Origin of the sequence: Arthrobacter pullicola, from assembly GCF_014836875.1 — a bacterium.
Taxonomy (GTDB): Bacteria; Actinomycetota; Actinomycetes; order Actinomycetales; family Micrococcaceae; genus Arthrobacter_B; species Arthrobacter_B pullicola.
Window position 1 is genome coordinate 56,466 of sequence record NZ_JACSQC010000009.1, and the last position, 43,063, is coordinate 99,528.

The window sequence follows — 43,063 nt, forward strand, 5'->3', positions numbered from 1 at the left end:
GAGACTTCCTGGCCGATGAGGATCGGGGCAACTTCGGAGAGCATCGAGACTATGGTTGCGCCACCCACCCCGGAAGTGTGGCTGAAACCGGTGCCCGTCAGGCCCGTGTCGGTGGTGACGTCGACAAGGATTATCTCGATGTGGGTAACGAAGTTGATCTGGTCGCCCCAATCGCCCTTGGGAAGCTTCATACGGCACAGTTTTACGTCAATATTTTCGATTTTCATTGTGAGTCCGTTCTGGTCTGCTGGTTTGGTTGGGCTGCCGGTCCGGCCGCCTGGCCTGTAAAGGCCGGTCTGTCCTGGGTGCTGTCGGAGATGGGTACCAGCCCGGAGGTCATCCCTTCACTGCCCCGGCTGTGAGTCCTTCGATCAGGTTCCGCTGGACGAGCATGAAGCCGAGGAGCACGGGGATCGCGGCAACCACGCCACCTGCGGTCAGGAGATCCCATCTGATCTGGTACTCGCCGATAAACAGATGCAGGCCAACAGGGACGGTGTGCGTCTGGTTGGACTGGGTGAAGGTCAGGGCATAGAGGAATTCGTTCCAGGAGAAGATGAAGATGTACGTGCCTGCTGCTGTCAGGCCCGGCTTCATCAGGGGAAGCAGGATGTACCTGACCATCTGGAAGGCGCTGCACCCGTCGATGCGGGCGGCTTCATCCAGCGAAGCCGGCAGGGAATCAAGGAATCCCTTCAACAGCCACACGGCGAACGGTGTGGCGAAGGTGGTGTTGATGAGGATCAGCCCCGGGATGGTATCGAGCAGGCCAAACTGCCGCAGCTCTCCCTGGAGTGGAATCACCAGCAGCACCGCTGGGAACAGCTGGGCGATCAGGAGCGACGTCAGGACTGTCTGGCGGCCACGGAACCGGAAACGGGACAAACTGATGGCGGTTGTTGTGGCAGCCAGCAGGGAGACGACGACGGTGCCAAACGCGACCATGGCGCTGTTCCCCAGGAACTGGAAGAAAGGTGTTCCTGCCGCAAGGTCTTTGTAGGCATCGAAGGTGGGGTTCTCTGGGAAGACCTGGGATCCAGGAGCCAGCAGTTCCTGCTGGGGTGTCAACGAGGTCAGCAGCATAACCACGTAAGGCCCCAGGACCAGGATGAGCCAGACACCGACTGCAGCGATGACAAATCCTTTGCCTACGCTTTTGCGCGCGGATGGCTGCCTGGGCCTGGTGCCCTGGACAGGCGGTGCGCTGCGGTACTTCTCGGCTGGCGGGTGCACAGTTGCTGCGCTCACTTTTCCTCTCCCTTCGCGGACAGGCGGACGTAGATCACGATGAAGACCATGAGCACGGCAGCTTGGATGACGGCGTAGGCGGCGCCGGTGCCGAAATCACCGGACTTGTAGGCCGTCAGGTACGCCTGCAGGGGCAGCGTGGTTGTCGCTTCCGCGGGTCCGCCTCCGGTGAGGATGAAGGCGAGATCGACGTAGTTGGCTGTCCAGATGATCCGCAGAATTGTGGTGATCAGAATAGTTGGAAGGATCTTGGGTGCGACGACGTTCCAGAAGACTCCCCACGGTCCGCATCCGTCCATGCGTGCAGATTCCTTGAGTTCCCCGGAGACCCCCTGGAGTGCAGCGAGGATCATGACAGCGAAGAAAGGTACGCCCTGCCAGACATCGACCATGATCAGCGTCGGCAAGGCTGTTTCAGGGCTGCTCAACCAGGTGATGGGTGACTGTATGATGCCCAGGTTGAGGAGCGCGGAGTTGATCAGGCCGTGGTTGGGGTCCAGCAGCCAGAGCCAGATCAAGGCAACCAGAACACTGGGGGTTGCCCAGGGGATCATGACCAGGCCGCGGACAGCTCCGCGAAGGGGGATCCGCTGGTTCAACAGGAGCGCACCGCACATACCAAGGACAAGCTGCAGCCCGACGGCACCAAAAGTCCACGCTGCCGAAGTCAGAGCGTAATGCCCGAATTTCTCGCCGGTGAAGATCTCCAGATAATTGGAGAAACCAACGAAGCCGGTGATGCCGCCTAGAATTCCGGCTTCATTGAGAGACAGCCACAGTGAACTGAGAACCGGGTAGAGAACGAATACGCCGAGAAGAATCAAAGTGGGAGCCAGATAAATGAACGGCTCCACCTTCTGCTGGAACTTTTGGCGTCTGCGGCGTACAGCCGGCGGGGCAGCAGGCCTGACGGTGGTCGCTAACATGGTCAGCGCCTCAGATCTTCAGCGAGCTTCTTCATCATCTGCTCACTGGTGGACTGGTTCAGGAAAGCGCTCTGGATGGCGGGGCTCCACGTCTGATTGGCCACGGCGGCCGTACCCTTGACTGCAGGCCAGCTCAGCGCTCCTGCCTGAGCTGCGATGGCGACCCGGTAAGCCTCGTCGCCGCTGAAGAACGGATCCTCGGCGGCAGATTTCAACACCGGAAGCTGGCCCTGCTTGGACGTGCTGATCTTAACCATCGGATCCTTCGTGGCGAGCCAGGAGATCCATTCGAAGGCCTGCTGCTGCTTCTTGGAGGATTGCAGAACGACGTTGCCGCTCATAGATCCCAGGGTGCGTGCAGCTGCGGGGTCCTTCGACGGCATTGGGATTACGCCGAGGTCATCGCCGAGCCCTGAGCGCAGTGCACTGAGCGATCCGGTGTGGTGGATCAGCATTCCGGTTTGACCGCCCTGGAAGTTAGCGATCACCTGGGCAAAGGCCGCAGTCGTTGAACCGGGGGGAGCTGCGTTCAATTTCGTCTGCAGGTCGAGGTACTGCTGGTTGACCGAGATGGCGGTCGGATCGTCAAGAACGACGTTGCCGGCCTCATCGACCATGCGTGCCCCACCTGAGAACATCCAAGCTGCCCATTGGTCCTGACCGCCTGCTCCGCCACGGACGTCAATGCCGAACCGGCCCGTCGATGCGTCTGTGAGCTTCTCGGCGGCCCGCAGCACGTCCTCATGCGTACGGGGAGCATCCAGGCCCGCGTCCTTGAAGAAGCTCTTGCGGTAATACATGTACAGCGTGACGAACTGGTGGGGCAGCATGTAAAGACTGTCGCTGCCCGGGACTTTGCCCGTAGCGTACAGCTCGGCTAGGACATCTTCCTGCCCATCCCATTTACTGACCATGTCGTCAAGGGATGCGATGGCATTTTGTCCAACAAACTGCCCGAGCCACCAATCCTTGAACCGGCAGGCATCCGGCCCGCCCCCGCTGCTGAGCGCCGTCAGCAGCTTGTCCTGGTACTGGGCCAGCGGGATGATCTGCAGGTTGACTTTGAAGCCTGCGTTCAGACCGTTGAACTGATCGGCGAGCTGCTGCCACGTTTGATCGGTGGCGTCATCCTGCCAGAGCCAGTACTCAAGGTCTCCACCGGTCTGGTCCGCTGAAGATGATGAACCGCAGGCTGCCAGCGATGGCAGGGTGAGTGCCAGGGAACCGGCCGCGGCGGCCTTGAGGAAAGTGCGACGCTCCATTGCGAGGTCTCCTTATATTGGTGGGAGGGGGGATAACTGACTAGCGCGGGCTGGCCTTGATGTCCTGCTCTGCAAGGTGGGCCAACCGGTTTCGGACATCGAAGAAGTGGATGTCCAGGCGGTGGGCGGCCAGTTGGGGATCTCCGGTCTCTATGGCGTCGACGATCACCGCATGCAGGGCAGCGGTGTGGGGGAGGTCCTTACCGGTCGTGATTGTTGAACTTGCTGTTTTAAAGAAGTGCCAGAATCCACTGAGAATCCCGCTGAGGGTTCGGTTTTCCAGGCCTTCGTAGAGCATGGCGTGAAACTGCTCATCTTCATCCAGGAAGGTCTTGCCCTCTTCTGCACGCGCTCTCATGGCGTCGGTGAGACCGCGCAGCTGCTTCAGGCGGCGTGCACTCATTGTTTGGAAGGCCGCAGGAAAAAACTGGGTTTCCAAGGCTTGACGCATTTCCAGAATCTCTAGGAGGCTGTCGTGATCGTAGGGGAGCGTCATTCCGATATGTTGGCCAAACACGGCGGGGTCAAAGCCCCTCATCCGGCGCCTGGCGCCCTGGCGTGCCTCGACGAATCCAAGGGCCTGCAGGGCACACAGCACTTCTCGCACTGACTGGCGGCTCATGTTCAATTTCAGTGCCAGCTGCGGTTCAGTTGGAAGCGGATCCCCCGGTTGGACACCAAGGTCGCGCAGCAGCCGCACCATGCGGACTTGATGATCTTCCAGAGACGCCATGACTTCTCTCCATTGAGGGGAACTTGTCCGACAAGACTCGGAGCTCCGATTCCGTTTAGTGATGCTAAGCACAGCATTGAGTCCGACGCTGCGCAATGAAAAAGGGTCTATTACGTTCTGAGAAGGTCTAACGTCGGACAAGTTGATGCTGCCGGACCCAAACTTGTCGGACAAGGAGACAAATCCCAGTCCGAAGAGGGTCCACTCTGTGCGCAGTGAAGCACCATCTGCCGCCGCAGGAGCTCCAGTGTTCCGGAGCCGGTGTGCCTGCTTGAAGCTGTCCCGAAAAGCGGGGAAGGTAGGACGGTGAGCAACACCGGCGGAACAACAGAAGGCGCGGAGGAAGTGGCAGGCGCCTCCGCAAGGACCGCCGGGAAGATCCCCGCCCAAAAGACAGAGCCCGGGCGCGGGTCCACCCAAGCTGCGAAGCCGGAGGCTGCTCGATCCGCAGCTTCCCGGCCGGCTGAGTTCAGCCAGGCCCTTGAGTCCTTCTGCAGCTATCTCTCCTCGGAGCGGGCCCGCTCCGAACATACGGTCCGCGCGTACGAGGGTGACATTGCCGGACTCCTGGACTATGCGGCCCAGCAAGGCCTCACCACGCTGGCCGAAATTGACCTGCATCTGCTGCGCGGCTGGCTGGGTGCGCTCAACGAAGCAGGGCTCGCAAGGGCAACCCTTGCCCGCCGGGCAGCTACCGCCCGGTCCTTCACCGGATGGGCGCTGCGGGAGGAGAAGATCCAGGCGGACCCTGCGCTCCGGCTCAAAGCTCCAAAGCGGTCCAAGACCCTGCCGGGAGTGCTGCGTCCGGCGCAGCTGGAGGCCCTCTTTGAAACGCTGGCGGCGGCGGCAGCGGAAGGCGGGGCACTGGCCCTCCGTGACCGGGCGCTGGTGGAACTGCTCTATGCCACGGGCATCCGTGTGGGGGAGCTTGCAGGGCTGGACGTTGACGATCTCGATCTGGACCGGCGCACCCTGAGGGTCCTCGGCAAAGGCAACAAGGAACGGACAGTTCCCTACGGTCTTCCGGCCGCCCTGGCGGTGGACGACTGGCTCCGCCGGGGGCGGCCCGACTTCGCCGGTCCGGACAGCGGCCCGGCTTTGTTCCTGGGCCAACGGGGACGGCGGATCGATCCACGCCAGGTCCGCGCCGTCACCTCCGCGCTGTTTGAGTCCCTGGGGGACACCTCGGCCAGCGGTCCCCACGCCCTGCGGCACAGCGCCGCAACGCACCTGCTGGACGGCGGAGCTGACCTGCGCAGTGTCCAGGAGATCCTGGGGCACAGCAGTCTCGCAACGACCCAGCTCTACACCCATGTCTCAGTGGACCGGCTCCGCAGGAGCTACCAGCAGGCGCACCCGCGTGCGTGACCCAGCCAGGACCGTATGCGGTGCGGCAGATCCGACTGACAACCAAGTAGTTTCATTGGCGTAATTGCGTAACATACGGCACAATGATGCTAGGTCTCGCACCGAGCAGTCCGGCAATGCCACAGGACTGCATCAGTTTCAGGGCACACAGGCAGAATCCGTCCCGCCATGCAGGTCGTTGGGGAAGACGCACCTACAGCTACGGAGGATGGAATGACTGTTGTGATGGCGCACGGCGTATTGTTCGTGCACTCAGCCCCTTCTGCGTTGTGCCCTCATATCGAGTGGGCGATCGGGTCCGTCGTGGAAAAGCGGACGGACTTTGAGTGGGCGCCGCAGCCTGCCGCGCCCGGGATGGTCCGCGCGGAACTTGCCTGGTCAGGTCCGCAGGGAACCGGATCCCTGCTCGCCTCCGCATTGCGGGGCTGGGCGCACCTCCGCTATGAGGTCACTGAAGAGGCCAGCGCGGGTGCTGATGGCAGCCGCTGGTCCCACACGCCGGAGCTGGGAATTTTCCACGCCACCACGGACGTCCATGGGAACATCATGGTTTCCGAAGACCGCATCCGGTACGCCTACGAAAACGGGGCAGGCGACCCCGCCGCGGTCTACCATGAACTTTCCCTCGCACTCGGCGAGGCCTGGGACGATGAATTGGAACCGTTCCGCCACGCTGCCGACGGAGCTCCCGTCCGCTGGCTGCACCAGGTCGGCTGACCATCTTCCCCAGCGCGCCGACGCCGCCGAGCAGCCTTCCGTAGATGTCATTGACCGGACGTGCTGCCGCCTGCCCGCCGGATCAAGCTGACGCAACATTCCGGAAATGACTTGCCGTTTCGGAAAGTGTTACTTAGTCTTTCCAACATGGAAAGTGAATCTCAACGGCCTACGCGCGCCGAAGCAGCCAGTGCCCTGACCGAACTGGGAGCGGACCGGGAACGGCTGGCAGAGAGCATTCGCGTGCCCTGGCCGCTCCTGGCCGGTTTTGGAGCCGTCGCGGCGTGGTGGGTTGGAGCGGCTGGAACGGCATCTCCCGGCCAGGGCTACGAACCGCCGTCATCCGGGGTGATGATGCTGGTTGTAGTCCTGTTCCTCAGTTACCTGGTCCAGCGGCATACCGGGGTCCGCTTCCGGAGCATGGGATTCCGCGCGGCATTGGCCGTGGCAGGGATCGCAGCCGTCTGCCTGATTCTGTTCAGCACCTCACTGGGATTCGTATCCCTGGGCCTGCCCTGGGCGGTCCTTCTCACCAGCGCCGCCGCGTTTGGCGTAACGACCTGGCTGGCTGCTGTCGCCTACCGGTCCGCAGCCGCGAAACTGCGCCATGGATGAGCCGCGCTTCGACGAAGTTATCCACGCACCGCTGCGGCTGCGGATCTGCGGGCTCCTCCATCCTGTCGACCGGCTCGACTTTGGCGTGCTGCGAACTGCCTTGGACGTTTCGGATGCCACCCTGTCCAAACATGTGAAAACCCTAGCGGAGTCCGGCTATGTCCTAGCCGACAAGACAACGAAGGCAGAGAGGGGAGATGCCCGCCGGGTCATGTGGCTCTCGCTCTCCCGGGCAGGGCGGGCTGCCTTTGATGCGCATGTACGAGCCCTTCAACAGATCGCCGGCACGGCCGGACGATAGGCAGCCAAGTCCGCTGCCCGGGACGAAACTGCGGCGCATCCTGCGCTTAAAGCCAAAGGCCGGGACCCCGTTCGGGATCCCGGCCTTTAGGCTGCTGCGTTAGTGGTTCCGCAGGGCAACGACGGCGTTGTGCCCGCCGAAGCCGAAGGAATTGTTCAGCACCACGATGTCACCCGCGGGCAGGTTGCGGGCCGACGTGACAACGTCGAGCGGAATCTCCGGATCCTGGTTGTCGAGGTTGATGGTGGCGGGTGCCTGCCGCGTGTAAACGGCCATAGCTGTCATCACTGCTTCGACGGCGCCGGAAGCTCCGAGCAGGTGCCCGGTCTGGGACTTCGTCGCCGAGACGGCAACGTTGTCCACGTGCGCGCCGAGGGCGCTCTTCAGAGCGGTGTACTCAGGCTTGTCGCCCACGGGGGTGGAGGTTGCATGCGCGTTAACGTGCACTACGTCTTCGGCGTGCGCGCGGGCATCGAAGAGGGCAGCCTTGAGGGCCCGGGTAGCACCCAGTCCCTCGGGATCGGGAGCCGTAATGTGGTAGGCGTCCGCGGTGACTGCCGTGCCGGCCAGTTCCGCGTAGATCCGGGCACCGCGGGCCAGGGCATGTTCCTCGGCCTCAAGCACCAGGGCGCCGGCACCTTCGCCCATCACGAAGCCGTCGCGGTCCTTGTCATAGGGCCGGGAGGCGCGCTCAGGATCGTCGTTGCGCTTGGAAAGTGCCTGCATGGACGCGAATGAAGCCAGCGGCATCGGGTGGATCGCGGCTTCGGCACCGCCGCACACCACAATGTCGGCTTTGCCGGAACGGATCAGCTCAAGGCCCTGGTGCAGGGACTCGGTGCCGGAGGCGCACGCAGAAACGGGGGTGTGGGCACCCGCGCGGGCACCCAGATCCAGGCTCACTGCGGCGGCCGGGCCGTTGGGCATCAGCATGGGGACCGTCATCGGCAGCACACGCCGTGGGCCCTTTTCCCGCAGGGTGTCCCAGGCATCGAGCAGGGTCCACACACCGCCGATTCCGGTCGCGAAGGACACGGCAAGCCGGTCGTGGTCGACGTCTGATTCGGCCAGCCCGGAGTCGGCCCACGCCTCACGGGAGGCGACGACGGCGAACTGGGTGGAGGGGTCCATCCGCTTGGCTTCGACCCGGGAGAGGACTTCAGTGGCCGGGGTGGACACACGCGCCGCGAAGGTGACGGGCAGGCTGTACTGCTCCACCCAGTCGTCTTCCAATGTGCGGGCACCGGAGACACCCAACAGGGCGTTCTTCCACATGGTCGGGACATCTCCGCCGATCGGCGTCGTTGCGCCGAGGCCGGTAATGACTACTTTGCGGGCCATGATTCACTCTCTCGGAAAAAATTGGGTGGTGCGCCCGCCTGGGCGCGGCGGCGCATGTTGCTGCAAAGGGCGGCCGCCGCACCGGCAGCGGCCGCCCTCCACGAACTACGCCTGGGCGTTGGAGATGAAGTCGACTGCGTCGCCAACGGTCTTGAGGTTCTTGACCTCTTCGTCGGGGATACGCACACCGAACTTTTCCTCGGCGTTGACCACGATGGTCATCATCGAGATGGAGTCGATGTCCAGGTCATCCGTGAAGGACTTGTCGAGCTCGACGGCCTCGGGGGCCAGGCCGGTTTCCTCGTTGACGATCTCGGCGAGACCGGCCAGGATTTCTTCGTTGCTAGCCATGGGGGCTCCTTTTTCTGTGATGCCGGTTCTTAACCGGTCTGGGTTTTCCAACCGCCTGGGGCGGTGTGGCTTGGAAACTAGGGGAGGACTACTACCTGGGCGCCGAAGACCAGCCCGGCACCGAATCCAATCTGCAGCGAGAGTTTCCCGCTGAGTTCGGGATGCTCGGTGAGCAGGCGGTGCGTCGCCAGGGGAATGGAGGCCGCGGAGGTGTTCCCGGCATCGGCAATGTCCCTGGCAATGACCACGGACTCGGGCAGCTTCAGCTGCTTGGCCATCTCATCGATGATCCGCATGTTCGCCTGGTGCGGGACAAAGGCCGAAAGATCGGCCGCGGTGATGCCGGCGGCATCCAGGGCCTGCTGGGCTGCCTTCGCCATTTCCCAGACGGCCCAGCGGAAGACGGTTTGGCCATCCTGGCGCAGCGTGGGCCAGAGCTTGGTCTCGCGTTCGGCGAGGACGGACGCGGGAAGCGTTCCGTCGGTCTCCGCGGCCAGGGAAAGTTCGCGGATTTCCAGCATGGAATGGGTCATGCCGATCGCACCGGACTTGCTGCCGTCTGAACCCCAGACTGACGGGCCAATGCCGGGAGTGTCGGACGGGCCGACGACGACGGCACCGGCGCCGTCGCCGAGGAGGAAGGAAATGGTGCGTTCAGTGTTGTCGATGAAGTCCGACAGCTTCTCCACGCCGACCACCAGGACGTACTCGGCGGCTCCGGAGCGGACGAGGGCGTCCGCCTGGGCAATGCCGTAGCAGTAGCCGGCGCAGGCTGCGGAAACATCGTAGGCCGGTGCCGGGGTGGCGCCGAGGCGGTCGGCGACCTGCGCGGCGGCGGAGGGTGTGGCATACGGATGGGTCACGGTGGAGACGATGACCGCGCCCAGGGCCGAGCCGTCGATTCCGGCCTTTTCCAGGGCCTCGCGCCCGGCCAACTCAGCCATGTCCACCACGGAGGTTCCCTTGTCAGCCCGGTGCCGGGTAACGATGCCCGTGCGCTGGCGGATCCATTCGTCGGAGGAATCGATCCACTGGCAGACGTCGTCGTTGCTGACGATCACATCGGGCCGGAAGGCGCCAAGGCCGTGGATACGGCTGAACTCGTGAACGGGGGACTGCTTCAGGGTGGGCGTGCTCACGCAATACCTTCTTGTGTCGTAACTGCTGCGGCGCCGGAATGCTCAGCAACGAATTCCCGGGCTGCGGCAAGGTCTTCGGGGGTTTTTAGGGCCAGCGACGGCACGCCGCGCATGCCCCGCTTGGCCAACCCGGTGAGGGTGCCGGCCGGGGGGAGTTCCAGGATGCCGGTGACTCCCGCGGCCGTCATGGTTTCCATGCACAGATCCCAGCGCACCGGCCGCGATACCTGTGCGATGAGGCTGTCGAGGTTCGCATCGCCGCCCACTACGGCGGCGCCGTCGTAGTTTGAGAGAAGCGTGGGGCGCGGATCAGCGGGCGAAAGGGAAGGGCGCAGCGCTTCGAGCACGCTCACGGCTGGCTCCATGTGCGCGGTGTGGAAGGCGCCGGCGACCTTAAGCGGAATGACCCGGGCCTTTGCCGGCGGATTCTCCGACAGTGCCTGGAGCTGTTCCAGCGTGCCGGCGGCTACGACCTGGCCGCCGCCGTTGGCGTTGGCAGCTGTGAGGCCTGCTTCCGCCAGGACGCGGGCCACCTCTTCCGGATCGCCGCCAAGGACGGCGCTCATACCGGTGGGCTGCGCTGCAGCGGCCCGTGCCATGGCATTGGCCCGTTCGCGGACAAAAACGATGGCATCATCTTCGGGCAGCGCGCCGGAGACAGCGGCGGCGGTGATCTCACCGACGGAGTGGCCGGCGACGACTGTGGCAGCGGTAAGCGCTTCGGTGTCCAGGAGCTGGCGCGCCGCCACCAGTCCGGCAGCCACGATCAGCGGCTGGGCAACGGCGGTGTCCTTGATGGTCTCCTCATCGGAAACCGTGCCGTGGGCAACGAGGTCCAATCCGGCTACTGCGGAGAGGGCTTCGAGGTGCTCACGCACTCCTGGCAGTTCAAGCCACGGAGAAAGGAAGCCGGGCGTTTGTGACCCCTGGCCGGGGCAGACGATTGCTAGCACGTATCAAGCTTTCCAAAGTTGGCGGGAATTCCCGGGTGTTTAGGTGAACCAAGCTCACCGGAGGGCGTTGTAGGAAGTCTACAAGTGCTGCCGGTGCTGGCAAGGGTGGTTAGCTGCGTGGCGAGGACCGTTCAGGGGCAGCCTTTCCGGTCGGTGAAAGCCGCCCCACCACCAGTGCCGTCTGCAGGACGAACGCTTCCCGCGGCAGCATCGGATCCCAGCCAGTGATGTCACAGACCCGCCTCAGCCGGTAGCGGACGGTGTTTGCATGGACGAAAAGTTCGCGGGCCGTCGCTTCGAGCGAATGGCCAAGGGAGAGGTAGGCGGAGAGTGTTTCGGCCAGTCCGTTGGATGCGGCCAGCAGGGGGCGGTAGATGCTGCGCACCAGGGCTTTGCGGGCCGATTCGTCGCCGGACATCACACGCTCGGGCCAGAGGTCATCAGCCGAGACCGGGCGGGGGGCGGCGGGCCAGGCGCGCGCGGCGGTGAGGCCGGCAAAGGCGGCCTGGGCGGAGGGGCCGGCCTCCACCAGGGAGTCTGCCGGAGGCCCGTAGACCACGGGACCGGGTCCGAAAAGGTCTGCCAGCCGGGTGTAGGAACCGGACTTGTCTGACAATCCGCCCAGGACCAGGATCAACCGGTCCCCCTGGATGCCGACCAGGATGTCTTCCGCGAGCCGGCCGGCCACGCGGCGCAGCTCGTTGACGAAGGTGGGATTCTGGTCTGCGGGGGAGCTGCCGACAATCACTGTGACCCCCGCCGTTGATGTCCAGCCCACAGCCGCGATGCGGGAGCGCAGGGCGTCGGAGCTTTCACCGCGCAGGATCGCGTCCACGACCAGCGCCTCAAGGCGCGTGTCCCAGGCACCGCGGGTTTCCGCGGCCCGGGCGTAAACATCCGCGGCTGCGAAGGCGACTTCGCGGGAGTACCGCAGGACAGCCTCGCGCAGGGGCCCCTGGGCGGAGCCGGCCGCGAGCTCCGGCACCCGGTCTTCGACGACCTGCACCACAACACGGATGAGGGCGAGTGCCTTCTGCAGGCTGATTGCCCGGGTTAGTTCGGTGGGCGCCGTTCCGAAGACATCGCTGAGGACCCATGCCGGTGAGGCGGGGCGCTCGTACCAATTAACGAACGAGGCGATGCCTTTCTGGGCCACCATGCCCAGTGCGGAACGTTCATCCGGGCGCAGCCCCCGGTACCAGGGGAGGGACACGTCGAGCTGCTTCATTGTGGCGGTGGACAGCTTGCCGATGTTCGCCTTGAGCCGTTCCAGGACCACCGGGTCGGCGCCGTTCTCATCCGGCGCAGTGGAGTCATTGCGTACAGAATGGGGAACTGGCATGTCTTGAGCTTACGACTTCAGACAGACAACCTCCATTTTGTGTGAAGGCTACAACTCCCCGGCCTTCAGGGCAGGAGGCGGCCGGCACCGGCGGGTGCAGGGAAGCTAGGCGTCACCGCCGGCGTTGCCGCTGGTTCCCTTCGTGACGTCGTACAGGTGGTACTTGCCGATGGCCTGCTTCGGTGCCGCGGAATCCACCTCACCGCGCCGGGCCAGCATCTCCAGGGCACGGACGACCATGGAGTGGCTGTCGATCTTGAAGTACCGGCGGGCCGCCGCCCGGGTATCGGCGAAGCCGAAGCCATCCGCTCCCAGAGCCGCGAACTCATTCGGCAGGAACTGGCGGATCTGGTCCGGAACTGCCTTCATGTAATCCGTGGACGCCACGATTGGCCCCGTGGCGCCGGACATCTGCTGGGTGACGAACGGAACCCTGGGCTCGGCATCCGGATGCAGGAAGGCATCCTCCTCCGCGGCGAGCCCGTCGCGGCGCAGCTCGTTCCAGGACGTGACAGACCAGACGTCCGCGGACACGCCCCAGTCATCGGCCAGCAGCTGCTGGGCTTCCAGTGCCCAGGGAACCGCGACGCCGGAGGCCAGGAGCTGTGTGCGGGGCCCGTCGATGCTGGCGGTGGAGAGCAGGTAAATTCCCCGGATGACGCCTTCGACGTCGAGTTCCTCCGGCGCCTTGGGCTGAAGGATCGGCTCGTTGTAAGCCATGATGTTGTAAATCACGTTCGGGTCGGCGGAGCCGGGACCGTACATTTCGTCGAGACCGTGGCGCACAATGTGCCCGATCTCGTAGCCGTAGGCCGGATCGTAGGTCTTCACCGCGGGGTTGGTGGAGGCCAGGATCGGGGAATGCCCGTCCGCATGCTGCAGGCCCTCACCGGTCAGGGTGGTGCGGCCGGCGGTCGCGGAGATCAGGAAGCCGCGGGCCATCTGGTCAGCAGCGGCCCAGAGGTAGTCGCCGGTGCGCTGGAAACCGAACATCGAATAGAACACGTACACCGGGATCAGGGGAACTCCCTGGGTGGCGTATGCCGTGCCTGCGGCAGTGAACGCGGCGATCGAACCTGCCTCGTTGATGCCCACGTGCACGATCTGCCCCTGCGGGGATTCCTTGTAAGCCAGCATCAGATCACGATCCACAGAGAGGTAGTTCTGTCCCTGCGGGTTGTAGATCTTGGCTGTCGGGAAAAATGAATCCATGCCAAAGGTCCGGGCTTCATCCGGGATGACCGGGACAACCCGCATCCCGAATTCCTTATCCCGCATCAGGTCCTTCAACAGCCGGACGAAGGCCATGGTGGTGGCGGCCATCTGCTTGCCCGAGCCGCGGTTGGCCACTTCGTAGGACTTTTCCCCCGGCAGGTGAATGGGTTTGTAGTCCGTGCGCCGCTCGGGCAGGAAACCTCCCAGTTCCCGCCTGCGGTCCAGCATGTACCGGATCTCGGGAGACTGCGGCCCGGGGTTGTAATACGGCGGACGGTACGGGTCCGCCTCCAGCTGGTCATCCGTGACGGGAATCCGCAGGTAGTCGCGGAAGAGTTTCAGGTCATCCAGGGTCAGCTTCTTCATTTGGTGGGTTGCGTTGCGGGCTTCGAAGTGCGGCCCCAGGCCGTAGCCTTTGACGGTCTGCGCCAGGATCACCGTGGGCTTTCCCTTGAACTCCATGGCGGCCTTGTAGGCGGCGTAAACCTTCCGGTAGTCGTGTCCGCCGCGCTTGAGGTTCCAGATCTCGTCGTCGGACAGGTCAGCGACCATGGCCTTGGTCTGCGGGGACTTGCCGAAAAAATGGTCGCGGATAAAGCCGCCGGATTCGGCCTTGTAGGTCTGGTAATCGCCGTCGAGGGTGGAGTTCATGATCTTGACCAGGGCGCCGTCGGTATCCTTCTCCAGCAGCGCGTCCCATTCCCGGCCCCAGACCACCTTGATCACGTTCCAGCCGGCCCCGCGGAAGAACGCTTCGAGTTCCTGCATGATTTTGCCGTTGCCGCGCACCGGACCGTCCAGGCGCTGCAGGTTGCAGTTGATCACGAACGTGAGGTTATCCAGTTTGTCGTTCGCGGCCACATGCAGCAGCCCGCGTGATTCAGGTTCGTCCATTTCGCCGTCGCCCAGGAACGCCCAGACGTGCTGGTCGGAGGTGTCCTTCATGCCGCGGTTGTCCATATACCGGTTCAGCTGGGCCTGGTAGATCGCGTTCATCGGGCCGATGCCCATGGACACGGTGGGGAATTCCCAGAACTCGGGCATGGATCGTGGATGCGGATAGGAGGACAGTGCATGGCCTTCGCGGGACTTTTCCTGCCGGAAGCCGTCCATGTCCTCCTCGGACAGGCGCCCCTCGAGGAACGCCCGGGCGTACATTCCCGGCGCTGCGTGGCCCTGGAAGAAAATCTGGTCCCCCCGGCCCGGGTGGTCCTTGCCGCGGAAGAAATGGTTCATGCCCACCTCGTACAGCGTCGCTGCACCGGCGAACGTGGAGATGTGGCCGCCAACCCCAACCCCGGGCCGCTGCGCCCGGTGCACCATCACAGCAGCGTTCCAGCGCATCCAGGCCCGGAAACGCCGCTCAAACTCCTCGTCGCCGGGGAACTCAGGTTCCTGGTCCACCGGGATGGTGTTGATGTAGTCGGTGGTGGTCACCATCGGAACTCCGATGGAATGCGCTCCGGCCCGCTGGAGGAGGGAACGCATGATGAACTGCGCCCGCTCGGTGCCTTCGGTCCGGACCAGGTCGTCGAGGGACTCGATCCATTCGGCGGTTTCTTCCGGGTCGCTGTCCGGCAGCTGGCCGGTCAGCCCGCTGAGGATGTCCGTTCTGTCTTCTGCGGCCACGAAACTCTCCTATGCACAGATTGTGTCTGGACGTTGGTCCTGTGCTGCGGTGGTGGTGGTGCCCGGACCTGTCCGCCGGACGGGTAGGTGCGATCAGCCGGCGGCCGGCTGCGCCTGCCCCCGTGCCCTTAAGGCCACTGTAGACCGGCACGGAACCCTTGCGTAGCCTTCCGGGCGAACCTCGCCCGCGGGTGCGTCCGGTACGGCGGCAGTGCGCCGGGGGCGCCGCTCCAGGCGGCATGCAGCACTCCGGATTCAGGCCCGCGCATCGTCAGTGGCCCTTGAAGCTTGCTGTTAAAAGGTGTTCCCTTGAGTCAGGGAAAGGGCAGTTCGGGCGAAGATGTGATTCCCTTGTATTTATGCAGTCAACCAGGAGGAGTGAAGTGAGCGAGGCCGATGCCGTCACGGAAAGCAACGTGGCGGAAAGAATGGGTTTTAAAGACGGTGACCTGATTCAGGAATTCGGCTACGACGACGACGTCGACTTTGATCTGCGGGAGGACCTCGAGGACTTAGTCGGCGGAGAACTCCTCACTGAAGACGACCACGACGTAGTCGACGGGGTAATCCTGTGGTGGCGTGCCGATGACGGGGATCTGGTCGATGCACTTGTCGATTCCCTGACCACACTCGATGACGGCGGCGTCGTTTGGGTCCTGACTCCGAAATCGGGCCGGGCCGGCTATGTTCCGCCAGCGGACATCGAAGAGGCAGCACCGACCGCGGGGCTGCACGTGACAACCTCTCCAGGCGTTTGCCAGGACTGGGCTGCCACCCGCCTGGTGAGCCGCAGGAAGAAATAGTCCGCATTGACACCCGAAACGGCGCAGGGCCCCGGCATCGGGGACCCTGCCCCGAGCTTTGACCTTCCCAATCAATACGGGGAGCGGGTAAGCCTCGACGGGTTCGCAGGGCGCCCGGTCGTCCTGGTCTTCTATCCGTTCGCGTTTTCCCGGGTTTGTTCCGGGGAGCTTTCCAGCCTCGCGGAGCAACAGCCCGCTTTTGCCGAGGCCGGAGCTGCTCTGCTGGCAGTCTCCTGCGACGCTAAGTACGCGCTCCGCGCCTGGGCCATGGCACAGGGCTGGTCCTTTGACCTGCTTTCGGATTTTTGGCCGCACGGAGACGTGGCCCGGCGCTACGGCGTCCTGGATGAAGGGCGCGGACTGGCAACAAGGTCCAGCTTCTTCATTGGGCCGGACAAGACAATCCGGCACATCCTGCGCTCCTCGATGAACGCTCCCCGAAACCCGGACGAATACCTCCGGGCACTTGAGGGCATGACGGCCGCTGGACGTGCCTGAAGTGACCGGCTCCCGCAAACCTCCGGCGGATCCAGGAACAGGCCTCACCGGTTTCGCGGCACGGGAGGCCTCTGAGGCCTCGGCTGAACCAACAGAAACCGAACGCCGGGAACTGGACGCCGCCGTCGAACTTCTCGCCGGGCGCCGGATGGCGCTGCTGACCGGCGCCGGCCTCAGCACCGATTCGGGCATCCCGGACTACCGCGGCCCCGACGCCCCGCCGCGCAACCCGATGACCTACCAGCAGTTCGTCGGTGACCCCGTGCTGCGCCAGCGTTACTGGGCCCGCAACCACGTCGGCTGGCACCATCTGCGGCATGCCGTGCCTAACGCCGGCCACGAGGCCGTGGTGCACCTGGAAGAGCGGGGGCTGCTGACGGGAGTCATCACCCAGAACGTGGACCGGCTCCACAGCGATGCCGGAAGCGTCCGGGTCATCGACCTGCACGGCCGGTACGACCGCGTGCTGTGCCTGTCCTGCGGATCCGTGTACACCAGGGAGGGGATAGCCAGGCTGCTGGAGCGGCTGAATCCCGGGTACCTGGACCGGGTCGCTGCGGAAGGCGAAATCGCGCCGGACGCTGACGCGGAGGTTTCCGACACGGCAGACTTCGTTGTCGCTGACTGCCCCGTCTGCGAGGGCATGCTTAAGCCTGACTTCGTGTACTTCGGGGAGAACGTGCCCAAGGACCGTGTCAGGCTCGCTTACGCAGCGGTGGACGACGCCGGTGCACTGTTGGTTGCCGGCTCCTCGCTGACAGTGATGAGCGGGCTGCGGTTTGTCCGGCATGCGGCCAAGGAAGGGAAGCCTGTGGTGATCATCAACCGGGGCCAGACGCGTGGAGATGAATTGGCGGACCTGAAAATCGACATGGGTGTAGGCACGGCCCTTCAATACCTTGCCCGCTCCCTGCCTGATGCTGCGTCCAGCGTCCCGCACCATCCGGGGCGCCACTCGGATTAGGTATTTGGTGAGGCTTTCCGGTAATGTAATTCCTCGTGATGCGGCGCTGGCCGGGTTTTTCCCAGCTGGCATAACGAATCACGTCGGGTCTTTAGCTCAGCTGGTAGAGCGCCACGTTTACACCGTGGATGTCATCGGTTCGATCCCGGTAGGACCCACCGGCTAAACCCGTCTGCAGGAACATCTGCAGGCGGGTTTTTTCGTGCCTGGCCCCGGGTGGCATCAACGATTCCGAGCAGCCGGACAGACCATGCACATCGAACTCAAAGACTCTGCTGGTACCAAGGAAGAGGTGCATTTTCCGCACCGTTGTTCCGCTGGTACCTGAAAGAAATAACGACCTTGCGCACTGATCTCCTCAAGCCTCTCCTGGCGTCCCTGCTTTCGGCAGGACTGCTGTTGACGGCGGTCACCGGATGCACCGGTGAACCGGAAGCAGGAACCGTGACTCTGCCCGGCAGCACCGAGACGCCATCGGCCACTGCCGAGCCCGAGCTGGCGCTGCAGGCCGAACTCGACGGTTATGCCGCGGAAACCGGCACGGACTTCTCCGTCGCGATCTATGAATACGAATCGGGCCGCGCCTGGTCCTACAACCCGGACGGCCGGTACCTGGAAGCAAGCCTGGTCAAGGTGCCGATCCTGCTTACTCTGCTGCGGCAGGCCACCGAGGAGGAGCGCGGGCTCACCGACGCCGAACTGCTGATGGCGGAGCTGATGATCTGCCAGAGTGACAACGCCGCCACCGACGAGCTGTATGCCGCCATCGGCGGGGCGGAGGAACTGCAGCGGACCTATGGCCTGCTCGGCGTCACCGAGACAGAGGCCGGCGATGTCTGGGGTGCCAACGAAACCGTCGCTGAAGACCAGCTGAGGATTGCGACGGCGGTTGCCCTGGGGGTGGACTGGGTCCGGCCCGACCTGCAGGACTACGCCGTTGGCCTCCTGGAAAATGTGGTGCCGGAGCAGACCTGGGGGATCACCGCAGGCATTCTGAATCCGGTCGCGGAAGTCGGGCTGAAGAACGGCTGGCTCCAGGACGATCTGCTGGCCTGGAACGTTGGAAGCTCCGGTTTCGTGGTCGGCGGTACCACGGAGTACAGCATCGTGGTCCTGACGGCCGGCACCGACAGCCTTGACGAGGGCATTTCCATCCTCGAAGGCGCCGCGGCCATCGTGAACCGCTGGGAACTCGCCGGTGCCGGTTAGCGTGCCGGCACATCAGGTTCCCGGCCCGGATTCTGGCGGGGATTTCCGGGGTGGGCCTCGAACCAGCGGTGGTAGGCGGACACAAACGGCATGGCAGTGAATCCGTGCGCGAAAACGCTCAGCCCCACCGTAACGACCACCGTTGTCAGGAGCGTAGTTGCGTAGGGGGTTTCGCGTTCAAACGCGAGCAGGCCGAACACCACGGAGGCCAGCCCACGGGGACCGAACCACCCCATAAACGCCAGGGTGGGCCATCTCGCCCCGCTGCCGATCATTGCGGCGGCCACCGGCAGCATCCGTACAACCGTGAGGCTCAGCACCGCATAAGCGATGATCTGCCAGGTAATGTGGGGGAGCGCGATGAGGACGGCTACCGAACCGAAAATCATCCACGTCCCCGCAGCGAGGACGCTCCCGGCTTCGGCGGTGAACCGTGTCGTGTCCACATTGCCGGCTCCCGAACTCCAGCGGAACGCCATTCCGCCCACAAAGGCAGCGATGAAGACACTGCCGCCCAGCGTTCCCGCCGCTGAGAAGGCACCCAGCGCCACCGCAAGAGTGAACGGCTGGTGCCACTCGGACAGGAACCAGTCCCTGGCACGCGCGGCCCGCAGCAGGTACCCGCCGGCTCCTCCCATCACAACGCCCGCCAGGACCCCCCAGCCGATCTGTTCCGTGATGGCACTGGCGACTGCCGACCGCACATTGCCATCCAGCGTCGCCAGTGAGATGTCCAGGGACACCAGAAAAAAGGGCACCGCGATTCCGTCATTCAGACCGCTTTCCACGTTGAGCGCCTGACGCACCTGTCCCGGGACCGCAGGGTCTTCCACAACGCGCTGGCCCAGGGCGGCGTCGGTTGCGCAGAGCATCGCGGAGAGCAGGAAGACGCTGGCCAGCGGAAGGTCCGGGAAGAGAAGCATCCCGGCGCCGAGGCCCAGGAGAAGGGTCAGCGGCAGGCCGATGAGCAGCAGCCTGCCCGGCCACCCGAGACTGCGGCGCAGGACACCGAGATCCAGGCGCGCAGCGTCGGTGAAGAGCAGGAAGACCAGGGCCAGCTCGGTGATCTGCTCTGCGGCGGCGCTGTCCAGCCCGATTCCGAGTGACCCGCCGGAAACGGTACCGAGGATCAGCCCGGCGAGTACGAACGCCATGGCTGACGTCACACCCCGGCGGCTCAGCGGCCCTGAAAAGGCGCTGAAAAGCACCAGCACCACGGTTCCGAGCAGCAGCGCGATCATCCTGTTCCTCCCCGTGCCCGCCGCCGCAGCGGCGGCCTTGCCTGGCCCGCATGGACGTGCCCAGGGGCCAACCTACGAGACAGCTCCATTGCTGGTCGAGAGCGGCGGCCCGGGCGGAGAGTCCAAAGAGGGCCAAAGACAGGTAAACCAGGGAGGACCCATCCCGTCAGGGGGAGGGATTCGATATTCTTTGGACGTCGACTGCTGAGCACGAACGGCCCCGGAATACGTGCCGGACCGGATGCAGAAGCCGTCGAAGAGAGGTCGCCAATCATGGTCAGGACCAGGGTTAAACACCCGAGCGTCGCGGAACGTGTGGAAGCCGGCAAGGACTGCCGGAAGAGAACACCCCTCTCCGCCCTCGAGGGGTGGGTTCCAGCTCCCGGCCGCCCGGACCCCGTCGCGCTCATCGAAGAACAAAACCTCACCCGCGAACCGGACCTCGTTCCGGTGCGTCACGGCCGGATGCTGGCCTCTCCCTTCACTTTTTACCGGGGGGCGGCCAAGATCATGGCCGCTGACCTCAAGGACACGCCGCGGGCCGGACTGACCACGCAGCTGTGCGGCGACGCCCATCTGTCCAACTTCGGCGTGTTCGCTTCACCGGAGCGGATCCTGCTGTTCGACCTTAACGATTTCGACGAGACGCTTCCCGGACCCTTCGAGTACGACGTGCTGCGGATGTCCGCCAGTTTCACGATTGCGGCCCGGAACAACGGCTTCACAGCCGAAGAGGCGCTCGGGGTCACCCTTGCTGCGGTCCGGGCGTACCGCGAAGCGATGCGCGGGTTCGCGAAAATGGGCACTCTGGACATCTGGTACGCCCGTCTGGCGGAGGCTGATCTTCTGTCAGCGATCGAGCTGGCGGTGGACACCAGCAAGGGAAAGGAGCAGAAAAAAGCGGCGAAGCGAGCCGAAAAGAACGCGGAGAAGACCGCCCGGAAGGCACGTTCCCGGGACAGCCTGCAGGCACTGTCCAAGCTGGCGGAGCGGGTGGACGGAAAATACCGCATCGTCAGCCAGCCGCCGATTCTCATCCCTGTCCGGGAGCTGGGGGATTCGTTGGGACTCTCCCCGGAGGAAATGCAGGACGCAGCCCGTGAACAGCTCCGGTCCTACCGGTCGACCTTGCAGGATGACAGACGGCTCCTCCTCGAGCGCTTCGAAATCGTCGACGTCGCCCGCAAGGTAGTGGGTGTGGGCAGCGTCGGTACCCGGGCCTTCATCGCCCTGCTGCAGGGCCGTGATGCGGAGGATCCACTGTTCCTGCAGGTGAAGGAAGCGACCCGGTCAGTCCTTGAAGACCACCTGCCTAAAAGCAAATACCGCCAGCCGGGCGAGCGGGTGGTGCAGGGACAACGCAGGATGCAGGCCGCGAGCGACATTTTCCTCGGGTGGACCAAAGGGGTGCAGGAGAACCGGTACCTGTACTGGCGCCAGCTGCGGGATATGAAGGGCTCCGTAGTGGTGGAGGCGATGAAGCCCCTTGGCATGGACTTCTACGCCCGCACGTGTGGCTGGACCCTGGCGCGGGCCCATGCGAGATCGGGGGACCCGATCGCGATCGCAGCCTATCTTGGGAAGAGCGGGAAGTTTGACGACGCCGTCACCGACTTCTGCGGGCGTTACGCGGATCAAAACGAACAGGACTACCAGGCCTTCGCCGAAGCAGTGCGCTCCGGACGCCTGGCAGCGCTGGAAGGGGTCTAGGCCTGGGCGCTGGACCCGGGAAAACCCGCATGGCTTCCGTTACGTGTCACGCGTCGCACACCCCCGTGTGGCGGGGGCACCCTGAAGGAGAATAGGCTGGAGCCTGAAGACGGCGCGATCGGTGCGCCGACACCGTGCTGCGGCAAGCGGCACCTAAAGAATCCTTGGAGTGAACTTTGAGCGCACAGATAGGTGTGACCGGCCTGGCCGTTATGGGGGCCAACCTGGCCCGCAACCTGGCCCGCAACGGCTACACGGTGGCCCTGCACAACCGGTCAGTGGAAAAGACGGATGCCCTGCTCTCCGCCCACGGCGATGAAGGCGACTTCATCCGCACGGAGACGCTGCAGGAACTCGTCGATTCGCTGGAGAAGCCGCGCCGCGTGCTGATCATGGTGAAGGCGGGAGCACCCGTTGACTCCGTTATCGACCAGCTGGTCCCGCTCCTGGAAGCCGGGGACATCGTCATTGACGCCGGCAACTCGCACTACGAGGACACCCGCCGCCGCGAAGCTGCGCTGGCGGAAAAGGACCTCCACTTCGTCGGCGTAGGCGTTTCCGGCGGCGAGGAAGGCGCACTTCTCGGCCCCTCGATCATGCCCGGCGGCTCACGGGAATCCTACGATTCCCTCGGCCCCATGCTGGAAAAGATCTCCGCCAAGTACAACGGTGAACCGTGCTGCACCTGGGTGGGAACCGACGGTGCCGGCCACTTCGTGAAGATGGTCCACAACGGCATCGAATACGCGGATATGCAGGTTATCGGCGAGGCCTACGACCTGCTGCGCTCGGCCGCGGGCATCGAGCCGGCTGAACAGGCTGAGATCTTCACCGAATGGAACAAGGGCCAGCTGAGCTCCTTCCTCATCGAGATCACCGCTGAAGTCCTGGCCCACACGGATGCCAAGACCGGCAAGCCTTTCGTCGACGTCGTGGTGGACTCCGCCGGGCAGAAGGGCACCGGCCGCTGGACGGTCGTCTCCGGGCTTGACCTTGGCTCTCCGGTGTCGGCGATCGCCGAATCCGTCTTCGCCCGGGCCCTTTCCTCCCAGCGCGGCCAGCGCGAAGAGGCCCAGGACATCCTCGCCGGCGAGGAAATCGCCGTCGAACTGCCCGAGACTTTTGTCGAGGACGTGCGGCAGGCGCTGTACGCCTCCAAGCTGGTCAGCTACGCCCAGGGACTGGACATGCTCACCGGGGCTGCCAAGACGTACGGCTGGGACCTGAAGCTGGACGAGATCGCCTCCCTGTGGCGTGCCGGCTGCATCATCCGGGCGGAGCTGCTGGACGACATCATGAAGGCCTACGCAGACGGTAAGGCTCCGGCCAACCTGCTGCTGGCCCCGGCGTTCGCCGAGTCCATCGCCGCGGCTCTCCCGGCCTGGCGCCGGGTAGTGTCGGTTGCCGTGCAGCTGGGCATTCCGGTACCGGTCTTCTCCTCCTCACTGGCTTACTACGACGGCCTGCGCCGCAAGCGGCTTCCGGCCGCCCTGACCCAGGGCCTGCGGGACCTCTTCGGTGCGCACACCTACAACCGGGTCGACGCCGAGGGCACCTTCCACACGCTGTGGAGCGGTGACCACTCAGAAATCGAAGCTGTGGACACCCACTAGGTAACCCAGGCAGAGACCTAAAAGGCCGGCCGCCCCCGAAAGGGGCCGCCGGCCGTTTTAGATGTTACGGGCTGGAAGCCGGTGCGGCTGACGAGATGTAGATTGCCGGATCGACGTACTCGGCGGGGTCCACGGCCGGCTGGGTCATCTTCGCGTCACGGTGGCGCCAGGTGGCCGGGATGCCGGTGATGATGGAATCAGCAGGGGCGTCCTTGACGACGACGGCGTTGGCCCCCACGGCACTGTTGGCACCGATGGTGACCGGCCCCAGGACCTTTGCTCCGGCGCCCACCACAACACCGTTGCACAGAGTGGGATGCCGCTTGACCTTGGCCAGCGAACGTCCGCCCAGGGTCACGCCGTGATAGAGCATCACATCGTCACCGATCTCAGCGGTCTCGCCAATGACGACGCCCATGCCGTGGTCGATGAAGAACCGCCGGCCGATGGTCGCCCCCGGATGAATCTCGATGCCGGTGGCGAACCGGGTGAACTGGGACAATGCCCGCGCGGGAAAGCGGAGGGCGGGGTTTGCCCACATCTTGTGGGTCAGCCGGTGCATCCAGATGGCATGCAGGCCGGAATAGACAACGATGTTCTCGAGCGGACCCCGCGCCGCCGGGTCATGGGACGCGGCGGCGTCGAGGTCTTCACGCAGTCGTGACAGGAGGCTCACGTGGGACTTTCTGCTTGGTTTTTCCGCCGGAAGGCGGGCTGGCTAACCGCGGATATCGTCGTAGAGAACCGTGGAGATGTAGCGTTCGCCGAAGTCACAGACAACAGCCACGATCAGCTTACCGGCGTTCTCCGGCCGCTTGGCCAGTTCGAGCGCTGCCCAGACGATCGCGCCGGAGGAGATGCCGCCGAGGATACCTTCCTGGGTGCCCAGCGCACGGGCGGTGGCGACAGAGTCCTCGATGGAGGCGTCAAAGACTTCGTCGTAAATTTCCGTGTCCAGGATTTCGGGCACGAAGTTTGCGCCGATGCCCTGGATCTTGTGCGGACCGGGTGAACCGCCGTTGAGGATAGCGGAGTCCTTCGGCTCGACCGCGACGATCTGCACTGATGGCTTCCGCTTCTTCAGTACCTGGCCCACACCGGTGACCGTTCCGCCGGTGCCAACGCCGGCCACGAAGATGTCCACCTGGCCGTCAGTGTCTTCCCAGATTTCCTCGGCGGTGGTGGTCCGGTGGATCTCCACGTTGGCCTGGTTGGCGAACTGCTGCGCCCAGATGGCGTTATCCGTGGTGGCCACAATTTCCTTGGCCTTGTCCACGGCGCCGCGCATGCCGTCAGCGCCCGGTGTGAGGACGATTTCCGCGCCGAAGGCACGCAGCATCACCCGGCGTTCCGTAGACATGGTTTCGGGCATGGTCAGGATGACCTTGTAGCCGCGTGCGGCGCCGACCATGGCCAGGGCGATTCCGGTGTTGCCGGAGGTCCCTTCCACGATGGTGCCGCCCGGACGCAGCGCGCCGGCCTTTTCAGCTGCATCGACAATCGCCACGCCGATGCGGTCCTTGACCGAGTTGGCGGGATTGTAAAACTCGAGCTTCACCGCGACGTCCCCGGGGAGACCCTCGGCGAGGCGGTTCAGGCGGACCAGGGGAGTCCCGCCCACCAGCTGGGTTACATCGTCGTAAATTCGTGCCATGGAAATTGTCCTCTGTTCGTAAGGCCGTGCACCGGTTGCGAAACTGTGTATCTTCAAGCGTATCGCTACGCATTATCAGGATTAGTTGTCAAGCCATTCGGCGTAATATTTACGGGCTTTGGCCAGCTTCGGATTGATGATCACCTGGCAGTATCCCTGCTCCGGGTGCTTGGCGTAGAAGTCCTGATGGACTTCCTCCGCCCGGTGGAAGGTGGACAGCGGCGTGATCTCCGTGACGATTGGATCGCTCCAGAGCGCCTGCGCGCGCTGCAGTGCCTTTTCCATTTCCTCACGTTCCTCGTCTGTCCGGTAGAACATCGACGAGCGGTACTGGGTGCCGACGTCGTATCCCTGCCGGTTCAGGGTTGTCGGATCGTGGGAGATGAAGAACATGTCGAGAATCACATCGGAAGGAATAATTTCCTCGTCGAAGGTCACGGCCACGACTTCGGCGTGCCCGGTCATGCCGGAGCAGACGCTCTCATAGTCGGGGTGGGCGGTAAAGCCGCCGGTGTAACCCGAAACCACGCTCTGCACGCCGCGGGTCTTCTGATAAATGGCGTCGAGGCACCAGAAGCAGCCTCCGCCTAGAACATACGTCTTCATGCCTTTATATAAGACGCCGGGGATGCCAAAGATTCCCGCAGGAGAAAATCAGCTGCGGTGCTCCTGTGCCCAGCACGTCCCTGGGCCGTTTTCCTCTGCATACATGCGGCGCTGGTGGGGTAGAACTTATACCTATGGAAACCCCACGCAACGGCGAGCAGAACAGCAACAGCGATCCGCTGGCGGAGAACCCGGAAACCCGGGCGGCCCAGGGAGGCCAGGACAGTCAGGACGGTTTGGACAGTCAGGACGGCCAGGACGGCCAGGACAGCCTCGACGGGGCCGGCAGCATCCCGGAGGGCGTTGCCCCCTCGCAGCCCACGGTCGGCGACGTGCTGGTCGCGGTGGAGGAACTGTGGCCGGAATCCCTCGCCGAGGACTGGGACGCCGTCGGAATGGTCCTGGGGCGGCCTTCCCGGACGGTGCAGCGGATCCTCTTCGCCGTAGACCCCACGCATGAGGTGATCGACGAGGCGCTGGAATGGGGTGCGGATCTCCTGGTGACGCACCATCCCCTTCTGCTGAAACCGGTCCATTCCGTGGCAGGCACCAGTTTCAAGGGGGAGGCGGTGCACCGGCTCATTGAAAGCGGCTGTGCCCTGGTGACCACCCATACCAACGGTGACAGCGCCGTCGGCGGGGTCTCGGATGTGCTGGCCGATGCCTTCGGCCTCCATGACACAGTTCCCCTCGTGCCGGCCGCCAATGGACTGCCCGAGGAAGGCATTGGACGGGTTGGGAACCTTCCGGACGTTATGAAGCTCGCAGATTTTGCCGAACTTGTCTTCAGCATCATGCCCGCCGTTGCCGGTGGTGTCCGGGTAGCCGGTGACCCGCAGGGACTCGTCCGCCGGGTGGCCGTCTGCGGCGGTGCGGGAGACAGCCTCTTCGACGCCGTCAGGGCCCAGCACGCAGACGTGTATGTGACGGCTGACCTGCGCCATCATCCCGCCTCCGAGGCCAGGGAGGCCGCAGTCAACGGGCGGCCCTACCTCATTGATGTTTCACATTTCGGCAGCGAATGGCTCTGGCTCACACCGGCTGCGTCGGCCCTGGAAAACGTCCTGACGGACCAGGGGTTCGATGTGGAGATCCGGGTGAGCACCCGCAACACCGATCCGTGGGACTTTGTGCTGACACCCGGCTGAGGAACCGGGCCACCGGTGGCATAGGCTAGGAGAGCCGCACCAGCCAGGCAAGCGGATTAAGTGGAGGTATTTGGTGGCAAAAGCATCACCGGCGGAGCAGCTGAGGCTGCTGGACCTGCAGGCGTTGGACAGCAGGATGAAGCAGCTGGACACACGTGCACGTTCAGTACGTGAGAACCCGGACCTCGCAGCCCTGGCCGCGAAGGCAGCTGCTGCCCGCACGGCGCTGGGCGCCGCAGCCACGGAAAGCGCGGATATTGAGCGTGAGCTCACCCGCGCCGAGGCAGACGTGGCATCCGTAACGGCCCGGCTGGAACGCGACCAGAAGCACCTCGACAGCGGATCCGGCGGTTCCAAGGAGCTGACCGCACTGCAGAGCGAGATCGAGTCGCTGAGCCGCCGCCGGTCGGATCTGGAAGACACCGAGCTGGAAATCATGGAGCGCCTGGAAGCGGTCAAGGGCGTCGAAGCTGAGCGCCGCGCCGAAGCGGCGGCCGCCGAGGCCGAGCTTGCCGAGCTCGAAGCCAAGCGGGACACCCAGCTGGCCGAAATCAGTGCCGAACGCGCGGAGACCCAGCGCCAGCGCACTGAGCTCGCAGGACGGTTCGCCCCGGACCTGCTCGCTGTCTACGAGCGGACCCTTTCGCGTCACGGAATCGGTGCGGCCCGGCTGTTCCACGGAACTTCTGAAGGATCGGGAATGCAGCTCAGCCCCGGCGACCTCGCGGACATCCGCAAGGCCGCCGCTGACGACGTGGTGTTCTGTCCGGACTCGGGCTGCATCCTGGTCCGTTCCGAGGAGTGGGGCAGCTAGTCCGTGACCCTGTTTGATCCATCGGACACCCCTGTCCATGAGGCGCCGGCAAGCGCACGGCGCACCCTGATTGTGGAAGCCGACGGCGGCTCCCGCGGGAATCCGGGCCACGCCGGTTACGGGGCGCTGGTCCGGGATCCCGAAACCGGTGAAATCCTGGCAGAAAAAGCCCAGTACCTTGGCATCGTTTCGAACAACGTTGCAGAGTACTCCGGGCTGATCGCCGCTCTGGAACTTGCCCATGAAATTGATCCGGACGCGTGGATTCTGGCGAAAATGGACTCAAAGCTTGTGGTTGAGCAGATGAGTGGCCGCTGGAAGATCAAGCATGAGGACATGCAGCGGCTTGCGGCCCAGGCCAGGTCCACCGTGGACCCGCGCCGGGTCAAATACCAGTGGATTCCGCGGGAGATCAACAAGGACGCCGACCGGCTATCGAATGAGGCAATGGACGCCGGCATTGCCGGCGTGCCCTGGCAGCCGCGGGACCCGGTGAGGAAGGGCGCAGCCGGCGGATCTTCCGCTGCTGCCGTGAAAAGCGCTGCTGACGCGGAGGGCGGGGCTGCTGCCAGCCAGGAACCGGCCGCTGCAACAGGCCGGCTGCACCACACGGAGATTTGGGTCCCGGACTTCCCGCGGGCCGAAGCCAGCCTGGGCTGGCTGCTGGAGCGGCTTGGATTCGTCCGCCGCGGTTCATGGGCCACCGGCGCCAGCTGGCAGGGTGTCAGCAGCTACCTCGTGATCGAAGCCGGCCCGGATGTCCTTCCGGTAGAACATGAGCGGCGCCGGCCCGGCCTGAACCACCTGGCCTTCGGTGCAGGTTCGCCCGCCGACGTTGACCTGCTGGCCCGCCGGGCGGCAAGCCACGGTTGGAAGCTGCTCTTCAGCGACAGGCATCCACACGCCGGGGGACCGGACCACTATGCCGCGTACCTGGAAAATTCAGACGGGTTTGAAGTCGAGCTGGTGGCTGACCGCCCTTAGCAGCCGGCGGTCATGGTCAGTGGTCCTCGGGAAGGATCAGGTTCAGCTGATGTGGTTTGCGGCCGGACGCCGGGACTAATTCCGTTTCCCACTTCTCAGCGGCCGCGCCGCGCAGTTCCCCGACGGTTGCCGGCGCGGCTCCGCCCCGCGTCAGGAGGTGCCGCGCGAGCTCACCGCGGGTGTGCTTGGCGAAATGGGAGACAACCTTCCGTTCACCGCCGCGGATCTGGAAGACATTGACGGCGGCTGTCATGCCGGGGTCCGGCCGCCACGCAGCGGCGTAGGTGCTGGAGCGGCAGTCCACTACCAGCCGTCCGGCCGCGTGGTCATCCAGCGGTTCGGTCTGCGCTGCCTTCCAGAAAGCCGCCAGCCGGCCGATGCCTGGCAGATTCGTCCCCATGGACAGCCGGTAGGCGGGAATCGGATCGGAAAATCCGATGGCTCCCCACAGGGCTGACATCACCAGAACGGCGTCGTCGGCTGTTTGGCGCTGCCCGGCCGTCAGCGAGTCATAGCCGAGCGCGTCGTACAGCACGCCGGAATAGACCTGGTGTGCGGGAGCGCAGGGCTCGCTGTCGAGGACCGCATTCCGCGCCACCTCCGCGGCGAGGGTCGCGCCGACTCCCAGCACCTGGTGCGCCTGCGGGGAGGAGCTGGCCTCCATCAGGGCGGAGAGCGTGAGCTTCCTGGCGTCGGTCAGTTCCGGAAAGCGGAGCAGCCCCGGGTCAAGGACCGGGCCTTCGGCAGGGCGTGTTTTGCCTTCAGAGGGCGGCAGCAGAATCAGCACTGATTAATCGTACGTTCCGCTGCCGGGTACCATTGACCGAAGGACGGGTTGGCCAGGCAATCGCGTCAGGCCGGCACTGCCGGACCTGGCGAGGAAAGTCCGGGCTCCGCACGGCAGGGTGGTGGGTAACGCCCACTCGGGGAAACCCGCAGGCCAGTGCCACAGAGAAGAGACCGCCCGCGTTTTTCGCGGGTAAGGGTGAAACGGTGGTGTAAGAGACCACCAGTGTCCCGGGTGACCGGGACAGCTAGGTAAACCCCACCCGGAGCAAGGCCATACAGGATGCGTTTGAGGGCTGCCCGCCTGAGTATCCGGGTAGGCCGCTAGAGGGTGCCGGCAACGGTACTCCCAGATGGATGATTGCCACCTGCTTCGCTGGAAACAGCCCGCAGGCACAAAACCCGGCTTATCGGCCAGCCCGTCCCCACCGGCCAGCAGCCCTGCACAATCTGTACCGCTTCCATCACGGGTCGAATATTATTTAGTCCGTCTGGCACCGTGCACAACCCAGGTTGCCTGTTTTCCCAGTATTTTGTGTGACTTTTCCACACGGGCACGCCGCGTCATGCATTCGCATGGGCCTCCGCTATTCTGTGGCAATGGTCACGAACCCGGCACCGAGGAAGCACCTGGTGCTGCGCAATGCTAATTTCCGGGCTTTGTGGCTCTCCTCGACGGTCGGAATCCTCGGGGGATCTGTCACTGCGATAGCCCTCCCCATCATTGCCGCGGTGGAGCTCGGGGCCAGTGATTTCGCTGTTGCCGCCCTTTCCGGCATGGTGTTCCTGCCCTGGCTGCTTTTCGGTTTGCCCGTCGGCGTGATCGTGGACAGGCACCGCAGGCGCCCCATCATCCTCATCTCGCTGGTGCTTCGGGTGCTGCTGCTCGCCACGCTTCCTGTTGCCTACTGGCTTGGCGTCCTGACAACGGCCCAGCTGTTCGTGGTTTCCTTCCTGACCGGCCTGACTGCCGTGTACTTCACGCTCGCGGAAGCGGCGCTCATCCCGCGTGCGGTGGACCGGGAAGAGCTGATTGAGGGAAACGGCCTCATGACCGGTTCGGGTGCCTCGGCAGATGCCGTGGGGCGCGGGCTTGGCGGGTGGCTCACCTCGGCCGTCGGCGCGTCGAACTCGCTCCTGGTGCAGGTTGCCGCCTCAGCGGCCTCCTTCGCAGCGATCCTGCGGCTCAAAGTGGATGAGCAGCTGCCCGCGGCCCCGGGGAAACGGCATATCTGGCGCGAGATGGGGTCCGGGCTGCGCTACACAATGAGCACCACGCCCCTGCGGGTCCTGCTGCTGGTGGCTGCACTGTGGAACCTCGGCGGCAACATCGTGGTGTCCCTCCTGGTCCTCCTTGTCGTACGGACACTGGGCCAGAACGGAACCTGGCTGGGGTTCCTGATGGCTGCCACCGCGCTCGGCGGAACACTTGGCGGACTGACCGTGAAGTGGCTGAGTGACCGCTTCGGTTCAGGCGTCGTCTGGCGCTTCTCCATGTTTCCTGCTGCCGCCGGTTACGCCTTGCTGCTCCTGATGACTCCCGGCTGGGGCATGCTGCCGGGATTCTTCGGGCTCTTCCTGACCGGCCTGGCCATCTCCATGAACATTGTTGTCTCCACCAGCTTTCGGCAGCGTGTCTGCCCGCCGGACATGATGGGGCGGCTCGGATCGGCCACCCGCATGGTCAGCTGGGGGATGCTCGCCGTTGCCTCGCTGGCAGCCGGAGTGCTGGCCAGCACGGTGGGAGTACGCGGCGGCATCGTCACCGGGATTGTCATAGCCCTCCTGGCGCCGGTGATTGCTTCCTTCGGTCCGTTGAGGGGCGTACGCCACCTCGAGGACCTGGAACCGGAGCCTGGCCCGGCCGGGGACGCGCCGGAGGTCCCCTGCGGAACCGCCGTTCCGGTGGCCTTCCCCTCCGATCCGCGGCGGGTGCGCCCAGAAGCGGATAGGACCAAGGAAGCGGAAGCGCTCCTGGATAAATAACCGGGGAACGCCGGACGACGGCGGCTCCGAACCCGCTTGCGCCTCCAACGAGGGTCGCTGTGATAAACATCTCCTGCCGCGTTCAGGAAGCCCGGCTGTGGCCTAATACACTTAGTTATTGTCTGCCGCCTGTTTCACCGCGGCGAACTACGTAGACCCGGCCCTGACAGGGCCTGCCGGCGGCGCGTGCGCCGCCGGCCTTACCAACCGGCACAGAGCAGTGCCGGCTGAGATAAAGGATGTGAAGTTCTGTGAGCCAGAAGTCCGATACCTGCCTGGATGCGTGGATGGACAGGGAGGCAATGGCAGAGGCCATGATCCCACTCATTGGCCGGCTCTACCGGGAGAACAGTGTTGTCACCTCGGTTCATGGCCGTCCGCTGGTCAACCGCTCCGTTATCGACATCCTGAAGGCGCACCGCTTCGCCCGGCAGATCGATGATGCTGAGCTCCCCATTGCCGAAACACTGCCGATCCTGCAGGCCCTGACAGAGCTGGAACTGGGTGCAGCCTCCGTCGACCTGGCCAGGATGAACGCTAAATACCAGAGCGAAGGAAACGGCGGTTCCCTCCTGGACTTCCTGCGCGCCGAGCTGGCAGATGTTGCAGGCAAGCGAGGCGCCGACGAGCGGACCAGCACCGACGTCGTCCTCTATGGTTTTGGCCGGATTGGCCGCCTCCTGGCGCGTATCCTGATCGACCACGAAGGTGGGGGACAGGGGCTGCGGCTGCGCGCGATCGTGGTCCGCAAGGGTGCGGAGAACGACCTCGTCAAGCGTGCCAGCCTGCTGCGGCGTGACTCCGTGCACGGTGCCTTCCCCGGCACAATCACGGTGGATGAGGAAAACAACACCATCCTCGCCAACGGCACCCTGATCCAGGTCATCTACTCGAACGACCCCGCCACCGTGGACTACACCGCCTACGGGATCAACAACGCGATCGTCGTGGACAACACCGGCCGCTGGCGCGACGAAGAGGGACTCTCCCAGCACCTGGCCGCCAAGGGCGCCGCCCGGGTCCTGCTGACTGCGCCGGGCAAGGGCGACCTGAAGAACATCGTCCATGGCATCAACCACCGGGCCATCACCGACGAGGATACGATCCTCTCCGCGGCGTCCTGCACCACCAATGCCATTACCCCGGTGCTGAAGGTGCTCAACGATAAATACGGCATCGTGAACGGCCATGTGGAAACGGTGCACTCGTTCACCAATGACCAGAACCTCATCGATAACTTCCACAAGGGTGACCGGCGCGGACGTTCCGCTGCACTGAACATGGTCATCACCGAAACCGGCGCAGCCAAGGCGGTGGCCAAGGCACTGCCCGAACTGGCAGGCAAGCTCAGCGGCAACGCCATCCGGGTACCCACCCCGAACGTCTCCATGGCGATCCTGAACGTCAACATGGACACCGAAACCACGAAGGATGAACTGAACACCTTCCTGCGGGAGACGTCGCTAAATTCGGAGCTGCACAAGCAGATCGACTACATCGATTCCCCCGAGGTCGTTTCCAGTGACTTCGTGGGTTCCAAGCGTGCCGGCATCGTCGACGGGCTTGCCACGATCTCCAACGGCAAGAACGCCATCCTCTATGTCTGGTACGACAACGAGTACGGTTACAGCTGCCAGGTCATCCGTGTACTGGAGGAAATGGCGCACGTGAACCCGCCTGCTTTCCCGCGCGCCGAAGAACTGGTCGCTACGGTCTAATCCGCGGAGTCCGCCTTAAACAGCAGTGCCCGCCCGGTAGAGGGGCGGGCACTGCTGTTTGTCATATGCCTCAGCGGGCAGGCGCTCCAACGCCCCGGCCTCAGCGGCTAAGACCAGATCAGTGGCCGAACGGGTCCGGGTCGACCCCGGGCATCCAGCTCAGGCCCGGAACGCCCCAGCCGTTTGCTTTGAGGACCTTGCGGGCCTTGCGCCCCCAACGCTCGTTGAGCCGGTCCACATAGAGTTTTCCGTCCAGATGGTCGTATTCGTGCTGCAGGACCCGGGCAAACCAATCAGTGGCCTCAAACTCCAGGGCCGCGCCGTTCTCATCCACTCCGGAAATCCGGGCCCAATCGGCTCGCTGCAGGGGGAAATTCTCGCCGGGAACGGACAGGCATCCCTCGACGTCCTCATCCGGATCCGGGGCGGACCCCGGAACCTTGGACGTGACCAGCACCGGATTGATGATGACCCCGCGGTCAGGCGCGTCGTCGTCGTTCGGGTAATGGAAGGTAAAAAGGCGCAGGCCAACACCCACCTGCGGGGCCGCAAGTCCAACACCATTGGACGCATCCATGGTCTCGTACATGTCTGCCACCAGGGTGCGCAGTTCGTCGTTGAACTCCTGGACTTCTGCGGCCCGGCGGTGCAGCACCGGCTCCCCGTGGATAACGATCGGACGGACAGTCATGGGTTTCTGGGCTCTTTCTTTCTTCGAGGGGGTGAAGGCGTATCAGGCGGTGACGCTGCGGCCAATAACTTCGCGCATGATCTCCGAGGTACCGCCGAAAATGGTCAGCAGGCGCGCCGCGAGGAAAGCCTGGGCCACCGGGTACTCCATGATGTAACCGTAGCCGCCGTGCAGCTGCAGGCAGCGGTCGGTGATGGACTTGGCCCTTTCGCTGGCCCACAGTTTGGCCTTGGCAGCCGAGACAGCGTCCAGGGTGCCCTCGTTGAAGGCCCGGACAGCTGAGTCCACATAGGCTTCGGTGACCTCCACCTCGGTGAGGACATCGGCCAGGACAAACCGGCTGTTCTGGAAGTCAGCGATCCGCTCCCCGAAGGCGCTGCGTTCAGCGACATATTTCAGAGTTGCTTCATAGACTGTGCGGGCCACCGCCGAAGAGGCGACGGCGATCGCCAGGCGGCCCTGGGGCAGCTGGCCGGCCGCGTACTCCAGCCCCTTGCCTTCTTCCCCGACCAGGTTTCCGGCAGGGACGCGGACGCCGTCGAAGTAGAGTTCCGCAGTGTCCGAGGCTTTCACGCCCATCTTGTCCAACTGACGGCCGGTGGTGTAACCCTCCGTCTTCTCGACCATGAACATGCTGAAGGAATCGCGTCCGCCGCGGCCCGTGCTGCCGTCGGTGCGTGCAAGCACCAGGGCGGCATCGCCGCTGATGCCGTTGCCGATAAAGGTCTTCTGGCCGCTCAGCAGCCAATCGCCGTCGTTCGTCCGGACCGCCTTGGTGCGGATGCCGCGCAGGTCGCTGCCCGCGCCCGGCTCCGTCCACGCCACGGAGGTGACTTTGTCTCCGCTGACCATCTGCGGGAGCCAGCGCTCCTTGAGGTCCTCGGAGCCGTAGGCCAGCAGATGCGGCAGCACGAGGTCGTCATGGAGGTGGAAGGCCAGTGCTACGGCCAGGTGGTTCGCCCGGGCGAACTCCTCGTCCAGGACCACCCGGTACCGGTAGTCGGGCATTCCCGCGCCGCCAAATTCTTCGGGCACCGCAAGCCCAAGCAGGCCCTGTTCGCCGGCTGCCTTCCACATCCTCCGGGGCATCATATGGTCGGCGTCCCAGACGGCGTAGTCCGGAGCGATCTCGCGGACGTTGAACTCGCGGGCCAGGTCACGGAACAGCTCGTGGTCCTCGTCGAAAAGCCTGCGTTCCAAGACGGTGCCTCCTCAGATAATCCCGTCCGGGGCGGGAGCCATCCGGCGTCGGGGAACTGCCCGGTACGGGCAGCAGTAGATATACGTAGAAAGGCCGCCCCGGAAAATATCCGAGGCGGCCTTTCGAAGCTGGAAGCCAGCCTCATCTGGGTGAGTAACGGGGGTTGAACCCGCGACCTCCTGGACCACAACCAGGCGCTCTGCCAACTGAGCTATACCCACCATGTGCACTCAGATATCATTCCCAAACTCCAGGCGAGTGGACTTTGCGAACTCATTTATCTGAGGCAGCGGATATAAGCTTACACGGTTTTTTGGGTGCTCTTGACACAAGTGCCGCCCTGGGCGGGAAATGTGACGCAGCTAACCAATTTCGGCACTCCGGGACACTTCTGCGGCAATCTTCTTCGCGGTTGCCGAGTCCGGTCCGGGGGAGGGGACGAAGACGGCTGCGCGGTAGTAACGCAGTTCGTTGATGGAATCCTTGATGTCGCCCAATGCGCGGTGTCCGCCGTTTTTCGGCGGGGCCTGGAAGTAGGCGCGCGGGTACCAGCGCCGGGCCAGTTCCTTGATGGTGGAGACGTCGATGATCCGGTAATGCAGGTAGTCGATGACTTCGGGCATGTCCCGGGCAAGGAACATCCGGTCCGTCCCCACGGAATTACCCGCCAGCTGCGCCTTCTTCGGCTCCGGCACCCACTTGGTGATGTACTCGATGACCTCGGCCTCAGCTTCCGCGAGTGTCATCCCGGAAGGGAGCTCGTCGAGGAGCTTGGACGTGGTGTGCATCTGGCGGACGAAGTCGCCCATCTGCTCCAGTGCTGCCGCTTCAGGCTTGATGACGACGTCTACGCCGTCACCAAGGACATTCAGCTCGGAATCGGTCACCAGGACTGCGACCTCAATAAGGGCATCGGCGCTGATATCCAGCCCGGTCATCTCGCAGTCGATCCAGACAATGCGTTCGTTAGTTATTGGCACGAGACAAATGTACCCCTGCCCTGCCCGCAGCCGGGTAGGCCACTCCAGCGGGCCCGCCCACGGGACTAGTGGCTGGAATGGCTCCGCTGCCGGCGGTCCTGCCCCTGCGGATCTGCTGTCTGGACAGTGGAACGGCGGGCAGGCACATAGGGCTGCAGCGGAAGCGAACCAGTCTCCGGCGGACCGAATGTGCGCGTCCAGCGGCTGGTGCCCCCGGCAGCCGCGGCAGCCGGGCGGGGGCGGGGGAGGCCCAGGAACTCCTGCACCGCTTCGGGAGCAAGGGGAATGGCCGGTACGGCGGCTGCCGTGCTGCGATCCGCACCCGACACGGGGGAGCGGCGGGACGATGGTTCTGCGGAGTTTGGTTCGGGTGCGGAAGGAGCGGCACCGGGGTCCGGGGTGCCGGGCACCAAAGAGGCGGCCGCGCGGTTGGAACGGTTGCCGGCGGTTTCGGAGCCGACCGCCGCCGTCGTGCTGCCGCCCGCGGACAGATACCAGGCAGTGAGGAAGGCAGCCAGGAGCAGTGCCGTCAACCCGGCAGCCAGGGCAAGCGGAACCTCGGCCCACAGCAGGCAGACAGCGCTGGTCCCGGTGAGGAAAAGACCCCAGCCCAGCAGTTCCGGATTGCGGCGGGGTTTGGGACGGCCGCTGCGCGGTTTCGGGACGCGCCGGTCCCGACGTTTCCCTACAGGTTCTGCCCGGTGGCGCCCCACAGCCGTTACCGCCTTGTCTCGTCCGACTCAACTTCCCCAGTGTATGTGAGCCGCGCCCCACTTCCGGCAAGCGCGCCGCAGCGTCCGGAGGGCTGCCGGGACTCGATGCTAATATTTGGCCTACTGACGAAGCCGCCGTGCCCCGCTGGCGGTCCATTCCACCAAAGCGGATCTCCGGCGGCGAGTGCTCTGAACTGACGCCCCTGTTCGTTGGGAAAGCTGCACCAACCCAGAGATTGGAATGACCCACGATGACCGCCCAGGTCCCTGCGACCGAGCCTTCGTCTCCCAAACCGGAGAACGCGAAAGCTGACCATCCCAACGTCGCGATCCTCCAAGGCTTCATCGGCTCGATGCTGATGCTCGCCGGTTCTCTCGGTGTCGGGTGGCTATCCCTCTCCTCCTACGAACTGCGCCGCGTCAGCTTCATCATGTGGCTGCGGTTCGAACCGGTTGGCGCCGTCCTGTCGGTGTTCCTGCTTGCCGTCGGCGGTATGCTCCTGGTCCGGTCCTGGCTGCGGTTCGGTCAGCGGATCGGCGATTGGGGCCCCGAATCCAGGCCCTACGTGTTGAAGGCGATTGTGGCATGGGGCGCTCCCATGGCCCTGGCGCTGCCGCTTTTCAGCCGCGACGTCTTCGCCTACATAGCCCAGGGCCTGGTGATGGTCAGCGGGCTTAACCCGTACAAAGACGGCTATTCACAGATTTCGAACTACCTGCAGCTCGGCGCAGACGATCTGTGGGCGCAGAGCCCCACTCCGTACGGGCCGATCTTCCTCTGGCTCGAGGAAATCGTGGTCCGGATTACCGGCGGGCAAACCGAGTTCTCCATCCTGCTGTTCCGGCTGATCGCGCTGATCGGCGTGGCGATGTGCGTTTACTACGTGCCCAAGCTCGCCGAACTCCACGGCATCAACCCCAACCGTGCGCTCTGGCTGACGGCAGCCAACCCGCTGTTCCTGACCAACTTCATCGCCAGTATCCACAACGATGCGCTGATGATCGGCCTGGCCCTGGCCGGGCTCTACTACGCAGCGACCAAACGGGCTATCCGCGGCATTCTGCTGGTGACCCTCTCCATCGGGATCAAGCCGATCACCCTTATTTTCCTGCCGTTTGTCGGCCTGATGTGGGCTGGCAAGGGCGCCTCCTGGCCCAGGAAATTCCTGTACTGGTTCCTCACGGCAGGGCTGTCGCTGGGACTGCTGGCAATCCTGGGTGTGGTCAACGGACTCGGGTTCGGCTGGGTTGGTGCCCTGAGCACGCCCGGAAGCGTGTGGATCTGGTATGCGCCGGTAGGATTCCTGGGGCTGGTGGTGGCCACGCTGGGCAACGCCCTCGGACTGCCCGGCTGGTCCTTCGCCGACGTCGTGCATCTGCTCGGGCGCCTGGCATCCTTCGCGGTCGTTTTCTGGCTGATGTTCGTGGGCGACTACAGCCGCCTGGTGCGCCGTCTGGCGCTGGCGTTTGCCGCGATTGTGATGCTCGCGCCGATGATCCAGTCCTGGTACGTGGTCTGGCTGATCCCGCTGTTCGCCGTCACGGGGATCCGCAGCGACTGGCAGGTCAAGACGCTGTACCTGTTCGTCTCGTTCTTTATGGTCTACGCGATCAGCGACCAGCTCGACATCTGGCCGTACTTCGAATTCAGCCTCAGCGCCGCCCGCCAGATTGCAGCGGTCACGGCCGTGGCCTTCGCCCTCTACCTGATCTTCCTGGACCCGAAGACGAAGGTGCTGTTCCGCAAGAAGCTTACGGAGCCTGCTCCGGGAGAACTGCGGATTCACTGACGGTCCGCCCGGTCCGCGCCAGCTGGACAATGTGCATAACGGCCCAGACGAACAGGGCCATCACCAGCAGGTTGCGGACCGTGAGCATCGCGGCGACGCCGGCGTTCAGATCGTCATACAGTGCCGCGTAGAACATGGGGTAGACCAGCGTCGTCAGCGCGGCCACCGGGATCATCATCAAAGCCGGGATACGCCAGGCGCGGCCTTCCCAGGCAACGCCGACGGCGACGACCGCTCCAAGCCAGAGCATGAACTGCGGCGAGCCAACCTTGTTGAAGACAATGAAGGCTCCTACCAGCGCCAGGGAGCCGGCGGCGAGCAGCGAACCGGCGTCGGCTCCGCGGCGGAGCGCCCAGAGCAGCAGAACCACGACGGCGATGGCCGCCAACGCGAGCAGGGGAGTCATCAGCGTGGCGACGGGTTCGCCCCACGCGCCGCGGACCTCGCGCGTATTGATGACGGTGTCTTCGAAAATGTAGGCGCCGGAGCGGCCCAGAATGGCCTGCCAAAGTCCGGGGGTCGTGAACGGTGCTTCGAGCTGCATGCCGCGGTCTCCCTGGGCACCGACAAAACTGAGCAGATAACGCAGCCCGCCCGAAGCGGCGACCACCACCGCCACAGCGGCGGACACTGCGGCGCCGGTTACCAGGACGGTGAGACGCCGGCGGGAGACAGCCAGGGCGGCGAGGATAACCGCAGCCGGCCAAACCTTGACCCAGGTGGCGGCGGCGAGCAACGCCGAGGCCAGCACCGGACGCCTGGCCAGCAGCAGCATTCCAATAATCACCAGGGGAACAGTCAGCCCGTCAACCCGGCCGACCGCGACCGGGCCGAGCAGGGCGGTGATGCCCATCCACCAGTAAGCAGCCGTGAACCGCTGGCGGGTGGGCTTTCCGGTCAGCACCACCAGGGCCGCCGCATTGAGGCCGGCGAAAATCAGGAACCAGGCAAACTGGTAGGCGCCGTAGCCGAACACCGCCGCCAGCAGCATCGGCACCAGTGCGCCGATGGGATAGACCCAGGCTGTACTGATGCCCTGCCACTGCCCGCTGTTGATGCCTTCGAACGCCCACTGGCGGTAGAACTGGATGTCGCTGAGGACTTCACCGGTGAAAATCAGGGGACTGAGCAGCCCGAAAAACAGCAGGTGAAGGACGCCGAAACTGATCCACAGGACGGAGGTACGCATGTACCGGGGTTCAACGGATTCCGGTGTGGACGACATGCGTGGTGGCTCTCCTTCAGCGTAACGTTTAGGGCCCGCGAACCGCGGCGCCCCAGCGACAAGGGTACCGTCGGCGCGACATGGGCATGCAATTGGTGCCCGGACACGGGATACTGAAGATATGTCCGACGGAACAGAACACTCGATCACTGCCGACTTCGACGTTTCATCATGGGAGCCCACGCCCTATGTCGTGGAGGGAACCAACAGCGAACTCTCGACCGTGCGGGCGGTGAAAATCTTTGAGGGAGCCATCTCGGGAACCAGTGTGGCCGACCTGCTCCTCGCCGGCAATGCCGCCGGGGCCGGCTACGTCGGCAGCGAAGTGTTCGCCGGCAGTGTGGAGGGCCGCGAGGGCACTATGGTCATCCAGCACTGGGGGCTGGCGGAAGGCGAGGCGACGGCTTCCTCGGGGCATATCATCCCAGGGTCCGGCACCGGCGGACTGGCGGGAATCTCCGGAAAAGCTATTTTCACCCAGGCCGAAGACGGTCAGCACCGCCTCGAACTCCGCGTCACCTTGCCGGGGAGCCCGGTCTCCGGCCACGGGGAGCACGGCGCCGGCTCAGATGGTGCCGTTGCCAATGATTCTGCGGCAGAAGCCCGTTAAAGAGGGAAGCGGCTACAGCGAGGCCAGCAACCACAGCGATCCCGCCGCGCTGACGGCGATGACCAGCGCAAAAGCTGTGAGCCAGAGCGCACCGGGGATGCCGGTGCGCTGCGCCAGGATCCAGGCGTCCGATGAGGACAGTGCGTGCCGCCTGCGGGTGTGGACGCTCAAGAGGTTTATCCAGTCCCGGACTGCGCCGGTGACCAGGGCGATGCCGAGGGTGACGACGGCGTAGGCCGCCAGCTCGGCGGGGACGAACCAGATCAGCAGGACGGCGGCGGCAGCGCATCCGGCGGCAATGGCCAGGCCCTGCAGGTTGCGGATGAACAGCAGCGCCGCCGCGAGGACCAGTACTCCAAGGGACAGCGACGCCGTCGCCCATCCCTGGCTGGCCGCCCAAATCAATGCCAGCCCGGTGACGGCCGGGACCGGGTATCCCCAGAAACCCGCCCACACCGCGCCGATTCCTCCGCGCCCCAGGCTCCGCATCTGTCCGGAGTGATCAAAGCGCAGCTCGATTCCGGAGATGCGGTGCCCTGCCATCAGGGCTGCGAACGCGTGCCCGAGTTCGTGGACGAAGGTGACGTACAGGCCGAACCACCGCCAGGTGACCCGCGGAACGGACAGGACCGCGGCGCCGGCGATCAGGGCGACCAGAACCCACGGCGGTGCTTCCAGGGGCCCGGTGCGCATAAATCCACCGGCGATGCGGGACCACAGTTCTGCCAGCCAGCCGTTGTCGCCGCCGGATGCGCTGGTGCCGTTCAATGTGGGCGGCAGGACCCTAGTCAAGTGCGCTCCTTGATGCTTGCCCTGGCCGTGGTGCTGGAATGTCTGTCAGAGCTCCAGCTGGCCACGAAGAATCGATTTACCCGAATGCTCGGGATTCCCGTCAAGCGGCTCATCCGAGATGTCGACAATCGGGAAAGCAGACAGGTCAAGGCCCGCAGGGATGCGGAACCGTGCTTCGCGCCCCTCCATGGTGCCCAGGCTCACCATGGAGGTGATGTCCGGCGAGATCAGCCAGACTTCGCGGTAGCCCTCCGCCTGGCTGCTGCTTGCCGTAACAATGAGCTCCCGCTCACCATCGGGCAGCTGATCGACGGTTGCCGTTCCCTCATCACTGTAGGAAGGCAGCGGCTCGAGCGCAGTTGACGCAAGGACTTCCGGCTGTGGTACCTGGCTGCGGACAATTCCCCAGGTTGCGGCTCCTGCGATCAGGGCGCCGGCGGCTGCTGCGGCCAGCCACCCGGCAGCCCGGCGGCGGCGTTTACTGTCCAGGGAAACCGGCGGCTCCGGCTGGCTATCGGCCAAGGGGTCCCGGCGCACTTCCGCGCCGAGGTTAAGGGTGCCGTGAATGTGCTCCCAGACCTCCGGGGGTGGTACGGAGCCGTCGACTGTCTCCCGGCTGCGCCCGGCGCGGACCACGCGGGCGTAAGAATTTACCTCTGCCTGGCAGCGGGTGCAGCCTTCCAGATGGGAGGCCTCCTCCGCTGTTGGTGCCTCACCCAGTGCGAGGAGAGCCAATGCATCATCGTGCAGGTGCATCGCTTACCTCCAATCGTTGCCGCAGCTGGATGAGTCCCCGGCGGATATGGCTCTTAACGGTTCCCAGGGGCAATTTGAGCCGCTCCGATATTTGCTGATGGGTCAGGTCTTCGTGGAAGGCCATCCGAAGGATGGAGTGCTGCGGCTCGCCCAGGCGGGTGAGTTCGGCGTCGAGCACCACTTTGTCCGCCACGCCCTCCGGATCCGGCACAAGGTAAGGAACGCGCTGGTCACGGGCGGCGGCACCCTCAAGCACATCATCTTCCCGTATCCGCGACGTTGTCATGCTTACTGCCACGTTCCGGGAGATTCCAACCAGCCAGGCCGCCAGGGTTGAACGGTCCGGTGAATAACTTTCCCGGTAACGCCAGGCACGGATAAAGACCTCCTGCACCGCATCGTCCGCTGCTGCGGGATCCAGCAGGCGCCGAAGCGCCATGGTGCGGATCAGCGGCGCGAAGCGGCGGTACGCCTCAGCGAGTGCTGCCTCCTCACCAGCGGCGAAAGCCCCGTCGAGGACGTCGTCCCACTCGGGGGCACCGGATGACATCTGGGACATTCTCCTGCCGTTGGCCAGCTTTGCAGTGTGAAACGTATTGCCGGAGGTGCTGCGGAATGTCCCTATGATAGCGGCGCAGCCGTGAGTACAACGTTATCTTCATAGTCGTCTTCCGTGTCGAGCCACCTGCCGCCACAGGTCACCAGTTTCAGGAGAGGGCTCCCCGTGCGGTCAAAGAGACGGTGTCCGTCGAGGGAACGCTTAGCGATGTTCTCTACCTTTTCGGTCTGATAGACGACGGCGGATCCGTCTTCCAGGGTCACAGTCACCTTGGTTCCCGCGGGGACATCCTTCAGTCCCGCAATGGGCAGTGCCTCCGTCCGCGAATCCACGTGGGCTGCCAGGACGGCCGATCCGGACGGCTGTCCGGGTCGGGGGCCGTAGCGGTACCAGCCGGCCTGGTAATGGTTGTCCGGGATGGTCATGGCACCGTTGTCCTCCACTCCGGTGGGGACTACCTCAAGGTCGATTCCGGTCCCTTCAACCTGCACCCGGACCGGCTGCGGCGGGACGTCCACGGCCTCGGGAGTGGTCTGGCGGATGGGGATTTCCGACGGGACAGCGCCTGATGCGCTGCCCGGACCCGACTGTGGTGCTGCCGGCGCCGGCGTGGACGGGGCGGTGGAAGCTGCCGTGGACGCCGCCGGACCGCCGGTGGCAGGTGCCGAGCCACAGGCTCCCAGTCCCGCTGCCGCAGCCGCCAGCACCACGGCTGCGAGATATCGGCGGGCACTCCCGGGTCGATGCATTTACCTGTCCTGTTCTGTTCGCGTTTGTTGTTGCGCTGCCTGCGGATCTTCGATCGGCCGGTCTTCTACGAACGGAGCGCCGCGGGGTGCGGTGGGGGGGGGGGGGGGGGGGGGGGGGGGGGG

General features: G+C 64.5%; 42 protein-coding genes, 2 tRNA genes and 1 other RNA gene (1 of these 45 running past the window's edge). 19 read left to right on the forward strand and 26 right to left on the reverse strand.

Translation table 11 applies throughout. The annotated features are described in order from the left end of the window. The 5 genes from H9638_RS15850 to H9638_RS15870 form a co-directional block, all read right to left on the reverse strand. Positions 1-191, reverse strand: the beginning of a protein-coding gene (locus H9638_RS15850) for a mandelate racemase/muconate lactonizing enzyme family protein (protein WP_225217532.1). It extends 889 nt beyond the left edge of the window; only the first 191 of its 1,080 coding nucleotides appear in the window; it begins with the start codon at positions 189-191; its stop codon lies off the left edge, out of view. A 145-nt stretch (positions 192-336) separates the two neighbouring features. Next, positions 337-1,248 carry a carbohydrate ABC transporter permease gene (locus H9638_RS15855; protein ID WP_191749046.1) on the reverse strand — a complete coding sequence of 304 codons (912 nt, stop codon included), beginning with the start codon at positions 1,246-1,248 and terminating at the stop codon, positions 337-339. After that, positions 1,245-2,174 (reverse strand): carbohydrate ABC transporter permease, encoded by a 930-nt coding sequence (locus H9638_RS15860; RefSeq protein WP_191749049.1) that lies wholly within the window; start codon positions 2,172-2,174, stop codon positions 1,245-1,247. The genes H9638_RS15855 and H9638_RS15860 overlap by 4 nt, the downstream gene beginning before the upstream one ends. A gap of 2 nt (positions 2,175-2,176) precedes the next feature. Beyond that, entirely contained in the window at positions 2,177-3,436 is a 1,260-nt protein-coding gene (locus tag H9638_RS15865) for an extracellular solute-binding protein (RefSeq protein WP_191749051.1), read from the reverse strand. A gap of 40 nt (positions 3,437-3,476) precedes the next feature. Next, complete coding sequence (locus tag H9638_RS15870; protein ID WP_191749053.1) at positions 3,477-4,169, reverse strand: FadR/GntR family transcriptional regulator; 693 nt, start codon at positions 4,167-4,169, stop codon at positions 3,477-3,479. 306 nt (positions 4,170-4,475) lie between these two features. On the opposite strand from H9638_RS15870, the gene H9638_RS15875 reads away from it, so the two are divergent. The 4 genes from H9638_RS15875 (at position 4,476) to H9638_RS15890 (ending at position 7,170) form a co-directional block, all read left to right on the forward strand. After that, on the forward strand, positions 4,476-5,537 hold the full coding sequence (locus tag H9638_RS15875; protein ID WP_318241909.1) for a tyrosine recombinase XerC: 1,062 nt from the start codon (positions 4,476-4,478) through the stop codon (positions 5,535-5,537). A 213-nt stretch (positions 5,538-5,750) separates the two neighbouring features. Further along, the gene (locus H9638_RS15880) at positions 5,751-6,254 is read left to right on the forward strand and encodes a DUF3145 domain-containing protein (protein ID WP_066303027.1); all 504 of its coding nucleotides are present in this window, start codon (positions 5,751-5,753) and stop codon (positions 6,252-6,254) included. A gap of 147 nt (positions 6,255-6,401) precedes the next feature. After that, entirely contained in the window at positions 6,402-6,869 is a 468-nt protein-coding gene (locus H9638_RS15885; RefSeq protein WP_191749055.1) for a hypothetical protein, read from the forward strand. After that, positions 6,862-7,170, forward strand: coding sequence for a transcriptional regulator (locus tag H9638_RS15890; protein ID WP_191749057.1), 309 nt, complete (start codon positions 6,862-6,864; stop codon positions 7,168-7,170). Before H9638_RS15885 ends, H9638_RS15890 begins: the two co-directional genes overlap by 8 nt. 99 nt (positions 7,171-7,269) lie before the next feature. Here the strand turns inward: H9638_RS15890 and fabF are convergent, their stop codons facing one another. The 6 genes from fabF to aceE form a co-directional block, all read right to left on the reverse strand. Next, positions 7,270-8,511 carry a beta-ketoacyl-ACP synthase II gene (fabF, locus tag H9638_RS15895; protein ID WP_191749059.1) on the reverse strand — a complete coding sequence of 414 codons (1,242 nt, stop codon included), beginning with the start codon at positions 8,509-8,511 and terminating at the stop codon, positions 7,270-7,272. Between the two features lie 105 nt (positions 8,512-8,616). Beyond that, complete coding sequence (locus H9638_RS15900) at positions 8,617-8,862, reverse strand: acyl carrier protein (RefSeq protein ID WP_055240832.1); 246 nt, start codon at positions 8,860-8,862, stop codon at positions 8,617-8,619. 77 nt (positions 8,863-8,939) lie between these two features. Further along, positions 8,940-10,001, reverse strand: coding sequence for a beta-ketoacyl-ACP synthase III (locus H9638_RS15905; protein WP_191749061.1), 1,062 nt, complete (start codon positions 9,999-10,001; stop codon positions 8,940-8,942). Further along, complete coding sequence (locus H9638_RS15910; protein WP_191749062.1) at positions 9,998-10,954, reverse strand: ACP S-malonyltransferase; 957 nt, start codon at positions 10,952-10,954, stop codon at positions 9,998-10,000. The genes H9638_RS15905 and H9638_RS15910 overlap by 4 nt, the downstream gene beginning before the upstream one ends. Before the next feature lie 109 nt (positions 10,955-11,063). Further along, on the reverse strand, positions 11,064-12,296 hold the full coding sequence (locus H9638_RS15915) for a PucR family transcriptional regulator (protein ID WP_191749064.1): 1,233 nt from the start codon (positions 12,294-12,296) through the stop codon (positions 11,064-11,066). A gap of 105 nt (positions 12,297-12,401) precedes the next feature. Further along, on the reverse strand, positions 12,402-15,140 hold the full coding sequence (gene aceE / locus H9638_RS15920) for a pyruvate dehydrogenase (acetyl-transferring), homodimeric type (protein ID WP_191749066.1): 2,739 nt from the start codon (positions 15,138-15,140) through the stop codon (positions 12,402-12,404). Positions 15,141-15,523: 383 nt separating this feature from the next. Here aceE and H9638_RS15925 point away from each other — a divergent pair, with 383 nt between their 5' ends. The 5 genes from H9638_RS15925 to H9638_RS15945 all read left to right on the forward strand — a co-directional run bounded on the left by H9638_RS15925 (position 15,524) and on the right by H9638_RS15945 (position 18,614). Next, entirely contained in the window at positions 15,524-15,943 is a 420-nt protein-coding gene (locus H9638_RS15925) for a DUF3052 domain-containing protein (RefSeq protein WP_191749068.1), read from the forward strand. 6 nt (positions 15,944-15,949) lie between these two features. After that, entirely contained in the window at positions 15,950-16,441 is a 492-nt protein-coding gene (locus H9638_RS15930) for a peroxiredoxin (RefSeq protein WP_191749070.1), read from the forward strand. Further along, positions 16,434-17,405: an NAD-dependent protein deacetylase gene (locus tag H9638_RS15935; RefSeq protein ID WP_318241910.1), complete on the forward strand. Its 972-nt coding sequence runs from the start codon at positions 16,434-16,436 to the stop codon at positions 17,403-17,405. Before H9638_RS15930 ends, H9638_RS15935 begins: the two co-directional genes overlap by 8 nt. Before the next feature lie 85 nt (positions 17,406-17,490). After that, positions 17,491-17,563 (forward strand) — tRNA-Val (locus H9638_RS15940). Positions 17,564-17,747: 184 nt separating this feature from the next. Beyond that, positions 17,748-18,614 carry a serine hydrolase gene (locus H9638_RS15945; RefSeq protein WP_191749072.1) on the forward strand — a complete coding sequence of 289 codons (867 nt, stop codon included), beginning with the start codon at positions 17,748-17,750 and terminating at the stop codon, positions 18,612-18,614. On the opposite strand, the gene H9638_RS15950 is transcribed toward H9638_RS15945, so the two are convergent. Beyond that, the gene (locus H9638_RS15950) at positions 18,611-19,855 is read right to left on the reverse strand and encodes a cation:proton antiporter domain-containing protein (protein WP_191749074.1); all 1,245 of its coding nucleotides are present in this window, start codon (positions 19,853-19,855) and stop codon (positions 18,611-18,613) included. The genes H9638_RS15945 and H9638_RS15950 overlap by 4 nt on opposite strands. 273 nt (positions 19,856-20,128) lie before the next feature. Here H9638_RS15950 and H9638_RS15955 point away from each other — a divergent pair, with 273 nt between their 5' ends. Further along, on the forward strand, positions 20,129-21,565 hold the full coding sequence (locus tag H9638_RS15955; RefSeq protein ID WP_191749076.1) for a DUF2252 domain-containing protein: 1,437 nt from the start codon (positions 20,129-20,131) through the stop codon (positions 21,563-21,565). A 176-nt stretch (positions 21,566-21,741) separates the two neighbouring features. Next, positions 21,742-23,178 carry an NADP-dependent phosphogluconate dehydrogenase gene (gene gndA / locus H9638_RS15960; protein ID WP_191749078.1) on the forward strand — a complete coding sequence of 479 codons (1,437 nt, stop codon included), beginning with the start codon at positions 21,742-21,744 and terminating at the stop codon, positions 23,176-23,178. A gap of 64 nt (positions 23,179-23,242) precedes the next feature. Here the strand turns inward: gndA and epsC are convergent, their stop codons facing one another. The 3 genes from epsC to msrA form a co-directional block, all read right to left on the reverse strand. Further along, positions 23,243-23,854, reverse strand: coding sequence for a serine O-acetyltransferase EpsC (epsC, locus tag H9638_RS15965; protein WP_191749080.1), 612 nt, complete (start codon positions 23,852-23,854; stop codon positions 23,243-23,245). A 42-nt stretch (positions 23,855-23,896) separates the two neighbouring features. Then, on the reverse strand, positions 23,897-24,832 hold the full coding sequence (gene cysK / locus H9638_RS15970) for a cysteine synthase A (protein WP_191749082.1): 936 nt from the start codon (positions 24,830-24,832) through the stop codon (positions 23,897-23,899). A gap of 81 nt (positions 24,833-24,913) precedes the next feature. Continuing rightward, complete coding sequence (msrA, locus tag H9638_RS15975) at positions 24,914-25,438, reverse strand: peptide-methionine (S)-S-oxide reductase MsrA (protein WP_191749084.1); 525 nt, start codon at positions 25,436-25,438, stop codon at positions 24,914-24,916. A 134-nt stretch (positions 25,439-25,572) separates the two neighbouring features. Between msrA and H9638_RS15980 the strand changes: the two genes are divergently transcribed. From H9638_RS15980 to H9638_RS15990, 3 genes are all read left to right on the forward strand, one after another. Then, positions 25,573-26,586, forward strand: coding sequence for a Nif3-like dinuclear metal center hexameric protein (locus tag H9638_RS15980; RefSeq protein WP_191749093.1), 1,014 nt, complete (start codon positions 25,573-25,575; stop codon positions 26,584-26,586). Positions 26,587-26,659: 73 nt separating this feature from the next. Next, on the forward strand, positions 26,660-27,400 hold the full coding sequence (locus H9638_RS15985) for a zinc ribbon domain-containing protein (RefSeq protein WP_191749095.1): 741 nt from the start codon (positions 26,660-26,662) through the stop codon (positions 27,398-27,400). Positions 27,401-27,403: 3 nt separating this feature from the next. After that, positions 27,404-28,384, forward strand: coding sequence for a reverse transcriptase-like protein (locus tag H9638_RS15990; protein ID WP_404799679.1), 981 nt, complete (start codon positions 27,404-27,406; stop codon positions 28,382-28,384). 16 nt (positions 28,385-28,400) lie between these two features. On the opposite strand, the gene H9638_RS15995 is transcribed toward H9638_RS15990, so the two are convergent. Next, complete coding sequence (locus H9638_RS15995) at positions 28,401-29,171, reverse strand: YaaA family protein (RefSeq protein ID WP_191749097.1); 771 nt, start codon at positions 29,169-29,171, stop codon at positions 28,401-28,403. A gap of 44 nt (positions 29,172-29,215) precedes the next feature. Here H9638_RS15995 and rnpB point away from each other — a divergent pair. From rnpB to H9638_RS16010, 3 genes are all read left to right on the forward strand, one after another. Beyond that, positions 29,216-29,596: RNase P RNA component class A (gene rnpB, locus H9638_RS16000), an RNA gene on the forward strand. Between the two features lie 174 nt (positions 29,597-29,770). Further along, positions 29,771-31,156 (forward strand): MFS transporter, encoded by a 1,386-nt coding sequence (locus H9638_RS16005; RefSeq protein ID WP_191749099.1) that lies wholly within the window; start codon positions 29,771-29,773, stop codon positions 31,154-31,156. Positions 31,157-31,407: 251 nt separating this feature from the next. After that, a complete protein-coding gene (locus tag H9638_RS16010; protein WP_191749101.1) occupies positions 31,408-32,874 on the forward strand; it encodes a glyceraldehyde-3-phosphate dehydrogenase in 1,467 nt (488 codons plus the stop codon). Positions 32,875-32,992: 118 nt separating this feature from the next. Here H9638_RS16010 and def read toward each other — a convergent pair whose 3' ends face one another. The 5 genes from def to H9638_RS16035 all read right to left on the reverse strand — a co-directional run bounded on the left by def (position 32,993) and on the right by H9638_RS16035 (position 36,459). Continuing rightward, complete coding sequence (def, locus tag H9638_RS16015; protein WP_191749103.1) at positions 32,993-33,565, reverse strand: peptide deformylase; 573 nt, start codon at positions 33,563-33,565, stop codon at positions 32,993-32,995. Positions 33,566-33,607: 42 nt separating this feature from the next. Then, positions 33,608-34,765, reverse strand: coding sequence for an acyl-CoA dehydrogenase family protein (locus tag H9638_RS16020; RefSeq protein ID WP_191749105.1), 1,158 nt, complete (start codon positions 34,763-34,765; stop codon positions 33,608-33,610). Between the two features lie 149 nt (positions 34,766-34,914). Then, positions 34,915-34,987 (reverse strand) — tRNA-His (locus H9638_RS16025). 141 nt (positions 34,988-35,128) lie between these two features. Then, positions 35,129-35,746, reverse strand: a complete 618-nt coding sequence (gene orn / locus H9638_RS16030) for an oligoribonuclease (protein ID WP_191749107.1) — start codon at positions 35,744-35,746, stop codon at positions 35,129-35,131. Between the two features lie 65 nt (positions 35,747-35,811). Beyond that, positions 35,812-36,459, reverse strand: a complete 648-nt coding sequence (locus H9638_RS16035; protein WP_191749109.1) for a hypothetical protein — start codon at positions 36,457-36,459, stop codon at positions 35,812-35,814. Positions 36,460-36,710: 251 nt separating this feature from the next. On the opposite strand from H9638_RS16035, the gene mptB reads away from it, so the two are divergent. Next, complete coding sequence (gene mptB / locus H9638_RS16040; RefSeq protein ID WP_191749111.1) at positions 36,711-38,249, forward strand: polyprenol phosphomannose-dependent alpha 1,6 mannosyltransferase MptB; 1,539 nt, start codon at positions 36,711-36,713, stop codon at positions 38,247-38,249. Here mptB and H9638_RS16045 read toward each other — a convergent pair. Further along, entirely contained in the window at positions 38,212-39,474 is a 1,263-nt protein-coding gene (locus H9638_RS16045) for a glycosyltransferase 87 family protein (protein WP_191749113.1), read from the reverse strand. The genes mptB and H9638_RS16045 overlap by 38 nt on opposite strands. A gap of 121 nt (positions 39,475-39,595) precedes the next feature. Here H9638_RS16045 and H9638_RS16050 point away from each other — a divergent pair, with 121 nt between their 5' ends. Then, positions 39,596-40,084, forward strand: a complete 489-nt coding sequence (locus H9638_RS16050; protein WP_191749115.1) for a DUF3224 domain-containing protein — start codon at positions 39,596-39,598, stop codon at positions 40,082-40,084. 12 nt (positions 40,085-40,096) lie between these two features. Here the strand turns inward: H9638_RS16050 and H9638_RS16055 are convergent, their stop codons facing one another. From H9638_RS16055 to H9638_RS16070, 4 genes are all read right to left on the reverse strand, one after another. Beyond that, a complete protein-coding gene (locus tag H9638_RS16055; protein WP_225217535.1) occupies positions 40,097-40,876 on the reverse strand; it encodes a M50 family metallopeptidase in 780 nt (259 codons plus the stop codon). A gap of 45 nt (positions 40,877-40,921) precedes the next feature. Continuing rightward, positions 40,922-41,632, reverse strand: a complete 711-nt coding sequence (locus tag H9638_RS16060; RefSeq protein ID WP_191749117.1) for an anti-sigma factor — start codon at positions 41,630-41,632, stop codon at positions 40,922-40,924. Continuing rightward, positions 41,616-42,182 (reverse strand): RNA polymerase sigma factor, encoded by a 567-nt coding sequence (locus H9638_RS16065; protein WP_225217536.1) that lies wholly within the window; start codon positions 42,180-42,182, stop codon positions 41,616-41,618. The genes H9638_RS16060 and H9638_RS16065 overlap by 17 nt, the downstream gene beginning before the upstream one ends. Before the next feature lie 71 nt (positions 42,183-42,253). Beyond that, positions 42,254-42,940, reverse strand: a complete 687-nt coding sequence (locus H9638_RS16070) for a class F sortase (RefSeq protein WP_191749121.1) — start codon at positions 42,938-42,940, stop codon at positions 42,254-42,256. Positions 42,941-43,063 lie beyond the last annotated feature (123 nt).

Coding starts and splice junctions, on each gene's coding strand:
- H9638_RS15860 (WP_191749049.1), bottom strand. CDS start 2,174: ATGTTAGCGACCACCGTCAGGCCTGCTGCCCCGCCGGCTGTACGCCGC.
- H9638_RS15865 (WP_191749051.1), bottom strand. CDS start 3,436: ATGGAGCGTCGCACTTTCCTCAAGGCCGCCGCGGCCGGTTCCCTGGCA.
- H9638_RS15870 (WP_191749053.1), bottom strand. CDS start 4,169: ATGGCGTCTCTGGAAGATCATCAAGTCCGCATGGTGCGGCTGCTGCGC.
- H9638_RS15880 (WP_066303027.1), top strand. CDS start 5,751: ATGACTGTTGTGATGGCGCACGGCGTATTGTTCGTGCACTCAGCCCCT.
- H9638_RS15885 (WP_191749055.1), top strand. CDS start 6,402: ATGGAAAGTGAATCTCAACGGCCTACGCGCGCCGAAGCAGCCAGTGCC.
- H9638_RS15890 (WP_191749057.1), top strand. CDS start 6,862: ATGGATGAGCCGCGCTTCGACGAAGTTATCCACGCACCGCTGCGGCTG.
- fabF (WP_191749059.1), bottom strand. CDS start 8,511: ATGGCCCGCAAAGTAGTCATTACCGGCCTCGGCGCAACGACGCCGATC.
- H9638_RS15900 (WP_055240832.1), bottom strand. CDS start 8,862: ATGGCTAGCAACGAAGAAATCCTGGCCGGTCTCGCCGAGATCGTCAAC.
- H9638_RS15915 (WP_191749064.1), bottom strand. CDS start 12,296: ATGCCAGTTCCCCATTCTGTACGCAATGACTCCACTGCGCCGGATGAG.
- H9638_RS15950 (WP_191749074.1), bottom strand. CDS start 19,855: ATGATCGCGCTGCTGCTCGGAACCGTGGTGCTGGTGCTTTTCAGCGCC.
- H9638_RS15955 (WP_191749076.1), top strand. CDS start 20,129: ATGGTCAGGACCAGGGTTAAACACCCGAGCGTCGCGGAACGTGTGGAA.
- cysK (WP_191749082.1), bottom strand. CDS start 24,832: ATGGCACGAATTTACGACGATGTAACCCAGCTGGTGGGCGGGACTCCC.
- msrA (WP_191749084.1), bottom strand. CDS start 25,438: ATGAAGACGTATGTTCTAGGCGGAGGCTGCTTCTGGTGCCTCGACGCC.
- H9638_RS15980 (WP_191749093.1), top strand. CDS start 25,573: ATGGAAACCCCACGCAACGGCGAGCAGAACAGCAACAGCGATCCGCTG.
- H9638_RS16005 (WP_191749099.1), top strand. CDS start 29,771: ATGGTCACGAACCCGGCACCGAGGAAGCACCTGGTGCTGCGCAATGCT.
- def (WP_191749103.1), bottom strand. CDS start 33,565: ATGACTGTCCGTCCGATCGTTATCCACGGGGAGCCGGTGCTGCACCGC.
- mptB (WP_191749111.1), top strand. CDS start 36,711: ATGACCGCCCAGGTCCCTGCGACCGAGCCTTCGTCTCCCAAACCGGAG.
- H9638_RS16045 (WP_191749113.1), bottom strand. CDS start 39,474: ATGTCGTCCACACCGGAATCCGTTGAACCCCGGTACATGCGTACCTCC.
- H9638_RS16050 (WP_191749115.1), top strand. CDS start 39,596: ATGTCCGACGGAACAGAACACTCGATCACTGCCGACTTCGACGTTTCA.
- H9638_RS16060 (WP_191749117.1), bottom strand. CDS start 41,632: ATGCACCTGCACGATGATGCATTGGCTCTCCTCGCACTGGGTGAGGCA.
- H9638_RS16065 (WP_225217536.1), bottom strand. CDS start 42,182: ATGTCATCCGGTGCCCCCGAGTGGGACGACGTCCTCGACGGGGCTTTC.
- H9638_RS16070 (WP_191749121.1), bottom strand. CDS start 42,940: ATGCATCGACCCGGGAGTGCCCGCCGATATCTCGCAGCCGTGGTGCTG.